The organism is Pseudomonas sp. FP1742 (assembly GCF_030687145.1).
Lineage (GTDB): Bacteria > Pseudomonadota > Gammaproteobacteria > Pseudomonadales > Pseudomonadaceae > Aquipseudomonas > Aquipseudomonas frederiksbergensis_D.
This window is the reverse complement of record NZ_CP117460.1, coordinates 3734103-3791773: the sequence shown is the minus strand read 5'-3', so window position 1 is coordinate 3791773 and position 57671 is coordinate 3734103. Positions and strand designations below refer to the sequence as shown.

Here is a 57671-nt window from a genome sequence, read left to right as displayed (position 1 = left end):
ATCATGTCGCCGGGTTGCAAGGTCATGAAGCTGGACAGGTATTCGATCAGGTAAGGGATGTCGAAAATCATGTCCTTGGTGCTGCCTTCCTGGCGCAGTTCACCATTGATCCAGGTGCGCAGCTTCAGGTTGCTCGGGTCAGGAACGTCGGCGACGTCGACGACCCACGGGCCGACGGGCGTCGTGGCATCACGGTTCTTCACCCGCAGGTTGGGCCGGTAATAATTTTCCAGGTAGTCACGGATCGCGTAGTCGTTGCACACCGTGTAGCCGGCCAGGTATTCCAGGGCATTTTCACGTTTGACGTTGCGTGCCGGCTTGCCGATGACGGCCACCAGTTCACACTCATAGTGCATATAGGCGACGTTATCCGGACGCCAGGTGGTTTGTTTGTGGCCGGTGTAGGTGCCGGGGGATTTGATGAATGCCAGCGGTTCGGTCGGTGGCTTGAAAGCCAGTTCGGCGGCATGGTCGGCATAGTTCAGGCCCAGGGCGAACATGCTGCCGGTGGCCGGTGGCAACCATTGCACCTGGTCTTCGGCCAGCAAGCGGCCGTCGGCCAGGCGCACGGCATTTTGCTCTTCGACATGGACGAGGTGGACTTCGCCTTCAAAGCGGATACGGGCGTGTTTCATGGAAGCTCCTGTTACTCGGCCACGATGTGGTTGACGAGGCGGCCAAGGCCGCTTATTTCGACTTCGACGGTGTCGCCGGGCAGGACATCGACACGGCCTTCAGGTGTGCCAGTAATCAACACATCGCCTTCGTGGAGGGTCATGAATTCGCTGATCTCGGCAATCAGCCGAGGGATATTGCGCACGAAGTTGGCGGTGGAGTTTTGCTGGCGCAATTCGCCGTTGACGAACAGTTTCAGGCTGAGCTGATGCGGGTTAGCGACCTGATCACGGGCCACCAGTTCCGGGCCCAGCGAGCAGAAGCCGTCGCGGCACTTGGCTTTAACCGCTGGACGGTAATAACTGTCCTCCGGCAGGCTGAACTCATTGACGATGGTGTAGCCGGCCACATGCTCCAGCGCATTTTCAACGCTGACCCGGCTGGCGTTTTTACCAATTACCACGCCGAGTGCAGGACCCGGTTGCAGGCGTTCACCTTGCGGATGAACCACGGCGCGGTCATGGCCATTGCGGGTATTGGGCGTCTTGATGAACAGCACCGGTTTGACCGGTGGTTTCTGGTAAGGCGCTTGTTCGAATTCAGCGATACGTTGGTTCAGCAACCCCTGATAGTTCAGCGCAACGCCGAACAAGGTGCCGTTCGCAACATCATGCAGGGCACGGCTCATGCTTTTCTCCTGGCAGTGGCGGGGCAGTGACTGCTCCGTGAAATATTCGTTAACCTGTTAACGTTATAATTAATATGTTAACTATCGTCAAGCGTGGCAAAATCTTCGGGCAGTGGTCAGTCGCCGCAAACCGGCGCAGGATGAAAGCCCTTGCACGGCCAATACCCCAATAAGAAAGAGAATCCAGCGATGATCGATCGTCAGCCGATCCCCAACATCAACATCGGCCAGGTCTACGACCAGCGCTACAGCGATGCCGAAGTGCATTACGACAAACTTGGCAACCTGGCGGAATTCTTCGGCCGCAACATGCCGGTGCATCGACACGACCGGTTCTTCCAGGTGCATTACGTGAAGAGCGGCGCGGTGCGGGTCTATCTGGATGACCAGCAGTACCTCGAGTCGGGACCGATGTTTTTCCTCACGCCACCGACGGTGGCCCATTCCTTCGTCACCGAAGCGGACGCCGACGGGCACGTGCTGACGGTGCGCCAGCAACTGGTCTGGCAGTTGATCGATGCCGACCCGAGTCTGGTGCCCGGCTCGCAGTTGCCGGCAGCTTGCGTCGCGCTGGCGCGGCTGGAGCCACAATTCCAGCCCGAGGTCAGAAGACTGGAGTTTCTGTTCGAGGAACTGTGCAGCGAGATCAATGCCACTGGGGCGGGACGGAGTTCGGCGCTGGACAGCCTGACGCGCCTGATCATGATCAGCCTGCTCAGACTCTGCGCCAACTCCCTGGAAGCCCGCCCGGCACGCCAGGAAGACTTGCGGATTTTCCATCGCTTCAACGAGTTGATCGAAGACCATTACCTGCAGCACTGGCCACTGTCGCGCTATGCCGACGGCATTGGTGTTACCGAGGCACGGCTCAATGACGTCTGCCGACGCATTGCCGACTTGCCGTCGAAACGGCTGATCCTCGAACGACTGATGCAGGAAGCCAAGCGCCTGTTGCTGTTCACCGGCGGTTCGGCCAATGAGATTTGCTACCAGCTGGGCTTCAAGGACCCGGCCTATTTCAGTCGATTCTTCCAGCGTTATGCGCAGATGACACCAGGCGAGTATCGCCAGCGACAATCGGGTTTGCGGTGAGGTAGCCATGTTTGCTTCTCGATAGGCGTCGAGTGTCTGTTGAGCAATCATGGTCGCAGCCAGTGCCCTGAAAAATGGCTTTTACAGGGAACCGCTTGCACTTTTCATGAGCTGCTCACCACAAGGCCAGGCTGTAGCCGATGATGATCCGGTTTTCGTCTATATCGCTGATCAGGCCGTTGCTTGAACGCAGAGTGGCGTTGCGTAGCCGCACATTGACGTTCTTCAGCGGACCACTCTGCACCGTGTAAACCAGGTCGGTGTCACGCTCCCATTCCCGACCGTTACGCACGGTGGAGGTCTGCACATGGGAGCCGTCGACATAGCGAGTCATGAAGGTCAGCCCAGGCAGGCCCAGGGCCGCGAAGTTGTAGTCGTAACGCGCCTGCCAGGCGTCGGTCTCGGCCTTGGTGAAGACGTTGATGGTCACCAGGTTGACTGAATAAGGGTCCAGGCCCGGAAAGGCGAAGTCGCCGTCACCGGAGAGGTTCTGGTACCCCAGACCAAATTTATGGGCACCCATCGACAGGCTCACCATGCCGTTGAAAAAACGGTTGTCGATCTTGCCGCCATCGACCCTGGATGGACTGCGCAATTCATGGCTGCCTTGTTCACGAGTATCGAAATAGCGCAGATCGCTGCGCAGGTTCACACCTTCTGCCAAGGGCAGTTCATGCACCAGACCGATGAAGTGCTGGCTGTAGATGTTCTGCATCTGGGCGTAATAATAGCTCGCTGCCAGGTGTGGATTGATCGCGTAGGTGCCACCGGCCAGATCGAGATGGCTGCTTTCAACACCGGCGTAACTCATCTCGTCATTGCTGGAGGAGTCTCGCAGGTTCTGCTTTTCCAGACGGCCCAGATTCAGGCTCAGGCCGTCGACTTCCTGGGAGGTGACCAGCTCACCGCTGTAGGTTGAGGGCAGCAGTCGGGTGTCGTTATAGGCGGCCACGGGCAGTTGCGGCTGCAGGGTGCCGAGCTTGAGCACAGTCTTCGATGTTCGCAGTTTCGCGGTCAAGCCCAGTTCGCTGTAGCTGTCCTCTGGTTGCTGACTGACGCCAAAGGGCAGCAACCCGGTGCCGCGACGATCGCGACTGGAGTCAAGTTTCACTCCGAGTTCGCCCAAGGCATCGACACCGAAACCGACCATGCCTTCGGTGTAGCCCGACTCCATGCGTAATACAAAACCCTGGGCCCACTCTTCGGCTTTGTTCTGTGGTGCGTTGCTCTGACGAAAGTCCCGGTTCATGTAGAAATTGCGCAGGTCCAGGCTGGCTTTACTGTCCTGGACAAAGTCGGCGTGAGCGCTAAACGGGCTAAACGAGGCGCACAGGGCAGCGCTTGCCGCCGTGTGAAGGAGGCACGAATGCATGAGGGGGTTTCCTTTTGTTGTTTTTGTAGGTATCACCCCCTATTCGGTAAGGGGTGATATATTGTTAACATCTTATCGTTTATTTGTGTAGCGTGTTTTCCAGTTTTTTCAGTAACGCACTGGGGTAAAAACGATTATTTTTTTATCTGAGATCGGTAATTTGTTTATAAATTAATGACCTGGTGTAGAGGGGATGTTGCATGCACTCTGTGCCGACTCTAAGCTTTGACGCTTCGACCTCTTTATTCCGCGTGAACCATGCCGACCCCCAGACCGTCCCTTACGCTCACCTTGTTGCAGGCCCGCGAAGCGGCCATGGCATTTTTCCGGCCGTTGCTCAATGAACATGATCTGACTGAGCAGCAGTGGCGGGTGATTCGTATCCTGCGTCAGCACGGCGAACTGGAAAGCCATCAGCTGGCTCATCTGGCATGCATCCTCAAGCCGAGCATGACCGGTGTTCTGTCTCGACTGGAGCGCGACGGTATCGTCCGTCGCAGGAAGTCGTCGGAAGATCAGCGCCGGGTGTTCGTTGCTCTCACCGAGCAGGGGCAGCAGTGTTTTGTCGACATGAGTGCGGGGATGGAAAGCAATTACCTGAAGATTCAGGAGCAGTTCGGTGAGGAGCAGCTTCAACAGTTGCTGGAACTGCTCAGTAAGCTGAAGAACATCAAGCCCTGACCGACCCAATATTTGACCGGCTTGCCGACCTCACGGGACGCTGATGATTTCGCGGCTGGCGACGTGACTTACGCGGGAGTTGATGCCGGCAGCCTGATGGTTGCTTCTGCGGCTGGATGTAGAAAGCACTCGGTAGCACGGTTTGGAGTTATGTTCTTCCCGTTCTTGACATCCCCTCCGAACAAGTCCAAAAATAAGTCCATTCCCACGGAGGGGATGTTTAAAAACCTTTAGATTTCAATGGGGCGGACGCTAGATGCGAGTCTCGTTTCCCGCTCCAAGCATTAAAAAATGGATCTCTGAAAAGAGGTCCATTTTTTTCGTCCAAAGAAAAGTTTTTCTTGGACTTTTGCCGCGCGCCCCCTCTGAAAACACTCAGATCCAGCCCCAATGGGCACATTTTCCAGTACATCAATCCGGTGCTCGGCAGATCGGTTTTCTCGTGGCGTGTGCGATGGCTCTCACCAAGACCGCGGTCCGACACGCCAAACCCGGAGTCCAAGGACTACACCCTCCCTGACTACAACGGCCTCGCCCTTTTCGTGAATAAGAAAGGCGCCAAGTGCTGGCACTCCCGCTTTTCCTGGGCGGATAGCAACCCAGTATTTCTCTCGGTACCTATCCTGAAATTAGCTTAGGAGATGGGCGTCGACTGAAAAATGAAGAGGGTTCAATGAATAATCTCTCCACCAAGGGTTTGGCTCCACGTGAGAGGGCATGCTCCAGCGACTCGATTACAAGCCTTCGCTGAAACAACGCGGCGGCCATGGCGGCTTTTTCCACTACGTGACCGCCGCCACCGAAGCCTTGGCATGGGTGCGTTTCGGTCGCCTGTTGGCCGCTCCATGTATCTGGCCGGTTAAGTCAGCACAAGGAGCATAGTCACCGTCACCCGCCGAAAAGAAAATATCTCTCGACTGATAGTGCGCGTTTGCAACGACGTGCTCTTCACCGACCTGATTAAGGGATATTTAATGGCTAGAATTCTTCCTTCCATTTTTTTGGGGTTGTTAGCAAGCGCATCGATTTCAAGTCAGGCTGCGGAGATTTCCGGAGCGGTCGGCGTTACTAGCCAAGGCGACATGACATACCGTGCAGGTTTGGGTTGGGAGTGGGACAAGCGCTGGTTGGAGTCCTCAATCGGACACTTTGGTGGATATTGGGACGTTGGGTATACGTATTGGGAGGGCGGTGATCAAGCCAGCGGTAGACACTCTATTTCCGCCGCTCCGGTATTCGAATACGTTATTGGAGATGGCTTCTACAGACCCTTTATCGAAGCGGGTATCGGTGCATCGCTGTTTTCCGGTACTGGCGTAGGTGACCGGAAGATGGGCTCCGTGTTCAACTTTGAGGATCGTCTTGGTGCAGGTTTGAAAATAGGAGAGTCTCAAAGACTCGGTGTTCGCGTCATTCATTATTCCAATGCGGGCCTCGCGCAGCCTAATGACGGCGTTGAATCGTATTCCTTATTTTACGCCCATCAATTTTGATTGTTGTACTTGCCTCTTCGCTGCGCTGGCACCGCTGAGTATTGGAATGGAGGAGGTCCTGCTTTAGACCGGTGCGTATCACTGTTGAGAAATACGAAGCAAAAGTCCGATTGTGCTGAATTATCTTAATTTAAGTTCCACCTGGAGCTTCACCAATACCCCCAAACGGGGCCGCCCGAAACTGACGTAGAGATTTCCAAATGAATATCACAAGCAAAGATATCACCGCAGCTATTGGCCGCCTTCTGCTGGCGGCCCTGTTCCTGTTGAGCGGCTTTTCGAAGTTGACAGGCCCGGCAGCCACTATTGCCTACATCGAGTCTAGTGGGATGCCGTTTCCAAAACTGGCCTACTTGGGGGCACTGGGCGTAGAGCTGGGCTTGGCGTCATTGCTGGTCCTGGGTGTCCGTACCCGTTTAGTCGCAGCAGTCATGGCAGTGTTCACCGTGGTTACCGCTGTTGCTTTCCACAACTCACTGGCTGACCAGGCGCAGTTCGTCAACTTCTTCAAAAACATCTCGATCGCTGGCGGTCTACTGCAAGTTGCGGCCTTTGGTGGAGGGATGTTGAGCCTCGACGTTTTTCTTGCGCGCCGCAAGGCATTTGCTCTCGCTCGCTGATTGCATTGCGGCCTGCACTGATCGATCGTTTCCGCTGGAAAGGACTTCGGCGGTTTTTTTGAGCGAATCAGGTCTGCAAATTGGCAAGTCCGTCTCATGGGTCAAGTGTGGGCTTCGGCCTGGGAAGACAGTGCCGACTCCTGTCTTTCTAAATAGCTCCCAAATACAAACAGATATTTTGTGGAGTCCTGCTTTCAACGAACATCTACAATCAGGTGACAAGTAACTTGACCGTTGCGCGTTGTGTTGCGGGTCTGGTTACTTGTTTGATTATTCTCGCCGTGCGTGCTGGCTTGCGAATTGACGTTCGGTGAGACAACAGCGCCATTCTTTCAATAGTCCCTTCCAAATGGGCGTCAAAAGTTCCCTGGCGGTTCAACAGGGAAGTGATGGCTGAGAGCTGGATTGGAATATCGCCATGGTTAAATGAATTTAGTTTCATGTTTCTGCGCACATAGATCCTATCGACCATCTATCCCCGCTTCATACGCTTACTGAACGGCGGCGTTGCTATTCGACGGTGTCGCGTTTCTCAACTCATCAAGGGCTTCTCATGAAACATTCATTCAAGCAGTTTCCTCTGGCTGTCATTCTTGGAATGGCCGCTTCCCTCTCTGCGCAGGCGGCAACCAACCCAGCCGTGGCTGTCGCAGCCCAGTACGACACCAGTCATGTCTACGTTGCCCCAAGCGACGTTGATAGTTTTGTTAAAAGCTTCGTGGCCACCTTTGGTGGCAAGAGCACTCCGCAGGTCGTGGTCAATGTGTTGCCCGTTCCCAGTAGCACTACTTCGCAACTGGTACAGACGCCAGTCGGTAGCGTGTCGCTTTTCGGCTTTACCACGCCTGTCCCTTACCCTTTTGGCGCCGAGCGTAATGGCTATCTCGTGAAGGATATGGATGTCGCGATCGCCGAAGCCAAGAAGAATGGCGCTGATGTGATCGTGCATGACTTCCCCGATCCGATCGGTCGCGATGCGGTGGTGCAATGGCCAGGCGGCGTGAATATGCAGCTCTACTGGCACGACAAGGCGCCGAATTACGCACCGTTTCAGACAATCCCTGAAAACCGTGTGTATGTCTCTGAGCAACGTGCCGATGCCTTCATCAAAGGTTTCACGGGTTTCTCCCACGGCAAAGTCGTGGCCGATGAGAAACATCTCGACGGCGCTGTGGTTGGAGAGCCTGGAAAGACCATCCGCCGCGTAAAACTGGAATCCGATTTCGGCAAGATGGTGGTGTTCGTGACTGATGGGCACCTGCCTTACCCCTACGGCCGTGAAACGACCGGTTACGAAGTTGGCGACCTGGCAGCCACCCTCTCCAAAGCCAAGAATTCCGGCGCACAACTGTTGGTAGACCTTAAAGCAGAACCTGGTCGCCAATCCGCTTTGGTGGCATTCCCTGGTGGGTATGTTGCCGAAATACACCAACTAGTCGTGACGCAGTAATCAGAGGGGCGCATATGAAGAGCCGACGTCCTTTGCATAACGGGTGTGCTTGGGCTCTGGCCGTGCTGTGGCCGCTGGGAGTTTCCAGCGGTTTCGCCGCCGATCAGACTGAACGCCCTGTGCTTAAAACCAACCGTTGGCAGGAGGACTGGTCAGTCCTTCAAAACCCTTCGTTGAGAACCGAGCCTCTGGATAGTCTCAAATACATATCGCTGTCGGATGATGATCCGCAACGTTATGTATCGTTCGGCACGACGCTTCGTGAGCGGTTTGAGTCCAACGATGCCAATGGATTTGGCATAGGCAACCGGTCACGCGACTCGTGGCTGATTCAGCGACTGCAAGTGCATGCCGATTTGCATTTGAACGAACACTGGCGCGTATTCACCGAACTGGAAGATGCTCGCGCCTTCGATAAGACAACCGTAGGCGGCGCAGACCAGAACCACCTGGATATGCGACTGGCTTTTGTCGAGTACGTCGACCAGACCGCCGATCACACTTTCAAGACGCGCGTGGGGCGTCAGGATTTCGCCTTCGACTTGCAGCGCTTTATTTCTTCGCGGGATGGACCAAACGTCCGGCAGTCCTTCGATGCCGTTTGGGCGGACTGGGAGACGAGCAATTGGCGACTCATTGGCATCGCCAGTCATCCTGTCCAGTACCTGGATGGCCGTCACTTCGACGACAAGTCCAATTCCGACGTCGCGTTCCATATGCTCAGGGTCGAGCGTCAGCTTAACAATAAAGACGAGCTGTCGGCCTACTACGGCTTGTACGAAGAACGTGGCGCGAGTTATCTCGACGCAGAGGGTGATGAAACCCGGCACATCTTCGATGCGCGCACCGCGGGAGCCGAAGGGGCATACGATTGGGATGTGGAAGCGATGGTTCAGACCGGTACGGTAGGTTCCAAAGATATCCGCGCCTGGGCAGGCGGCAGCCGTTTGGGGTACACCCTGAAAGCTGTGCCTTGGACGCCACGCTTTGGCCTGCAGTTCGATGCGGCTTCCGGTGATCACCATGCCGGAGATGGCACATTAGGGACATTCAATCCTCTGTTCCCGAATGGATACTACTTCTCACTGGCGGGTTACACCGGCTACAGCAACCTTATCCATGTCAAGCCTTCTGTGACGATACAGCCGATCTCCGGCCTGTCCATTCAGACAGCCGTGGGAATGCTCTGGCGACAAACCACCGAGGACGCGGTTTATACCCAACCGAATCTGCCGGTAGCAGGAACGGCGGGGCAAGGTGGACGCTGGACGGGTTACTACGATCAATTGCGCATGGACTATGCATTCACCCGCAATCTGTCCGGTGCTGTTGAGGCCGTTCACTATGCAGTGGGTGATACGTTACGGGATGCCGGAGGTGACGATAGTAACTACCTCGGCGTGGAGCTCAAATTCATGTGGTAACAACACTGCTTCTGGCACCGGCCTTCGCCTGATGCTGTAAGTCGGGGATCGTGCGCAAAGGGGGGGGCGTCCGGCCTGGCATGGATGCCCCCTCTGCGCAGGTCTAGAACACCAGTGCCTTGTTTTCCTTGCAACCGGCGACGCCTTCCCTTGAGGCGTTACGCCGGGCTGTAGAGTCGGCGCAAGCCTGTCAGGAGTAGGGCTGAAAGGTCGCTCCGCCTCGACTCTGCCGGCACCTCCCATGATGATAAATCCCCCTGGAAGCGCAGGACCGGATTGATTCCATGAGTTCGTGCATCGCAACCGTACCCCGGCCACGCAGACGTCGGTCACGACGCCGGCGATACATTGGGGGTCACGCTCGTCGATTCGTATTTGTGAACGGGATCCGTGCTGAGGGCTAACGCACACGCCTTGCAAAATCGTCTATATCGACGATTAATCTCGCCGCTCCTTCACTTAGACTGGCTCACGCACTCATCAGCATGTCTGCGCTTGCTCGTAATCAGCGCTGTATCACGGGTAATTTTGGCCACTCGCTGTTTAGCCTTTAACGTGAAGCGCGAGCTCGACAGCGCTCAACAACGCATCGCTGCTGAAGGGTTTACGCAGGCACTCGGTGGCGTCATAGCGGCTTGATTCGGCCAATGTCGCATCATCCCAATGGGCTGACATGCAAATTACCGGAAATTTTCTGTCCATGAGCGCAAGTGCTTGCATGACCTCGATTCCCGACAGGCCGTTCATTCTCAAATCCAACAGCAGGCAGGCGACGTCGTCGAAGCTATCGAGGGACAGGAATTCTTCACCCGAGACGAATACCCGAGATTGATATCCGGCCGAGCGGAGCAGATTGGCCAGGCTTTTTCGCACGGACACATCGTCGTCCACAATGCAGACGATCGTCATGGGGTTGGCGGATGACTCCGGGGGAGGGCAGCCAATTTTTTTGGTCATGAGGAATCCTGCATGCCAAACGCTGGGTCCGAGCTAATCAGGCCATACAGCTTGACGAGACTGACCAGTGAGCGCGTCTGCATCTTTTCCATGATGTGTTTGCGGTGGACCTTGGCAGTGACTTCGCTGGTGCCCAGCCGGTTGGCTATGTGTTTGTTAGACAGCCCGGCGACGATCAGCGGCAGCACTTCTCGTTCACGGGGGGTCAACAGGGCGGCTTTTTGACGGGCGCTCTGAATGCGTTGCCATTGCTCGAATGCTTTTGCTGCCCGCTGACGAGTGGTGTGCAGGATGTCCAGCAACTGGTTGTCGTTGAAGGGTTTGGTCAGAAATTCGACTGCGCCTGCTTTCATGGCCTGCACCGACATCGGGATAGTCCCGAAACCGGTCATGAAAATGACCGGCCATGGATGTCCGCGTTGTCCGAGCGCTGATTGCAGTTCCAGCCCTGTCGCCTCGGGCAGGCTGATGTCTAGCAACAGACAAGCGGGGCCGATGTCGAGGTCAGTATTAAGCAGTTCTTCGGCCGAGCCGAATATCCGGTGCACGATGCCTTCGGCCCGCAGCAGTCGGCTGAGCGCCGTGCGCACGGAAGCTTCATCGTCCACTATGAGCACCGGCACGGTGTCAGGGTCGATCGCCTCCTGCTTTTCGCACGTCAGGGCCCACGAGGTAGCGGGATGGAATGGGGGCAGGGGTGCTTCACGTTCTTTCAATAATCGGTAACCTCGGCGTGGGACCGTCTGGATGAGTTCTTTTTCTCCGAGCAACTTGCGCAGCGAGGAAATCTGCACTTGCAGATTGTTTTCCTCGACGACGGTGTCGGGCCAGACCTGTGTGATCAATTCATCTTTACTGACGATACGACCATCGGCCTGCATCAGCACCGAGAGGATTTCGAACGCCCGTCCTCCAACGCGCAGTGGCCGTCCATCAAGAAAGGCTTCGCGCTGTTCCAGGGAAATGGTGGCTTGACCGAGTCGGATCATGCGTTGCTCTGCACTGTGTGAGGGAGAGTGACGCGCAAGCGTCGATTCATCTGGCATACACGCTAGGGTACGGCCCTGCATAATGCAATTATCCTGAGGGATAACACGCGGTGGTTTCAGTGCGTGAAAATCACCGGCAATAGGGCCGCTCGACGGCCATCATGGTGCCTAGGACGGACAGGATGGCTGGCCCACATTCACCGCACCAGAGCCTTGCGTATACTCCAGGGCTCAGCCCGAAACGAATCTTCAGCGGTGATTGTTCATGTCCAGCCGTCCTCTCTCATCATCCGGTTCCCGCAGTCTTGAGGTCGTCCACGATGAAGCCTGGCTGGAACGCTGCACCTTCTCCATGCTGCGCCGGGAAAATGACCTGACCTGGTTCACGCTTCAGGACCGGCCGTCGGGCACACACTGGCTTGCCGCCCGGGCACCGATTCAGCTGCCCGCCACGTGCCAGCGGCTGGAGCGCGATTTTCATCTGCGCCTGGATCCGGCATGGGCGATTGCACCTGTCGCGTTTATCCGCTCGGCCGAGGGGCCCTTGTTGATCTATCCCGCATCGGGGACGCCGCTGATGGATCTGATCGGTGACGCCGGGCTGCCGCTGGGGCGCTTGTTGGCCATCGCCGTGGCGGCGGCCAACGCGCTGGCCAGCGCGCAGAACGCGGGTGTGCGCCATGCCAGCCTGCAGCCCCACCATTTGATGGTGGAAACCACCGATTCGGTCAGACTCCTGGGTTTTCACAGTCATGCCGCAGAGGCGCCCACCGCTGAGTTGCCCGGTCTGGAACAATGGCCGTACCTGGCGCCCGAACAGGTACGGCGCGATGCCGCCAGTTTTGACGCGCGCAGCGATATCTACGCCCTGACCGTAATCCTCTATCAAGCGCTGACCGGCCGACTGCCGCTCACCGCCCGCGACCCCTCGCAATGGCTGCACGTGCACGCCGCCGTGCAACCGCAATCACCGGCAATCCATGTTGCCGATCTGCCGGAAGGCATCTGCCAAGTGCTGCTCAAAGGCTTGGCGAAGGAACCGGGTGCCCGCTATCAGCGCGCAGAGTCGATGGCCGCGGATCTGGCCTGGTGCCAACAGCAGTGGCTGGAACACGAGCGCATCGATGGGTTTCGGCTGGGCGCCTTCGATGCGTTGCCGTCTGCGGCCCGCGGTGATGTTCTGTTCGGCCGCGAGGCCGAACGCATGCAGTTGATCGAGCAGATAAGTCAGGTGCGCAGCGATGGCATCGCCCGGGTCCTGCTGGTCGGTGGCGCGCCGGGTGCTGGCAAGTCGACGCTGATCCACCAGGGTGTCCGGCCCCTGGCGCCCGGCTACTGGGCCAGCGGCAAGAGCAATCTACTGCAGCAGGAAATTCCCTACGCGCCATTGGCAGAGATCCTCAAGTCGCTGATGACCCAACTGCTGGGCAAGCCGGCTCTGGAACTGGAGACGCTGGGCGAGCAACTGATCGAACGCCTCAAGGGACGGGGTAAACTCCTGGCGGATCTGGCGCCCGAGGCCGAGTTGGTCATCGGTGTCGCGCCTGAACTGCCGAACATGCCGGCCCGGCATGCGCTTGATCGCGCCAATCAAACGCTGCTCGATGTTTTGGAAGTCTTCGCTCAGCCGGGACGACCCCTGGTGCTATTCGTAGATGATGTGCAGTGGGCCGACGACTCGACGCTGTCGTTCTTGCAAGCCTTCATCGCCCGGCCGCCCCGGCATCTGGCGCTCATTCTGGCGTACCGTGAGGCCGAATCGCAGTCCCTCCAGCGTGAGGGTGGATTGCTGCAGGTGTTGGAGCATGGGCAATCGTTACCCTGTACAAGCGTCATGCTGGGTCCACTATCGGTGCCAGCAGTCGCGGAACTGATCGCCGATGAACTGGACACCGACCTCGAGGCTATCGAGTCGCTCGCACCAGTCGTGCACTACAAGACGGCCGGCAACCCTCTTTTCATCAGCCAGGTGTTGCGCGCGTTGATCGATGAACGTCTGGTGTGCTTCGACGTGCACGGTCACCGCTGGGTCTGGAACCAGGAGGAGGTGGATGGTTACCGTTACGCCGATAACGTCGCGGACTTGATGGTGCAGCGATTCGAACGGCTGGCACCGATGGAACGCGAAGTGTTGCGCACGGCCGGATATGTCGGCGGGCGCTGTGATGAATCGCTGCTGCACCGGTTGTTACCGTGTGATCAGCAACAGATCAACCGTGAAGTGCAAAGTCTGGTCGATGCCGGTTTTCTGTTGCGTGAGCGCGAGCAACTGGTGTTTCCCCACGACCGTGTGCTTGAGGCAGCCTGTCAGCTTGCTGCGCCAGCGGGACGCGCCGCCGAGCATGCCCGTATCGCCGTCGCCATGCTTGATCAGTGGGGTGAGCAGATCCATGAGCGTGTATTTGAAGTCGCCAGCCAGGTTCAGCGTATTGACGTGGATAAACTGGAGGCGCATCGCCGTGCCGCGTTCGTCGAGCTGTTGGTCGAAGCTGCCGAACGTGCCAGGGACACCGCGGCTGTCGAGCAGGCCGTGGGCTATCTGCGCACGGCCGAGCGTCTGCTCGGGCAGACCGGTTGGTCGAGCCTTTACACTCAGGCGTTCGCCACCCAATGGCTGGCTGCCGAATGTGACATGCTGCTGGCCGATCTGGCCAGCGCCCAACGCCGCCTCGACGACTGCCTGAATCACGCCACCACAGCGCTCGACCGCGCGAAAACCTATCGGTTACGGGCCACCTTGCGCACGTTGCACTCCGATTACGAGGGGGCGATAACCGAGGCGTTGACCGGGTTGGCCCTGCTGGATATTCCCCTGCAGCGCAAGCCCTCGCACGATCAGCTAAGCCTCGTGTTTGCCCAGGTACGCGCACTCGTGGGCGCGCGCCGCATCGCCGATCTGGTGCATTTGCCCAAGGCCGATGACCCGCTTGTCGAAGTGGCCATGGAGTTGCTCAGCACGTTGATTTCCTCGTTCTTCGTCAACGACGACATTCGTTTTCTGCATTTGGCGAAAATGGTCGAACTTACGTTGATGCATGGCACCACGCCGAGCAGCGGTTATGGGTTTGCCTGGTTTGGCGTGATGATTGCCGAGCGCTATGGCGAGTATGTGGACGGGCAGTCCTTCGCTGAAGTGGCCCTTGAACTCACTGACAAACACGGCTACGAAGCCGGACGCACAGGTACGCTGGTGGCGCTTGATCAAGTCAGCCCGTGGACCCGACCGATGGCGTACGCCCGACAGAAGGCGTTCGCAGCATTCGAGTGCGGTCAGGCCGGCGGTGATCTGGGTATGTCCTGTTATGCCTGCAACCACATCGGCTCCGATCTGTTGTTCATGGGCGAACCCTTACAACGAGTGTTGAACGAGCTGGAGCATGGCCTGGCCTGGGTGCGTCAGTTTCACTATATCGACATCGAACGCATCCTGCTGGCGCAACAGGCGTACGCCAGCGATCTGCGCGATGGGCGTCAGCACCGGCCGCTGACCGAACTGGACGGCACTGAACATGACCGTTTCGGCCCCATCGACCGCACCAGCGTGTCACAGCCGACTCTGTTCTGGACGTGGCTGTATTCAGGCATGTCCGCGTTTTACTACGGCGATATCCCTTACGCATTGCGGCGTTTCGAAGAGGCGGCCGCGCTGACCTGGTCCATTCCGGCACACATCAATCTCGCCGATTACTACCTTTTCTACAGCCTGGCGCTGGGCAGTGCGCAGGCACCGGGGGAGGTGGCCGAAAAACTGGAACAACTCGAACGGCAACGTCTGCGGTTTCTGTCATGGGTCGAGCTCAACCCGGCAACCTTTCGCAACAAATTGCTGCTGATCGAAGGGGTCATCGCCCGTTTACGCGGTCAGGAGCTGGTTGCCATCCGCTGTTTTGATCAGTCCCAGATCGCTGCTGCAGCGGCCGGTTTCATCCACGAGCAGGCGCTGGCCCATGAGCAGCTAGCCGATATCTGCTTACCTAACGGGCTGGTGTCGGGTGCCAATCACCACCTGCGCGTCGCGCGCGACTGTTACAACCTCTGGGGGGCCAACAGCAAGGCCCGCCAGCTGGAAGCCTTGCACCCGTTTCTGAGCGCAGAGTCGTCGTTCGAACCTGTCCGGCCTGTGACCCAGGTCCGCCTCGATCTTGAAGTGGGAATCGAGGCGGCGCGCGCACTTTCGCAAGAGGTATTGCTGGAACGACTGGTCGAAACCCTGATGAACCACCTGATGATTCAGGCGGGTGCCGATCATGGCGTTCTGATGATTGTCAGCGGCGCCGAGCTGCAACTCGCGGCAACCGCTTCTGTCGAGGCCGGCAACGTGCGGGTCGCGCTGGACACCGGGCAGCCGCTCGAACAGATGGCGCCTGCCTCGGTGCTCAACGCCAGCAAGCGCACCCGCAACACTCTGGTGCTCGACGATGCCCGTGCAGATTGTCCCGAGGCCTACAGCGCCGACCTCCTACAGCGCCAGACGCGTTCCATGTTGTGCCTGCCGTTGCTCAGACAAGGCACATTGATCGGTCTGGTCTATCTCGAAAACAGCCTGGTCCCCAAGCTGTTCAGCGCCGAGCGCCTGACCATGCTGGAAATACTCGCCTCTCAGGCCGCCGTGTCACTGCATACCGCCAGGCTGTATGCACAGCTGGTCGAAGACACCCGACTGCGTGCGCAAATGGAAGCGGACTTGCGCAGTTCCCGGGCAGAACTGGCGCGTAGCTCGCACCTTAAAGTCATGGGCGAGCTGTCTGCTTCGATTGCCCATGAAATCAGCCAGCCGCTGCTGGGCATCTTGTCTAATGCCTCGGCGAGCCTGCGCTGGCTTAAGCGCGATCAGCCCGATCTGGAAGAGGCGATTCAGGGGCTGGAAGACATTCGCTCAGACAGCACCCGTGCCGCCAACATTGTCCAGGCGCTTCGCGCTCTTGCCAAACAGGCACCGTTGCAGCGGTTGCCAGTGCAGATCGAAGACTTGATCCGTGACGTCTTGTGCCTGACCGCGACCGACCTGGCGAGCGGCAACGTGCGTCTGGAATCCCGGCTCGATACGAAATGTATAGTGTGGGTGGATGCGGTGCAGATCCAGCAGGTGGTGTACAACCTGATCACTAATGCATTGGAGGCCATCGCCGGAGCAGGGCTGCAGGATGGGCGTATCATCATCAGTTCCGGCGTCAAGGACGACCAGGTTCAACTCTGCTTGCAGGACAACGGCCCGGGAATCGGCTCCCAGGAGCGCGAGCGGATTTTTGATGCGTTCTACACCACCAAAGGCAACGGCATGGGAATGGGGCTGGCCATCTGTAGATCGGTGATCGCTGCACACGGCGGGACGCTAGTCCTCCAGGACAGTGAACAGGGCGCCAGATTCTGTATCAGTCTGCCGCTTGCGCCGGGCTGCGTCGGATAAAAAAAGGCCGCGTAAGCGGCCAAAGGGAGGAGTGGGGCTGTCGATTTCGATCAGTTCATGGGTGAAGTTCCTGTGCCTGGGCCTTTCGCAGGCTATGGGGCGCGTGGTTGAGGATTATCCTGTTGGATATGTCCTGATCAATCTCAGGCATCAGGGAACCGTTGCTCGTGATGGCATGATGAAAGGCGCAGCGCCAGGCCTTGGGTGTTACACCTTCCAGGCGGTTGAAGGTGCGGGTGAAATGCGAGTGGTCGCTGAAACCGCATTCATGGGCGACTTCGGTGATCGCCATCGCAGTGATCAGCAGGCTTTTGGCTTTTTCGATTTTCATCCTCGTCAACCAGTCTTGCGGTGAATGGCCGGTAATCTTTTTGAATGCCCGGGAAAAATGGCTGCGCGATAGGTTGCAATGCTCGGCAACTTGGCTGATGCGTACGCAACTGCCCATGTCACGTATCATCAGTTCTTTGGCACGGCGCTCCTGCCAGCCGGTCAGGGCTCCCAGCGGTCTTGCAAGGGCGCCTGGAATGTCTGAATTCATCGATTGTGGGTTCATGGCGACTCTCCTGATCGTTGAGGAAAGTTTGTCCGCCGGTGACATTTAAAGTCCTTAAGCAAACCTTAAGAGTTATGAAACGTGGTGCCCAATCATGGCGGTTACCTAGGCAACTCATGTTGGGGCAAGCGGAGTATTGGCCTTCAAGAAACTGCGCCAATCGGAGCGGCTGTACTGATGCAGGTTATCTCTATGCCTCGGGCCTTGTTGGGGCCACGACATCGAGTTGATGCGTCAGTCAATTCGGTGGGGGAGAGGTACTACGGAGTGAATAGCTAGCGGCTCGACCGCTAGCTTCCACAAGAGCTGCCAGCGGTGGTCGATATTCGTTGGTAGTGAGTTGACTGGTGAGGTAGGGGAGGTTGGGACGTCTTTTCGGTGGGGGCTCGGCTCATCTCCTGTTGATCCTGCGCAATTGATACCGCCGGCTTGACGATCGTTCGTACGATTGACTATGGGTAGAATCCAATGGCGTAGCTTGGAATTACTGATTCTTGGCTCTTGATACTCCCCAAAAACAAGTCCTGAATTGAGTCTTTTCCTGCTTCGGCAAGAAAAGAAACCCCTTGGATTTCAATGGGTCGGACGCTAGATGCGAGTCTCGTTTCCCGCTCCAAATACAGAAAAACCCCACTCATTGAGTGGCGTTTTTTTTTGCGCATTATTTTTTATTGTCAGCCTGAAAAAGAGGTTTTTGCCTGACTTCGGACTCTTTTTTCGTTCTCGACGAGTAAATCGACCTGACTGTCGGACTCGCTCCACCATCGCCGCACAGGGGTAAAAAATTTAATCTGTAAAAATGTTTTATTGACTAAAAAATAATACCGGGTAATTATTTCCCTGCATCTGCTTTCACGCAGAGTCATTTTGCAGGGGAAACCCGATGAGTCAGAACACCGCGCCGTTGCTGGCCAGTCTTTACATCCAGACGAATGAGTCGTCACTCGACAGGCGCTCGGCGCCTTTGTTTATGCAGGGTTTTCCGGCCGAGCCGAAGCGCCGCGTCACCTGGAGCAACTGGATGCGTCCACCGTTCAATCAGTGGGGGTTCCGCAATCTGGCGCGCCTGCGTCCCTCTATTGATGTGGAGGCGGGTGGTGGACCGGTCAGTGTCCTGAAGGAAGCACCGCGAGCGCTGGATGAACTGCACTTCGACAGTGAATGTGGCTTGAGCGTCAGTGTCATCGATCATCTGGTGGCCAGTCAGACCGACGCCTTTTTGGTGATGCAGGGCGACACCGTGCTGTTCGAGCGTTACTTCAACGGCCAGCGTCCCCGGGACCGGCACGTCATGTTCTCGGTGACCAAGTCGCTGATCGGCACCCTGGGGGAGCAACTGGTCTGCGATGGCATCCTCAATCCGGAGTTGCCGGCGGCATCTTATGTGCCCGAACTGTTGGGCAGCGCGTTTGGCGATGCCACGGTGCGCCAGCTGTTCGACATGGCCGTGGCCATCGACTACAGCGAAGTCTATGACGATCCCAACTCCGAGAGCTCGCAGTACGGCTATGCCTGCGGTTTCCAGCCGGCACCTGCGCAGTACGCTCAGTTCGAGTCGCTGTATCAGTACCTGCCGTCGCTGAAAAAACGCGGCAGTCACGGCGGCTTTTTCCATTACGTGACCGCCACCACCGAAGCCCTGGCCTGGGTCATGGAGCGCGCTTCGGGCAAGGCTTGCAATCAATTGCTGCAAGACCTCTGGAGCCAGTTGGGGTGTGAGCGTGACGGCTATTTCATGGCCGACCCTTGGGGGCGCAGCGTCGCCGGTGCCGGTTTCAACGCCACCTTGCGAGACATGGCGCGGTTCGGTCGACTGCTGGCCAACGACGGTCGCCATGATGGGCTGCAATTGCTGTCGACCGAGACGGTTGCACGCATCGCCGCCGGTTCCGATCCGGCGATCTACGCCAAAAACTCCGAATTCTCCAACTGGACCCCCGGTGCTTCCTACCGCAGCCAGTGGTACGTCTTCAACGACCACAGCCAGGCGATCATGGCCGGTGGTATCCACGGCCAATACCTGTTCGTCGATAAGCCGTCCGGTGTGGTGATCGTCAAGCAGTCATCGCTGACCGAAGCTGTCAGCCCATTCGATGCTGACAGCGTGCGCATGCTGCGTGCCATTGCCGCGCACCTTCGCCACTGAAACACCCCATAACGACAAGAAATCTGCGTCCTATTCGCCTGGCTCGACCAGGTGTTGGCGGCGCTCTGCGCCGCCATTCACTGCCCTGTAACAACAATAATCACACAGGAGCTTCATATGGTTCTCATGACGCGTTTCTCTCGAACGCTCTTAGCGGTCAGCTTACCCCTGACCGCCCAAGTCGCGCTGGCGGGCTACACCTTCGAGGATGGCAACCTCAAGGGTGAGTTCAACTTCACCGCCGGCGGTGCGACCCTTTCCACCCGTAACGTCAACTTCGGCAGCGGCCGCGTCGATGCGCGCAGTGGCAAGAATGGCGGTACGAAAATCGACTGGCAGGAGCTCTACGTCAAGCCCGGCGTCAAGCTGGAATACGCCCTGCAGCCAGACTTCAGCCTGTTGGCCGGTGGCTCGCTGGTGGCGGCGACCACCTTTGGCGACGGCGATGCCGGCGGCTTCACCCGCAGCTCTGATGGTGATGTAGCCACCGAAGAACTCTACGGTGGTTTCCGGGCCGGGGAGTGGACGCTCACAGCCGGTCGCCAGAACTACATGATCGGGACCGGCTTCATCGTCATGGACGGTAACCTCGACCAACTCAAGGACGGCGCCTACTGGCTTGGCCCCAGAACCGCCTTCAAGGATTCGGCCATCCTGGCCTGGGATCATGGCGCATTGAAGACCCAGGCCTTCACCTTGCGGGTCGATGACGATCTGGGTGACTTCCGCATGACCGGCGCTAACCTGGACTACAACCTCGACGACCAGGTGACACTGGGGGCCATGGCGATGAAGGTCAACGCGCTGGGGCCCAAGGGCAGTACACTGCCACGACGCCGGGACGGGATGCAGGTGTACAACGTGCGTGCGTTGAAGGCCAAAGTACCGGGCGTGCCGGACTTGACCCTGAATGCCGAATACGCCGTGGAGCGGGGCAGTGGTGAAGGCGTGGATTACGATGCCAACGCCTGGTACGGTCAGGCGGATTACGCCTTCAATACGTTGCCGCTGACCCCGGTGATCGGCTATCGCTACGCCAGTTTTTCCGGCGACGACAACCTCGCCGACAACCGGCAGAAAGCCTGGGAGTCACTGAGCAAGGGCTTCGTCGACTGGAGCACCTGGCTGGTGGGGGATGTCGTCGGCAACTACCTGCTGTTCAACAGCAACGAAAACGTTCAGCAGTTCTCGCTCAAGACCCACCTCAATGAAACGCTGACCCTCGGCGCGATCCACTATCAGTTCTGGCTGGACGAGAAAAACTACATGGGTGCGCCGGTCAGCGATCGGCGCTTTGCGGACGAGAGTGTGGTTTTCCTCGACTGGACCCCGACGCCGTCGTTCTATACGTCGCTCTCCTATAACTGGGTCAAGCCGCTGGCCGCTGCCAAGCAGGTGTTCGGCGATGACCAGAAATTCAGTGCGCTGGAACTGTACTTCACCTACCGCTATTAAGTGCCGCGAGCCTTCGCGGCCGCGCAGGAGTGCTTAACCATGAACATGTTTTTGCGTAACACCTTATTGGGCGCTGTAGTGTCGTTGCTGGCCAGCGGTTTGTGCCTGGCTGAAGAGCGCACGGTGCGGATCTACAACTGGATCGAATACCTGCCACCTGAAGTGCTCAAGAGCTTCCAGGAGGAAAAGGGCATCCGTCCGATCTACGACGTTTTTGACAGTGTCGAAACCCTGGAGTCCAAGCTGCTGACCGGTAATTCCGGGTATGACGTGGTGTATCCCGGCAGCGCCAACCTGAGTCACCTGATCGCCGCCGGTGCCGTCCAGCCGCTGGATCGCAACCAACTGCCGAACTGGCAGCACCTGGACCCGGAGTTCATGAAAACCCTGGAAGCCGCGGGTGATACGGGCAACCGCTACGCGGCACCGTACCTATGGGGCACCACGCTGATCGGCTACAACGTCGACAAGGTTCAGCAAGTCCTCGGCGCCAATGTGCAGATGAACACCTGGGACATGATCTTCAAGGAAGAGAACCTCGCCAAGCTGGCCAGCTGCGGTGTCGGTTTCCTCGACGCAGCCAACGAAATCGTGCCCATCGCCTTGCACTACAAGGGCCTCGACCCCAACAGCCAGAAGCGCGAAGACTACCCGCAGGCCCAGGCGGCGATGATGAAGATTCGCCCGCACATCACCTACTTCAACTCCTCACGCTACGGCATGGACCTGGCCAACGGTGACATTTGCGTAGCCGTCGGCTGGTCGGGTGGCGTGGCGCTGGCCAAGCAACTGGCCGATGCGGCCGGCAAGGGCGTCAGGGTGGAGATGGCGTTACCCAGGGAAGGTGCGCCGATGTGGTCGGATGTGATGATGGTGCCGGCCAACGCTCCCCATACCAAAGAGGCCTATGAGTTCATCAACTACATCCTGCGCCCTGACGTCATTGCCCGGATCAGCAATAAGATCGGTTACCCCAATCCGAACAAGGACGCCACCGCGCTGGTGAACGCCGACATCCGTAATAACCCCAACATGTATGTGCCGGACGAAGCGCGCAAAACACTGTTCGCTCTGCAGCCCATGCCGGCAGCCGTGGAGCGGATCCGCACCCGCACCTGGACCACCATCAAGACCAACCGCTGATCATCGTGGCCCGGCGTCGTGACGCCGGGCTCGCCAGCAATGACGCGCCCCGGCTATAGCATGCAGCCAGTCTGGGAGGAGGCTGGCGTTCTCAGGCCCGCATTCCGTAAAAGAGCAGCTCGGTGATACGCCTTACCTGGGCGGAGTGTGACTCGATGTCCGGCTGTTCCTGGTTGACCAGCCTGAACAACTGCAGGTGTGAGTAGTCGTTCAACAGGAAGGCGGCCAGGTCGACGTTGAGGTCGGCGCGCAATTTGCCGGCCTGTTGCAGTTCTCTGAGCAAACCGCTGATTTCAGCCCTGAGCGCATCGTTCATGGCCCGATAACCTTCGGGCAGTCCGTTATCACCACCAAACAGAATCAACGGCAGCAGTTCACGCCAGAGGCTGGGATGCATGACCTCCAGGGCGTAACCGGTCAGCAGGCGTTCCAGGTAGCACAGGGCGTCGACCGGATCCTCAATTTCAGGGATCTGGTTGCGGGTGTCCTTGAGGGCGCGCTGGTCGGCGTCGTGGAGGATTTCCAGGATGATTTCCTGCTTGTTGCCGAAGTACTTGAACACGGTGGGCGCCGACACCCCAGCCTGGTTGGCGATCTGTTCGATGGTGGTGTTCTGGAAACCTTGACGCTCGAACAGTTCGATCGCTGCCTTGCTGATGGCTTGGCGTCGTTCGACTTTCTGACGTTCACGCAGTCCGCTCACGGTGGGTCCCTTGTCGCTATGAAAAAGGAGGGCACATGTCTAATGCCGATCAGTTAAGCGTAACCCCTGTGGGAGCGGGCTTGCTCGCGAAGAGGGCGTGTCAGTCAACATGGATGTCGCCTGACACACCGCTTTTCGCTTGCAAGCCCGCTCCCACAGGTTCCGCACCGTAACTGACAGGCATCAGGGCACAGGTCGCCCAAATATCTCTGCAAAATACTTAATTGGGTAAAATTTTTAAAGCGATAATTTCTGTAGTGCGAATCAAGCCGATGTCTGTCGGTATTTTTTCAGTCGATAGGCAAACTGCGCACGACTCAACCCCAGCAATCGGGCGGCAGCGGCCAGATTGCCTTGGCTTTTTTGCAGCGCTTCATCGATCAGGCGCGACTCCAGTCCTTCAATGGAGAAGCCGTGTTCCAGGCGAGCCAGGGTTTCCAGCAAGGCAGGGCGAGGCTGTGTGTCGGCGGGACTCTGGTCGGTTGCGGCGAGGCTGCCATTGTCGTCCAGAGAGTACGCATCCTGCGGCATGGGTTCGTTGCGAAACAGGTGGACCAGATCGATGGCTTGGCCGTCTTCGCTGGCGATCAGGCCGCGCTCCACCAGGTTCTGCAATTCCCGTACGTTGCCGGGGAAGTCATAGCGCAACAACACCTTGAGTGCGCGCATGGTCAGGCCGGCGGGTTTGCGGGCGTAGGCCTGACAGAAGCGCCGCAGGAACGCGTTGACCAGCAACGGAATATCATCGCGACGTTCGCGCAGCGGTGGCAGCACGATGGGGTAGACATTCAGCCGGTAGAACAAGTCTTCGCGAAAGTCTCCGGCCGCCACGGCGTTGCGCAAGTCGACATTGGTGGCCGCCACCACCCGGACGTCGACCTTGATGGGCTGACCACCGCCGATGCGCTCGATCTCCCGCTCCTGCAATGCCCGCAGCAACTTGCCCTGACCCGGCAGGCTGAGGCTGGCGATTTCGTCGAGAAACAGCGTGCCGCCCTGGGCGCGCTCGAAGCGTCCGGGGCGCGAATGGGTCGCGCCGGTGTAGGCGCCACGCTCGACACCGAACAGTTCAGCCTCGATCAGATTGTCCGGTATGGCGGCGCAGTTGAGCGCCACGAAAGGTGCTTGATGGCGTGGGCTGAACTGATGCAACTGACGGGCGAACAACTCTTTGCCGACCCCGGACTCGCCGCTGAACAACACCGTGGCGGGCGTCGGCGCCACGCGCTGCAAGGCGAGGGTGGCGGCATTGAAGGCCGCGCTGGCGCCAATGGGTTTTGGCCCGCCGGGGTTTTCGTGGTCGTCGTCCTGGGGGGCGGGCGCCGGGGCCTGACGCTGTTTCGGTGCCGCGCTGGAGGGCGAGGCAGTGAGATAACTCAAGTCCTGTTCGACATCGCCCCATTGCTCGGCGGTCTTGCCGATCACCCGGCAGCTTTCATGGCCCATGCCCCGGCATTCGGTTTCGCGGAAGATCACCAGACGGCCGAACAGCCCGCTGACATAACCGATGGCATAACCCAGTTCGGTCCAGCACACCGGATCCTGGCCGATGCCGAAGGCGGCGATATGTTCGTCGGCCTCACAGGAGTGGTGCCAGAGGAATTCACCTTCATAGAAGCCTGAGTCGGCGTCGAACTTGAAGTGCAGGGGTTCGACCTTGGTCATGCCTTCGAGCGTATGCAGACGCGTGCCGGCCGAGAAAACCGCCGCGGCGTCGGCGTCTGGCCAGCGCTCGCGGATCAGTCGCGCATCGCGCGCGCCGGAGAGATAGCCGGTGCGGGTAAACAGGCCACGGCTCTGTTCCAGTCCCTGGCGCTCGATAATTTCCCGTCGCAGCGCGCCGAAGGATGAGCTGTGCAAGAGCAGCATGCGCTGGTCGTTGAGCCAGATACGTCCGTCAACAGGGGAAAAGAACAGGCATTCGGTCAACTCGGCCAGGGTCGGTGAGTTGCCTTCGGCCAGTTGGGTACTGTCGCCTCGGGGCGAGAAATGCTCCTCCTGCACGGCAAGATGAGGAAGCAGCGAATGGGGATTGTTCATTGTTATGCCCCTGAGCGAGTCGACTGATCGAAATGATCAACTGGCAAAACAGTTATTAAACATAACTTTATCATTTGGACAAGTGGCAAGCTGCCAGCTGTACGCCAAGCACTTTGTCCTATTCGTAAATGCCCCTCTAAAGCCCGCAGGCCAGAGCCTTCGCCACTTGAAATACGGCGCAACTCGGGAAGTCGGCACAGCCCTTGCTCTAGCGCTTTCACCACGCAGACGCCTTGCATCGCTTTAGCGAGGACGCGTCAGGCAATGACAAACACAAGAGCCGGGAGACCGAAATGTCGGTAATTGAACCATCTGATTTTCTGCGGGACGAGCCATGGCGCGAGCGCATCTTCAATGGCGACTGGCTACGTCCATTGGGCGGCAGCCACAGCGTCATCGAACCGGCCACCGGCGAGGTGTTGACCGTCACCGGTTTGGCCGATGCAGCGGACATCGCGTTTGCCAGTCTGAACGCCGCTCGTGCTCAACCGGCCTGGGCGGCATTGGGACCACGGGAACGCGCAGAGATCTTTCGTAAAGCTGCCGCACTGGCCCAGCAACACTTTGCCGAACTGGCGTTGTACATCGCCCGGGAAAGTGGCGGCAGCCTGTTCAAGGGTGAACATGAGGTCCGTGAGGCGATCGTGTTGCTGCATCAGGCGGCCGGGCTGCTGTCGCAACCCCATGGTCTGGTTCTGCCGAGCGAAGCGGGGCGCTTGTCCTATGCACGCCGGTTGCCCCATGGCGTGGTCGGGGTGATCTCGCCGTTCAACTTTCCCCTGGTGTTGTCCCTGCGTTCGGTGGCGCCGGCGCTGGCGGCGGGCAACGCCGTGGTGCTCAAGCCCGATCCGCAGACCCCGGTCAGTGGCGGTTTCATCATTGCCCGGTTGTTCGAGGCGGCTGGTCTGCCCAAGGGCTTGCTGCAGGTGTTGCCGGGTGCGGCGCCAGCCGGAGAAGCGCTGTGCCGCGATCCGCATGTGCGGATGATCGCGTTCACCGGCTCCACTGCAGCGGGGCGCAAAGTCGCGGAGCTGGCTGGGCGTCATCTGAAAAAAGTCGCCCTGGAGCTGGGCGGCAAGAACTCGTTGATCGTGCTCGAAGACGCCGATCTCGAACTGGCGGCCAGCAACGCCGCCTGGGGTGCCTGGCTGCATCAGGGGCAGATTTGCATGGCCACCGGACGCATCCTGGTCCATGAGTCGATTGCACAAGAACTGGTCCGCCGGCTGGCGGAAAAGGCACGGGCAATCACGGTCGGCAATGCCGCTCGCGGTGAGGCGGTGCTGGGGCCGTTGATCAACAAACGCCAGCTGTTGCGAGTGCATGAAATCGTTACGGAGAGTGTGAAGGCCGGGGCAACTCTGCAAGCCGGCGGCGAGTATGAGCAGCTCTTCTACCAACCCACGGTGCTTTCCGGTGTGCGCCCGGGCATGCGCGCATTCGACGAGGAAATCTTCGGCCCGGTGGCCACGGTGGTGAGCTTTGCCAGCGACGATGAGGCCATCGACCTGGCCAACCGCACCGAGTATGGCTTGTCCGCGGGGATCATTTCGCCTTCGGTCGGGCACGCGATGGCGATGGGCGAGCAACTCAATTGCGGGCTGCTGCACATCAACGACCAGACAGTGGCCGACGAATGCATCAACCCCTTCGGCGGACGCGGCAGCTCAGGAAATGCCGGCAGCGTTGGCGGCCCGGCCGACTGGGATGAATACACCCAATGGCAATGGGTGACGGTCAAGGATAAGGCGCCGCGTTACCCGTTCTGACGGGCCGGTTTTTCCGGGCCGACAAGGTAGGTCGGCTCACCGAGTACACAAAAATAATAAGAGGACTCAACATGAAACTCGACAACAAGATTGTGCTGGTGACCGGCGTCTCTTCGGGTATCGGCGCGGCCACGGCAAGCCTGCTGCGCAGCCACGGCGCCCACGTGATTGGCGTGGACCTGAAGGCGCCGCACATGACCCTGGATGGTTTTGTTCAGGGCGATCTGAGCAGTGCCGAGAACATCGACCGGTTGCTGGCGCAGCTACCGGCACGGATCGACAGCCTGTGCAATATCGCCGGGGTGCCGGGCACTGCAAACCCGCAACTGCTGGCGCGGGTCAACTACCTGGGATTGCGCCACTTGAGCAGCGCGTTGCTGCCACGCATCAACGCAGGCGGCAGCATCGTCAATATCGCCTCGATCCTCGGCGCCGAGTGGCCGTTACGTCTGGAACAGCACAAGGCACTGGCGCGCATCGAAGGTTTCGCCGCCGGGCAGGCCTGGCTGGCCGAGCACCCGGTACCGGACCAGACCTGCTACCAGTATTTCAAGGAAGCCTTGATCGTTTGGAATTACCTGCAGGCCCAACCCTGGTTTCTCGAACATTCAGTGCGCATGAACAGCGTCGCGCCAGGTCCGGTTTTCACACCGATCCTCGGCGACTTCGTGAGCATGCTCGGTGAGGCCCGAACCCAGGCCGATGCCCATCGCATGAAACGCCCCGCTTATGCCGATGAGGTAGCGGCGGTGATCGCTTTCCTGTGTGCCGACGAGTCGCGCTGGATCAACGGCGTCAACCTGGCCGTCGATGGCGGATTGGCCTCCACCTACATCTGAAATGCACACCTGTAGACAGCGGCGCAAGCCGCTACCTGTGGCGAAGCCATGCCAAAAATAAAAATAATGAGGAGCGTCCATGGACAACGTTAAACGTTGCTTTCGTTTCAAGCAGTGCGCCTTGTTTCTGGCGTTATGCAGCGCCGGTGTGATGGTCGAAAGGGTCGAGGCCATGCAAATGGACCTTGGTGATTCCGACTGGAAACTGCGTTGGGACAACACCATCAAGTACAGCCAGGCCTGGCGTCTTCAGGGGCAGGACAGCCGATTGGTCAACGCACCGACCGCCAACGGCCTGTATCCCTCGATCCAGAGTCAGGGCGATAAAAACTTCAGCAGTGGCCTGGTCTCCAATCGTCTGGACCTGTTTTCCGAAATGGACCTCAGCCGGCAAAACTATGGGCTGCGCGTGAGCGGCGCAGCCTGGTACGACGATATCTACAACAAGGACACCGACAGCAGCGAGCAAACGCATTTCCTCAGCGAAACCCGCAAGCTCCACGGTCGCGACGCGGAAATTCTCGACGCCTTCGTGTTCCTGCGCGGTGATCTCGGTGAAGACTCCCAGGGCGTGATGCGCCTGGGCCGGCACAGTCTGATTTATGGCGAAAGCCTGTTCTACGGTGGCAACGGCATTGCCAATGCCCAAGGGCCGACCGATGTGGTCAAGTTGCTCAGCGTGCCGGGGACCCAGTTCAAGGAGATCCTGCGTCCGGTCAATCAAATCTCCGGGCAGTTGCAGATCAACCCGCAGTTGTCGGTGGGCGCTTACTACCAGTTCGAGTGGGAACGCTCCAATGTGCCCGGCGCCGGCAGCTACCTGAGTGATGTCGATGCCATCGGTTACGGTAGCGGTTCACTGCGCGAAGTGTTCGGCAACGACACGGTGAATGGCGGCGATTTGAAACCGCGAAATTCGGGGCAGGGCGGTATGCAGATCCGCTTCAAGCCGACCGGCACCGAGCTGGAGCTGGGTTTCTACGCTGCGCAGTATCACGACAAAACCCCGACTGGCCTGTACGCCTACCTCGACGGTACGGCTGCGGCCGCCACCGGGTTGCCGATCCTGAGTTCCTATCGTCAGGTCTACGCCGAAGACATCAAGACTGCCGGCGTCAGCTTCTCCACCGCTTATGGGCCGTTCAACTTTGCCGGTGAAACCTCCGTGCGCTGGAACGCGCCGCTGGTGAGCAATCTGCAAGTGGTGAACCCTGGCGTGGCGGCCGATGGCGACGATAACTCACTGTTTGCCAGGGGCAAAACCGCTCACGCCAACCTGTCGGCGATTTACCTGTTATCGCCCACCGCATTTTGGGACGGCGGCTCGGCACTGGCCGAGCTGGCCTGGAACCGCACCCTGAGCGTGACCGAGAACGCCGCCGCGCTGGATGCCAACACCACCCGCGATGCCACGGCGCTGCGGGTATTGGTGGAGCCGGCGTACTTCCAGATTGTCGACGGGATCGACCTGACCGTGCCGATCGGCATGGGTGTGGTACTCGATGGGCGCTCTTCGGCGGTCAACAAATCGGGTTTCGGCAATACCCATTCCGGCGACTGGAGTGTCGGGCTCAAGGCCACCTACCTGCAGCGCTGGGATGTCGGCCTGAACTACGTGAACTTCTTCGGTGCCCCAAAAGCCGGGCTGCGCGAGGACGGCAATTTCAGTTACGGGCAGTCGTTGGCCGACCGCGACTTCGTCTCGCTCTACGTGAAAACCTCATTCTAATAAGGTGGATTCGCCATGCAGAACAAAGCATTTCTCAACACTTGCGTCCTCACCCTGGCCCTTGCCGGCATGAGCCTGGCGCAGGCGGCCGTGTCGCCTGAGCAGGCTGTACGCTTGAAGACTGAACTGACACCCCTTGGTGGCGAGCGCGCCGGCAACGCCGATGGCAGCATCCCGGCCTGGCAAGGCGGCTACACCAAGGTCGCGCCTGGCTACAAGCCAGGTGACAAACGTCCCGATCCATTCGCCGGTGAAAAACCGCTGTATTCGATCAAGGCCTCGAACATGGAGCAGTACGCCAATGTACTGGCCGAAGGCACCAAACTGCTGCTGAAGAAATACCCGGACTATCGCCTGGACGTCTACCCGACCCATCGCTCGGCGGCGGCTCCGCAATGGGTGTATGACAATACCGGCAAGAATGCCACTCGCGCCACGCTGGACGTGGCGAGCGAGAAAGTCACCGGCGCCTATGGCGGCATCCCGTTCCCGATCCCGGAAAACGGTACGCAAGTGCTGTGGAATTATCGATTGTCCTGGCAGGGCGGCGACACCATCAGTTCGCCTTTCGATACCTGGCTGATGACCGCCGGCGGCAAGAAAGTCCAGGCGACCCGCGCCCAGTACACCTACCAGTTTCCCTACTACGTTGAAGACGGCAGCCTGGAAAACTTTTCCGGCAAGTACCTGGTGGGCAAGCTGCTGACCGAGTTGCCGTCGTCCAAGGCCGGCGAAGGCCTGATGACCCATTGGGACCTGGACCCGGCCAACCGTGCGGCCTGGCAGTATCTGGTCGGCCAGCGCCGGGTGCGTCGGGCGCCGAACATTGCCTACGACACCCCGGACTTCGTGACCTCGGGGGTCGGTCTGTTCGACGAAGCGTTCATGCTGTTCGGGCCTACCGATCGCTATGACCTCAAGCTGATGGGCAAGAAAGAACTGATCGTTGCCTACAACAATAACCGCGCCGCCCTGGCCAAGAGCGACGACCTGGTCAAACAGGACTTCCTCAATCCTGACCTGGTGCGTTGGGAGAAGCATCGGGTCTGGGTGGTCGAGGCCACGCTCAAATCCGGCAAGCGCCATGTGGTGCCGCGTCGTACCTACTACATCGACGAAGACTCCTGGCAGATCCTGATGGCCGACGGGTATGACGCCCAGGGCAAACTCGGACGGCAGATGTATTCACTGACGCTGCTGGCGCCGGACCTGCCAGCCCTCACCGCGCAGGTCATGTGGGGCAGCTACAACCTCGACACCGGCGCCTACTTCCTCAACTCCTCGAGCAACGATCTGGCGGTCCAGTACCAGAAAGTCGCGAAACCTTCGGCGTCCTATTTCACGCCGGACGCCATGGCCAACGAAAACATGCGTTGAACCTGAGGAGGCTGCGGCGGGTGAAGGTGCGCGCTGCGGTCGCCTGTGACTTTGCGAGTGGGATAAAAACATGATGGGGCAAAAACGCTATGCGGGCTTCGGCCTGCGCCGGGGCGCCTGCGTCCTGGCATTGGGGTTGATGGCGTGTGTGTTCAACGCCCAGGCGAGCACGTTTGCGGTACTGCAGCAGCCGGCACTGCCGACCGCCAAGGCCCAGCGCGCGGCATTGCTCGGGCTGACCCGGGCCGGCGAGCGGCTGGTGGCGGTCGGCGAGCGCGGGATCGTACTGCTTTCGGATGACGCTGGAAGAAATTGGCGCCAGGCCAGTGTGCCGGTCAGCGTCAGCCTGACGGCGGTGCAGTTCGTCGATGCCGAGCAGGGTTGGGCGGTCGGTCATCTGGGCGTGGTGTTGCACACCGAGGACGGCGGTGAAACCTGGCACAAGCAACTCGACGGTGAGCGCGCCGCCGCGCTGGCGGTGCAAGCCGCTGAGCGCGATGCCAATCAACCGGGCGGCGCCGGCAACCTGGCGCAGGCACGGCAGATGCTCGACGACGGACCGGACAAACCGTTTCTCGACCTGTACTTCAGTGACCGCCTGCACGGCTACGTCGTTGGCGCCTACAACCAGATCTACCGCACCGACGACGGCGGGCGAAGCTGGCAGCCGTGGATGCAGCATGTGGACAATCCGCAAGGCCTGAACCTGTACGGCATCCGTGTCTCGGGCAACGATTTGCTGCTGGTGGGGGAGCGCGGTTTGCTGTTGCGTTCGACCGATGCCGGGCATTCATTCCAGGCCTTGAAGTCACCTTATGAAGGCAGCTTTTTCGGCCTGTTCGGCACCCGCGGCGGCGCCTTGATTGCCTATGGTTTGCGCGGTAACGCCTGGTGGTCCGATGACCGTGGCGGCAGTTGGCGACGCCTCGACACCGGCATCGAATCAACACTGGCGAGCGCCATCGAACTGCGCGATGGCAGCCTGCTGTTGGCCAGCCAGGGCGGCGAGCTTTTATTCAGCCATGACCAGGGTCGTAGCTTCGACAAACGCCAGAGCCGCAGCGGCGGGACTGTCGCTGCCGTGCAACAGGCGGCCGATGGCAGTCTGGCCAGCGTTGGTTTGAGCGGTGTGGCCGCTGACCAGGATCCACGAGCCTCTGGCAAACCTTGAATCTTCACGGTGCAGCGCTATCGGGCCACGGCCCGTGCAACAGGAGTCAGACTTGAAAGACGACAAAACCCAAACCGTGATCGGCCGCCTGGCAGACTTCGACCAGGCGTCGGGCAACGTCGCCGAGCGGGCGATCTTCAACCATCGACCACTGGTGATCCTGCTGTGTCTGCTGGTGACGCTGGTGCTCGGCTGGCAAGCCACGCGCATCGGCATCAATGCCAGTTATGAGAAAACCATTCCCACGGGGCATCCCTATGTCGCCAACTTTCTGGAGAATCGCAGTGAGTTGAGCGGCCTGGGCAACTCGCTGCGGATCGCCGTGGAGGTCAAGCAAGGCAGTATTTTCACCAAGGACTACCTCGACACCCTGGCCAGGCTCAACGATGAGCTCTATCTGCTGCCGGGTGTCGATCGGCCCTACATGAAATCGATATGGACCCCGACCACGCGCTGGACCGCCGTGACCGAAGAGGGGCTCGATGGCGGCACCGTGATCCCGGACGACTACGATGGCTCGGCAGCCAGTATCGAACAGGTGCGGACCAACGTCGCCCGTTCCGGTGAGGTCGGTCAATTGGTGGCCGGCAACTTCAAGTCCAGCGTGATCTTCGTGCCGTTGCTGGACATCAGTCCGCAGACCGGCAAGGCTCTGGACTACGGCGAGTTTTCCCGGAAACTGGAAGCCCTGCGGGACAAGTACCAGAGCGACGACCTGCGAATTCACATCACCGGTTTCACCAAGATTGTCGGCGACCTGATCGAGGGGCTGACCCAGGTGCTTCTGTTCTTCGTGGTGGCGGTACTGGTGACAGTGTTGGTGCTGTTTGGCTACACCCGTTGCGCGCGCAGCACGCTGGTGGTGGTGACGTGTTCGCTGGTGGCGGTGCTCTGGCAGCTGGGTCTGCTCGCCATCCTCGGTTATGAGCTGGACCCCTACTCGGCGCTGGTGCCGTTTCTGGTGTTCGCCATTGGCATGAGCCATGGTGCGCAGAAGATGAACGGCATCATGCAGGACGTCGGTCGCGGCACCCACCGGGTGGTGGCCGCGCGTTATACCTTCCGCCGACTGTTCGCGGCCGGCATGACCGCGTTGCTCTGTGATGCGGTGGGCTTCGCGGTGTTGCTGCTGATCAATATCCGGGTGATTCAGGATCTGGCGATCACCGCCAGTCTCGGTGTAGCGGTGCTGATTTTCACCAACCTGATCTTGTTGCCGATCCTGCTCAGCTATATCGGTGTCAGCCCGGCAGCGGCGCAACGCAGCCTGAGTTCGGAAAACGCCGAACTGCAGGCACAGATCAAGCATCCGCTGTGGCGCGTGCTCGATTTGTTCACCCAACAGCGCTGGGCCATGGGCGCCATGCTGGGCGGTCTGCTGCTGGCAGCGTTCGGTTTTGCCGTGAGCCTGCACCTGAAGATCGGCGATCTCGATCCCGGTGCTCCGGAGTTGCGGGCTGACTCGCGCTACAACCGCGACGCGCTGTTCATGACCCAGAACTATGCGGCCAGCTCGGATATTTTCGTGGTCATGATCAAGACTCCGGAGGATCAGTGCACTCGCTACGCGAGCCTGTCGGCAGTGGATGCGCTGGCCTGGCGACTGGAGCAATTGCCCGGCGTGGAGTCGACCACCTCGATGGCGGCGCTGAGCAAAATCGCCACGGCTGGTTACAACGAAGGCAACTTCAAATGGTATGAGCTGATCCCCAATGACGGTGCGCTGGGCGCCGTGCAAACCCGTGCTCCGCGGGAGCTGTTCAATCAGGGCTGCTCGATGTTGTCGCTGTACGTTTACCTGGCCGATCACAAGGCCGATACCCTGAATCGGGTGGTGGAGGCCAGCGAGAAATTCATCAGCGAGCATCAGGTGCCAGAGGTCAAATTCATGCTGGCGGCCGGCAGCGCCGGGATCGAAGCCGCGACCAATATCGTGGTGAAAAAATCCATGCGCGAAATGCTGTTCTGGGTCTACGGCGCGGTCAGCCTGTTGTGCCTGCTGACCTTCCGCAGCTGGCGTGCAACCCTTTGCGCGATGCTGCCGCTGATGCTCACCTCGATTCTGTGCGAGGCGCTGATGGTGGGGCTGGGCATGGGGGTGAAAGTCGCGACCCTGCCGGTAATCGCACTGGGCGTGGGCATTGGCATCGACTACGCGCTCTACGTCTTGAGTGTGATTCTGGCCCGCATGCGTGCCGGCGACACCCTGGCACAGGCGTATTACCAGGCGCTGTTGTTCACCGGCAAAGTGGTGTTGCTGACCGGCATGACCCTGGCGGTTGCGGTGTCGACCTGGGCGTTCTCACCGATCAAGTTCCAGGCCGACATGGGTATTCTGCTGGCGTTCATGTTCCTGGTGAACATGCTCGGTGCCTTGATCCTGTTGCCGGCCTTGGCCTGGCTGCTGCTGCCGCAGAAGGTCTTCGCAAAAAAGCCTGAAGCGAGCCGGCATGGGCAGTTGATCAAGGAGGGCTGAGAGCCCGGCAAGCGGTACACGAGGACGGGGGCAGTGAGGACCGACTAGCCGTTTTCGGCACAATTGCGCCAATGCCTGTTACGGCGGAATGGAACTTGCCTCCCCAACAGTCTGCAAGCCTTGTGTGCCCAACAGGAAAGGTCCATGAATAACAATAACCCTAGCGTGGAAGGCGCCACCGGTACGCCGGACATGACTGCGGCGATTCATCGTTATCGCACCAACGACATCGATCAGCACGCACAGAACATGGACGGCTGGCAGGTACGCTATGACCAGCTGACGCCCGGGCGTTTTGATGGTGAGTTGATCGAGTTTCGCGCCGGATGGATGCAACTGGCGCGCGACCGCTCTAATCAGGCGATGCTCAAGAGTGGCAGCGCCTGGAAGGGAGCCATCACCTTCAGCGTGCCGCTGAGCGCTCAGGGGGCGGTGTTTTGTGCGGGGCATCCGATTCATGAGTCGAGCCTGTTGGTGGCCCATGGTGACCACTTGCCCGATCTGCGCACGCCCGAACATCTGGATCTGTTGGGGGTGGCGGTTGAAGTCCAGGCCCTTGAACATGTGCTGGAGCGCCAGGGCGCCCGGTTTCAAATTACCGATCTTCCCAAGTGTTACCGTCTGGGGGCTTCCTCGGTGCAGGCTGAGTTGGCGGCGCTGTTCGACGAGCTGGCCGCTGCCGATCAGGGCCACGACAGCCTGCTGGGCTATGAGGCGATCCGTCATGGCATTCGCGATGCCGTGATGGTGCAACTGCTGGAGCTGGTCGCGCCGGATCAGGCAGCGCCCCTTAACCCGACGGCGCGCAAACGCATGGTCGATCGTGCCAGGGAATACGCGTTGGGGCATCTGGACGAACCGTTGTCGATCCTCGATCTGTGCAATCACATCGGCGCCAGCCGACGCAAACTCCAATACTGTTTCCAGGAAACCCTGGGCATCAATCCGGTGGCGTATTTAAGGGCGTTGCGCCTCAATGCAGTGCGCCGTGAACTGCGTGACAGCCCCCATGAACATGGGGTGCAAGAGGTGGCGGCGCGTTGGGGCTTCTGGCACCTGAGTCGCTTTGCCAGCGATTACCGCACACTGTTCGGAGAGACGCCCTCACAGACCTTGCGTCGCCATTAACTGTGCTGAAAACGGATAACCCGCCTACCGGAGTCGTTACTAGGATGGCCCACACCATTTGGTTGGGAGGGGCATTCGATGAATCACAAGAACAACAACTCAAGCATCAGCCGCGTCACTGTATTCACCCTGGGGCTGTTCGGCCTGTGCGCCAGCGCACAGGCCACTGAAAACGGGGCGCCGACCACCGCAGTGGGCGTCTATGACTTCGGCGCCGGGATGATGCCGCCGACCACGCCATTCGGCACCCTGGGCCTGCGCACGGCCTTCTATTCGGCCAACGTGCAGAAGGACCGCCACGGTCGTTCTCTGGACAACAATCTCTCCCTGGACGTGCTGTCCATCGGCCTGGCCTATATGCGCATGACGGACTACAGCGTCCTCGGCGCCCAATACGGTTTCGGCACGGTGGTGCCTTTCTTCAAGATGGACGCTTCCCTGGAGGTGCCGACGCCGGGCGGTCCGTTGAAACTCGAGGCCGATCCGTTCCGCCTGGCAGACGTGCAGTTTCTGCCGCTGATCCTGCAGTGGAACCTGTCGCCCAACCTGTTCGTCAACACCCAGTTTCAGATCCAGGCCCCTACCGGCGACTACGACAAGAACCGGCTGATTTCCCCCGGGCTCAATCACTGGACTTTTTCCCCCATCGTCAATGCCACTTACATCAGTGACACCGGCTTCGAGGTGTCATCGAGCTTCGAGGTGGACATCAACACGCGCAACCCGGCCACTGACTACAAGAACGGCGTGGAGTACCGGCATGAGTTCGCCGTGGGCCAGCACTTCGGCCCCTGGACCGCCGGTATCGGCGGGTACTACTACCGTCAGTTCACCGATGACGACGCCCCGGGCCTGACGAGTGGCAATCGCGCCAGGGTGCTGGCCGTGGGACCGGCGGTGAGCTACGTCAAACCGGGCCTTCCGCCGGTCTGGCTGCACCTCTACAAAGAGCAGGGCGCGAGCAACCGCGCCGAAGGCTACACCGTCGCCTTGCGCGTTTCCCAAAGTTTCTGAGGACCGGACCATGACTTCTGTGCATTGCGCTTCAACCCTGGCGACGTCTGTCGTGCGTCAGGCCACGGGACGTCGCGAAGGGCTGGTGCTGGTGCTGGGCAGCAGCCTGACCATCATGGGCTCGGTGATGATCGCGCCGATCCTGCCCAAACTCGGTGCCGAGTTCGGGCCGCTCACTTCCCGGGCCGACCTGCTGGTGCCACTGGCAGTCACCGGACCGGCGCTGGCGATTGCGGTGTGCGCGCCCTTGGCCGGTTGGCTCGCCGATCGAGTCGGGCGCAAGGCGTTGCTGGTGATCGCCACCTTGCTTTATGCCTTGCTCGGCGCGTTGCCGGCAGTGCTGGGAGATCTGCAGTCCATCGTCGCCGTGCGCCTGCTGTTCGGGGTGGCCGAGGCGGCGGTGATGACCTGTTGCGCGACCCTGATCGGCGACTATTGGCAGGGCGAGGAACGGTTGCGCTACATCAATCGTCAGGTGGTCACCATCGGTTTGGTCGGTGCGTTGTTCTTCGTCGTTGGTGGCGCTTTGGGCGAGCACTCCTGGCGCTTGCCGTTCCTCCTCTATTTGCTGCCGCTGCTGCTGGTGCCGGCCATGGTGAAGGTGCTCTGGGAGCCGGTTCGTACGCAGCCGTCCGTTGAGGTTCAGGGACCGGAGCGGGTGGCGATTCTGCCGCTGGTGTTGGGATATCTGCTGATCCTCGTCGGCATGGTGCTGAGCTTTGTGGTGCCGGTACAGACGCCCATTTTGCTGGTGGGTCTCGGGGTCACATCCAGCACCCTAATTGGCCTGTCCGCCGGCTTGAGCCTGCTGGCCACCCTGGGCGGTTCCCTGGCCTGGCCGCTGCTGCGTCGACGCTTGGGGATCGCCGGTACCAATGCGGTGTTACTGCTGTTGCTGGCGCTCGGGTTGTGGTTGCTGATGCGCGGGCAAAGCTACAACCAAGTGCTGTTGGCGGTGGTGATCCATGGCCTGGGCGCGGGATTGCTGGTGCCCAATGTCATGGCGCCGATGATGGAGGCCTTGAGTGCTCGAACCCGTGGTCGGGGATTGGGAGGCTTCACCGCGTGCCTGTATTTCGGTCAGTTCGTCAGCCCCTTGGTGGTGGCGATGCTCGGCGCGTTTGCCGGCGACCTGCGTCACGCCATCGAATGGCTGGCCTTTGCCAGTCTTGCTGCCGCGTTGCTTTGGGCGATCGCCGGGTTATCGCGCCGCCGCTCGAACTCTTCCGTGCCATCCACCCATTCGTCATTGAAATAGATCCGGAGTATCAAACATGCAAGACATCCAGCAGCTGTTGGACAAGGAAGACGCCACCGGCCTGGCCGCTTGGGTCAGGCGTGGAGAAGTGCAGCCCGTGGAGCTGGTCGACGCCGTCATCGAGCGACTGGAGCGGGTTGAACCGCAACTCAACGCAGTGGCCGAGCGGCTCTACGACAAGGCCCGCGAGGCGGCGCTCGAACTTCAGGTTCGGGACGGGCTGTTTGCCGGTGTGCCGACCTTGATCAAGGACCTGTTCACACCGGTGCAGGGCGCCGCAATGACCAATGGCTCGCTGGCGCTGGGCGGGGCCCGCGCCGATTTCGAATCCGAGGTGGTGATCCGCCTGCGCCGCGCCGGTTGCCTGATCGTTGGCACCAGCACGGCACCGGAGTTCGGCACATCCTATTCCACCGAGTCGACACGTTTCGGCGCCACCCGCAATCCGTGGAACACCGAGCACAGCGCCGGCGGCTCCAGCGGCGGGGCAGCGGCCCTGGTGGCGGCGCGGGTAGTGCCGTTTGCCCATGGCAATGACGGCGGTGGTTCGTTGCGGGTGCCGGCGTCCTGCTGTGGAGTCTTCGGCCTCAAACCAAGCCGTGGCTTGCTGCCCTCCGGGCCAATGATAGGCGAGGGCTGGGCGGGCATGGGCACCAACCACTGCATCACCTTATCGGTACGTGACAGCGCGGCTTTGCTCGACGCCACGGCGGGAATCGATTTGGGTGCGCCCTATGCTGCGCCGCTGTCGGCGCAACCGTATGTGACTGCTGTACAACAGACTCCGCGGCCAATGCGTATCGCCCTGGTGGAGCAGATCGGGTCTTGGCCGACTTCCACACAAAGCCTGGAGGCGGTGCGTCAGGCTGCGAGCCTGTGTGAGTCGCTGGGGCATCGGGTAGAACCCGCCCGTTTACCGGTGGTGCTGCCTGAGTTTCTTGACCAGGTGTTCACTATCATCGGTGCCAGCACGCGAAACTACGTCGACCTGTTGGGCCAATTGCGTGGCGCGCCTGTACAGCCCGAGGAGCTGGAAGCCCGTACGCGGATCATTCTGCGCGACAAGGGCAGGGTCAGTGGCGCGCAATACGCGGCAGCGGTGGAGTGGATTCATGCCCTGGGCCGGCAACTGGCGCTGTTCATGCGGGATTACGACCTGATCCTCAGCCCGACCCTGACCCGTGAACCGGTACTGATCGGCGAGCTGGACCTGCGGGACGACCGCTTGAGTCTCGATGAGTTGATCGAGCGCTTCCACGGTTACTCGCCGTTTACCGCGTTGTTCAATGCCAGTGGGCAACCGGCAATGTCGGTGCCGCTTCACTGGAGCCCGCAAGGCTTGCCCATGGGCGCGCACTTCGCCGGCCGCTTCGGCGAAGAGGCGACCTTGCTGAGCCTGGCCGCACAACTGGAGCAGGCTCAGCCCTGGCGGCAGCGCGTACCGCCGGTGAATGCGTGCAGGCGCACCACGCTGTAACACGATCGGTAGCAGCTGCCGAGCCTGCGAGGCTGCGTTCGGCTGCGCAGCAGTCGTGAATCCGGCTGATGCGGTCTGCCAGACGTACCGCAAGTTCTGGTTTGACGACTGCTTCGCAGCCGAACGCAGCCTCGCAAGCTCGACAGCTGCTACGGCCGAACGCAGTCACGCAGGCTCGGCAGCTGCTACAAGGAGGGCGCCCCGGTCAGGTTTTATCCGCAATCGGGTTCGCCGTACGCAACGGCGGCTCGGCCGAACGGGCAATCACGCTGATGATCGCCAGTGCTGCAATCAGCAGCCCAGGCGAGGTCGCAAGCAAAACGCCGGTGGTGCCGGCCCCGGCCGCCAGAATCTGCCCGGCGGCCAAGGGCCCGGCCACCGATCCGAGGCGACCGATCGCCACCGCCGCGCCAACACCGGTGGCGCGCACCGAGGTCGGGTACGACGGCGGTGCCAGGGCGTAAAGCACCAGCTGTGCGGCCATCACAAATAACCCAGCGGAAAAACCGGCGATGGCCATGGGGACGATGCCCACCGACAGGCCGACCCCGGCCAGCGCCGCCAGCAACCCGGTGTAGACAAACAGCACCACTTTGATGCCGTTGCAGCGATCCAGCAGCAGCCCGCCGAGCAGGGAACCGAGGGCGCCGCCGATGTTGAACAGCATCTGCACCAGGCCTGCCTGGGGTTTGCTGAAACCCTGTTCAAGCAACAGCGATGGCAGCCAGTTGAGCAGCATGTACATCACCGTCAGGGTGAAGAAGTAGCTCAACCACAGCGCCAGGGTGACGCGGGTCCGGTCTTCGCCGAACAGCGCCTGGCCGGTTGACGCGCGCGCCACGTTGACGCTGCCTTGTTGCTGGCGAAAGGCGCTGGACTCAGGCAGCAGCAGGACCATCAGCGGCACCACCAGCAAGGGCACGAGACCACCGATGATGAAGGTCATCTGCCAATGCTCGGCAAACAGCATGGCGACCACCGCCGCCAGCGCGCCGCCCAACGGCACGCCGGCATACATGATGCTGATCGCGGTGCCGCGACGTCGCTCACCCACGGCTTCGGCACACAGCGCAATCAGGTTGGGCAGGGCGGCACCCAGACCCAGGCCCGTCATGAAGCGCGCCAGCAGCAGGCCGGAAAAACTGCTGACATAGGCCGTGTTGAGGGAGAACAGGCCGAACAGCAGCACGGCGCCGATAAGGATTTTCTTGCGGCCGATGCGATCGGCGATCCAGCCGCCGAAGAAGGCGCCCGGCAGTAAACCAATAATGCCGGCGCTGAATACCCAGCCCATCATTTTCGGGTCCAGGGCAAAGGTCTGGCGCAGGCCCGCGGCAGCAGTGCCGGCGGCTTGCAGGTCGAAACCTTCGATCAGTGCAACGATAAAACACAGGGCGATGGTCAGCGTCGTGCGACGTGATGGGGTGTCCATGGCGAACCTCATTATTGTTTTTGTTGGGGCTGACGGGTGAACGCGAGCCTGGCGATAACAGGCTGAAATTAAGATTAACAAAGATAACTAAAAAATGAATGGTCGAGGTTTTCAGCCTAAAAATGTCATTAATTACATTGAAATCAAGGTGATGACCTGTGACGGAGGATGAATTTTAAAAATAGATAATAATATTAATGTTCGATTATCGGTCATTGTGGATTGACGCCACCCTCAGGCGTTTCCATTCTCTGATCGGAGATCCTTGGGGCAACCCGACGATCCCGTTCAAAAAACAACAACAATAAGTGGACATCGAACATGCCAAATCTCCCTCGGAACGCCTTTGCGGCGATCTCAGCCTTACCTGTTCGCGCACGTCGTCTGGCCCTGTTGGGTTTGAGTGTGATTGCCACTCCGGCGCTGGCCGAAGGCTTTATCGATGACAGTCACGGCACCTTGACCCTGCGCAATTACTACCTGGATCGGGACTACAAGGACGATGGGGCGAAGACCGCGGCCCGGGAATGGGCCCAGGGTTTCATCATGAATATGGAGTCGGGCTTTACCCCGGGGACCGTCGGCTTCGGCCTTGATGCTCGCGGCCTGATGGGGGTCAAGCTGGACTCGTCGCCGGACCGCAGCGGCACCGAGTTGTTGCCGGTGTCCGCTAGTGACAAGCGTGCGGCGGACGAGTATTCGCGCCTGGCCATGACCGCCAAGATGCGTTTTGCCCAGACCACGGTGAAGACCGGCGATGTATCGATCTTCCTGCCGTTCGCTTTCGCCAGTCCGTCACGGCTGCTGCCGCAGACGTTTCGCGGCACCACCCTCAGTTCAAAGGACATCGACGGGCTGACCTTCAACACTGGCTACATCGATCGCATCAACAAGCGCGACTCCACCAACTACCAGCCGATGAGCATCGCCTCGCCGAACCGGCGTTTCAACGGCGCGGCCACCTCATCGCACATGGCCTATGTCGGTGGCGATTACCAGGTGAACAAGGATCTGAGCCTGCGTGCCTATCACGCCGAAGTGGCGGATCTGTACCAGCAGAACACCCTGGCCTTGCTGCACACGCTGCGGGTGGGCGAGGGCACGTTGACCACTGACTTGCGCAGTTTTTTCAGCGACGAGGACGGCAGCGCCAAGGCCGGCAAGGTGGACAACCGCAACCTCTCGGCGCTGTTCGGCTACCGCTTTGGCGGCCATCGCCTGAGCCTGGGCTATATGCACTCCAGTGGTGACACCGCGACGCCCTATGTGTCAGGCACCGAGTTGATGGGCATGAGCGAGCTGACCATGAGCTCGGACTTTCTCAATGCCAAGGAGCGGACCTGGCAGGCGATCTACGACTATGACTTTGCCGCTGCCGGGGTGCCCGGCCTGAAGAGCCGGCTGCGTTATGTGCGCGGTGACCATATCGAACTGGCGGCGCTGAATGCCGACGACCGCAAGGAGCGGGAGTTCCAGATGGAGCTGGGGTATGTGATCCAGAGTGGCCCGCTGAAGAACGTCGGGCTGATGGCGCGCAAGTCGATCTATCGCAATGACTTCCCCGCCGGCGCGGCGTTTCGCGATGAAAACCAGACCCGCTTTCTGGTGCTCTACACCGTGCCGATCTGGTAAGTCGTTTCAGGCCTGATAGACCTTCTTCAGCAACCTGAGCAGTTCTTCGCGTTCCTGACTGTCGAGGGCGGACGTGGCATCCATGTCGCTCTCGGCAGCGATCAGTTTCAGCTCCTTGAGCAGGGTTTCGCCGGTCTTGCTGAGAAAAATCCCGTAGGAGCGTTTGTCCGGTTTGCAGCGCACTCGCACCGCCAGCGCCCGGCTTTCCAGTTTGTTCAGCAGCGGCACCACTTGCGGTGGCTCGATGGCCAGTGCCTTGGCCAGGTCGGCCTGCATCAGCCCGGGGTTCTGGTCGATGATCGCCAGGGCCGAGAACTGCGCCGGGCGCAAGTCGTGGGCCGAGAGCCGGCCAATCAGGTTCTGGAACAGTTTCAGCTGCGCCCGGCGCATGGCGTAACCGATCAGGTCGTCGAGGGCTGCGTCCAGCGACGCCTGGGTTTCGGGGCTGTCGGCAGGCGCCTCGGGAGCGGCGGCAATCTTGGAAGACTTGGCCATTGCAGGGTGAATCCTCGGGCTGGCGGTTAAGAAGGCTATCTAGTTTGCCGAGATTGGCCGGGGATAGCCACGACTTCAGTCGCGACGCACTCTTTGTAGCAGCTGCCGAGCCCGCGAGGCTGCGTTCGGCTGCGAAGCAGTCGTGAGTCCGGCTGACGCACGCTGTCTGACTCACCGCAATTTCTGATTTTACGGCTGCTACGCAGCCAAACGCAGGCTTCGCCAGCTGCTACAGATCGCAATACGGCTTAACTGACTCGCATTGGTTTTCGGGACAGAAAATGCTTTGTTAATATTATTAATAGTTAATTGACATAACTATATTTGCAGTTTAGTTTTTACCCATCGTCAAGCCAAGAACAAGAGAGCATCGCCATGAGCAATTACGAAGGTCGCTGGACAACGGTCAAAGTGGAAATCGAGGAAGGCATCGCTTGGGTCATCCTCAACCGTCCGGAAAAACGCAACGCCATGAGCCCGACCCTGAACCGCGAGATGATCGACGTTCTGGAAACCCTGGAGCAGGATCCGGACGCCGGTGTCCTGGTGCTGACGGGGGCGGGCGAAGCCTGGACTGCGGGCATGGACCTCAAGGAATACTTCCGTGAAGTGGACGCCGGCCCGGAAATCCTTCAGGAAAAAATCCGCCGCGAAGCCTCTCAATGGCAATGGAAACTGCTGCGCATGTACGCCAAGCCGACCATCGCCATGGTCAACGGCTGGTGCTTCGGTGGCGGTTTCAGCCCGCTGGTGGCCTGTGATCTGGCGATCTGCGCCGATGAAGCGACTTTCGGCCTGTCGGAAATCAACTGGGGCATTCCGCCGGGCAACCTGGTGAGCAAGGCCATGGCTGACACCGTGGGCCATCGCCAGTCGCTGTACTACATCATGACCGGCAAGACCTTCGGCGGGCAGAAAGCCGCCGAGATGGGCCTGGTCAACGAGAGCGTGCCGCTGGCGCAACTGCGTGAGGTGACGATCGAGCTGGCGCGTAACCTGCTGGAGAAAAACCCGGTGGTGCTGCGCGCAGCCAAGCACGGCTTCAAGCGTTGCCGCGAACTCACCTGGGAGCAGAACGAAGATTACCTGTACGCCAAGCTCGATCAGTCGCGCCTGCTGGACACCGAAGGCGGTCGCGAGCAGGGCATGAAGCAGTTCCTCGACGACAAGAGCATCAAGCCCGGTTTGCAGGCTTACAAACGCTGAACCCTGGCGTTGAGAACAAGGCGAGCTGGCCGGGCGATCGAGCGTCCGCCAGCTGTTCGCCCCGGCGCCTTGGCGCTACTGTGACCCCCTCGACTGTATTCCCGATAAAGACAATAAAGAGGAATCACCATGCTGGACGTGCCCCTGCTGATCGGCGGCCAGTCGTGCCCCGCCCGAGACGGTCGAACCTTCGAACGGCGTCATCCGGTGACCGGCGAAATCGTGTCGCGGGTTGCCGCCGCCACCCTGGAAGATGCCGACGCCGCCGTGGCTGCGGCCAAAGCGGCATTCCCCACCTGGGCGGCCCTGGCCCCCAATGAACGACGCACCCGGTTGCTGCGCGCCGCCGAGCAGTTGCAGGCCCGCAGCGCGGAATTCATCGCCGCTGCCGGCGAGACCGGCGCCATGGCCAACTGGTACGGTTTCAATGTGCATCTGGCGTCGAACATGCTGCGTGAAGCGGCGTCGATGACCACCCAGATCACCGGCGAAGTCATTCCCTCGGATGTGCCCGGCAGCTTCGCCATGGCCCTGCGTCAACCCTGCGGCGTGGTGCTGGGCATCGCGCCGTGGAACGCCCCAGTCATCCTCGCCACCCGTGCTATCGCCATGCCGTTGGCCTGCGGTAACACCGTGGTGCTCAAGGCGTCGGAACTGAGCCCGGCGGTGCATAGGCTGATCGGCCAGGTATTGCAGGACGCCGGCCTCGGTGACGGCGTGGTCAACGTCATCAGCAACGCGCCCCAGGATGCCGCGGCGATTGTCGAACGGCTGATCGCCAACCCGGCGGTGCGTCGGGTCAACTTCACCGGCTCGACCCATGTCGGGCGCATCGTTGGTGAACTGTCGGCGCGTCATCTCAAGCCGGCGTTGCTGGAACTGGGCGGCAAGGCGCCGTTCCTGGTGCTGGAAGATGCTGACCTGGATGCGGCAGTCGAGGCGGCGGCTTTCGGTGCCTTTTTCAACCAGGGGCAGATCTGCATGTCCACCGAGCGCCTGATCGTCGATGCCAAGGTGGCCGATGCCTTTGTCGCCAAACTGGCGGCGAAGATCGCCACCTTGCCCGCCGGCAACCCCAGTGCGGAAGGTTCGGTGCTGGGTTCCCTGGTGGACAGCAATGCCGGCGAACGGATCAAACTGATGATCGACGATGCTCTCGACAAGGGCGCAACCCTGGTCGCGGGTGGCCGATTGGAGGGCAGTATTCTGCAGCCGACTTTGCTCGATAGCGTCACCGATGCCATGCGCCTGTACCGCGAAGAATCCTTTGGCCCGGTGGCGGTGGTGTTGCGCGGTGAGGGCGATGAAGAGCTGCTGCGTCTGGCCAATGATTCCGAATTCGGCTTGTCGGCGGCGATCTTCAGTCGCGACACCGGCCGTGCGCTGGCCTTGGCCCAGCGAGTCGAGTCGGGCATCTGCCACATCAACGGCCCGACTGTGCACGACGAGGCGCAGATGCCTTTCGGCGGGGTCAAGTCCAGTGGCTATGGCAGTTTTGGCGGCAAGGCGTCCATCGAGCACTTCACCCAATTGCGCTGGGTGACCTTGCAGAACGGACCGCGGCACTACCCGATCTGAGCCGCCGTCGCAGCGTCGGGCGACGCACGCTTGAGAGCTGTCGTCGCCCGCGTGCAGGCCAGACATAACAATAACAAGGCTGCCATGCCCCGGTTGACCGCTTCCCGGCAGACCGGTGGCATGCCTCGATGGAGAACAAGCACGTGAGTTCCGAATTCAGATCGCCACCCCAGGCCGACGCCAGTGCGCCACGCTATCGCCAGGTATCCATCGGCTGTCCTGCGGTCGAGGTCAGCGAAGAGGAGGGCATATTGCATATGCGTTCCCTGGAACCCTTGGCCGAGTTGCCCGTACGCTTGCTCGATCGCCTGGTGCATTGGGCTCGGGTTCGCCCGCAACAGACCTTTATCGCCGCTCGCCAGGAGGGCGGCGACTGGCGTCGGGTGAGTTACGCCGAGATGCTGACCAGCGTCCGCGCCATTGCCCAGAGCCTGCTGAGTTACGGGCTCTCGGCCGATCGACCGCTGGTGATCCTCTCGGGCAACGACATCGAGCATTTGCAGATTGCACTGGGTGCGATGTACGCCGGCATTCCCTATAGCCCGATTTCCCCGGCCTATTCGTTGTTGTCCCAGGATTTCGCCAAGCTGCGGCATGTCTGCGACCTGTTGCAACCGGGCCTGGTGTTCGTCAGCGACGCCGCGACCTATCAGCGGGCGATCGACGCGGTGCTGCCGGCCGATACGCCGCTGATTACCGTGCGTGGCCAAGTGCCGGGCCGCCGTCAGGCGAGCTTTGCCAGCCTGCTGGATCAGCCCGGAGGTGCCGAGGCCGATTACGCTTTCATGGCCACCGGGCCGGATAGCATCGCCAAGTTCCTGTTTACCTCCGGCTCCACCAAACTGCCCAAGGCGGTGGTCACCACCCAGCGCATGCTCTGCGCCAACCAGCAGATGCTGTTGCAAACCTTCCCGGTGTTCGGCGAAGAACCTCCGGTGCTGGTGGACTGGCTGCCGTGGAATCACACCTTCGGCGGCAGCCACAACGTCGGCATCGTGCTGTACAACGGCGGCACTTTTTACCTGGACGACGGCAAGCCGACCGTTCAGGGTTTTGCTGAAACACTGCGCAACCTCAAGGAAATATCGCCCACCGCCTACCTGACCGTGCCCAAGGGCTGGGAAGAGCTGGTCAACGCTCTGGAGCAGGATGGCGAGTTGCGCGAGCGTTTCTTCTCGCGCATGAAGCTGTTCTTTTTCGCTGCCGCCGGATTGTCGCAACGGATTTGGGATCGCCTGGACCGGGTCGCTGAACAGCATTGTGGCGAACGCATTCGCATGATGGCCGGGCTTGGCATGACCGAGGCGTCGCCGTCCTGCACGTTCACCACCGGGCCGCTGTCCATGGCCGGCTACATTGGCCTGCCGGCACCCGGTTGCGAAGTGCGGCTGGTGCCGGTGGATGGCAAGCTGGAAGGACGTTTTCGCGGGCCGCACATCATGCCGGGTTACTGGCGCGCGCCGCAGCAGACCGCCGAGGTGTTCGACGAGCAGGGTTTCTATTGTTCTGGCGATGCGCTGAAACTGGCTGACCCCCGTGATCCGCAACTCGGGCTAATGTTCGACGGGCGCATCGCCGAGGACTTCAAGCTCAGCTCCGGCGTGTTTGTCAGCGTCGGTCCGTTGCGCAATCGTGCGGTGCTCGAAGGTTCTCCTTATGTTCAGGACCTGGTGGTGGCCGCGCCGGACCGCGAGTGCCTGGGTGCGCTGGTCTTTCCCCGGTTGTATGAATGCCGACGTCTGGCGGGTTTGAATGCGCACGCCAGTGACGCCGAGGTTCTGGCCAGCGCGCCGGTGCGTCAGTGGTTCAGCGATTGGCTGCAACGGCTCAACCGCGACGCCACCGGTAATGCCAGCCGCCTGGAATGGATCGCGCTGCTCGATGAACCTGCTTCCATCGACCGTGGTGAAATCACCGACAAGGGCTCGATCAATCAGCGTGCTGTGTTGCAGTGGCGTGCCGACAAGGTCGAGGCGCTGTATCGCGGTGAAGATCCTTCCATCCTGCGCGCCGGACCTCTGCCGTGAACGGCGCGGGGCAGTATTCGAGCTTTAGCGATGTGGCGATTTTCGAAGCCCTGCGCACGCCTTGGGTCGACCTTGGCGGGGCCTTGGCTCAGGTCTCGCCGATCGATCTGGGGATCAAGGTCGGGCGCGAGGTATTGGCTCGCGCTGCTCTCGATCCGTCCTCGGTGGACAGCGTGCTCGCCGGCTCCGTGGCTCAGGCCAGTTTCGATGCTTACCTGCTGCCACGACATATCGGCCTTTACAGTGGTGTGCCGCAAGAGACTCCGGCGCTGGGGGTGCAGCGCATCTGCGCCACCGGTTTCGAACTCTTGCGGCAGGCCGCCAGGCAGCTGGATGACGGCGTTCAGTTGGCCCTGTGTGTGGCGGCCGAATCGATGTCGCGCAACCCGATTGCCGCTTACACCCACCGCAGCGGTTTCCGGCTCGGCGCCGAGGTGGCGTTCAAGGACTTTCTCTGGGAAGCCCTCTACGACCCGGCCCCGGGCGTAGACATGATCACCACCGCCGACAACCTGGCCCGGCGGCATGGCCTGAGCCGCGAAGAGGTGGATCGCTACGCGCTCAGCAGTCATCAACTGGCGTTGCAGGCGCAAACTGACGGCTGGTTCGGACCGGAACTGGTAGCGATCGACAATGAGTGTTTTGAACTGGCCGGCTATCAGCCACGCAATATTCAGTTGCCACGGGGCGTGGACCGCGTGACGCACGATAGTCACCCGCGACCTACCGACCTGAGCGCTTTGGGCCGGTTGCGCGCGGTGCATGCCGGCGGTGTGCAAACGGCCGGCAACAGTTGCGCGGTGGTCGATGGCGCGGCGGCCGCGCTGGTGGGGCGAGCTTCTGCGGCGCGGCGTCCGGTGTTGGCCCATTTGCTGGCCAGTGCCGTGGTGGGCGTGGCACCGGAGTTCATGGGCATCGGCCCGGCGCCGGCGATCCAGTTGTTGTTGCAACGCAGCGGTCTGGCCATTGACGACATCGGCTTGCTGGAAATCAACGAGGCCCAGGCGGCACAGGTGCTGGCCGTGGCGCAGGTGCTGGAACTGGACGGCGACCGCCTCAACCGGCGGGGCGGCTCCATCGCCCTGGGACATCCCTTGGCCGCCAGTGGATTGCGTCTGGTGCTGACCCTGGCCAGGCAACTGCGCGAGGGCAATCTGCGTTATGGCATTGCCGCCGCGTGTGTCGGCGGCGGGCAGGGCATGGCGCTGCTGATCGAGAATCCTGCCTATCAGGGCTGAGGCAGTACACCGCAGCCTCTGCCCAAACCTGGCGTCTCTCTCTTGCGTTACTATGCAGGCCCACCTTTCTGGAAGTTGCCTGGATGAGTAAGCCCGGTCAAACGGTGCTGGTCGCATTGCGCAAGATGATCGCCTCGGGCGAGCTGGCGGCGGGCGAGCGGTTGATGGAAATCCCCACGGCGCAGCTGTTCGGTGTTTCGCGGATGCCGGTGCGCATGGCGTTCCGCACCCTGGAGCAGGAAGGCTTGCTGGTGCGCTTTGGCGGGCGCGGGTTTCAGGTGCGTTCGGTCAGCCCCGATGACATTGCCGGTGCGGTCGAAGTACGGGGCGTACTCGAAGGCCTGGCGGCGCGTCAGACCGCCGAGCGCGGGCTTTCGGACGAAGCCCGGGCGACCCTCGAACAGTGCCTGATGCAGGGCGATCAGCTGTTCGATAAAGGGTACGTGACCATAGAAGACCTGGAGGTCTATCACGACCTCAACATGCGCTTTCACCAGGTGATCGTCGAAGGCAGCCACAACCCGGCGATCGCCGACGCCCTGGCGCGCAACGATCATTTGCCCTTCGCTTCGGTGACCGCCCTGGCTGTGGACCGCAACGACATGGTCCGGGAATACCGACGCTTCAACTATGCCCACATGCAACACCATTCGGTGTTCGATGCCTTGGTCAACCGCCAGGGCGCGCGTGCCGAGGCGATCATGCGCGAACACGCCAACGCCACGTTGCGCTACGCCGAGGTCTTCGGCTCAGCGAAGGCTGACGAGCGGATGAAGGTCATTCTCCGCTCGGAGTAAGCGAGGTTTATCAGATATCCAGAACCAGCAGCGGCGTTTTCGAGCGCGAGCAGCAAGGGGTGAACTGGTCGTTGCAGGCCTGTTCATCCTCGGTGAGGAACAGGTCGCGATGCTCCGGCACCCCCTCCAGCACCCGAGTCAGGCAAGTGCCACAAATGCCTTGTTCACAGGAAATGGCGATCTCGATGCCCTGGTTTTGCAACACCTGCACTACGCTCTTGTCGGCCGGCACCTCGAAGACCTGACCGCTGCTGGCGACCTTGATCAAGAAGCTGCCATCGGCGCCAGTGTCGACGGGGGCGGCGGCGAAGTACTCGCGGTGCAGGCATTGCTCCTGCCAGCCTTTGGTCTTGGCCGTGTCCAGCACATGCTGCATAAAACCGCCGGGACCACACACATATAAATGAACGTCATTGTGCGGCGTGGCCAGAACCTTCGCAGCGTCCAGCACGGTGTCGGGTTCCTGATCGAAATGCAGGAACACCCGGTCGGCAAAAGGCGAGTGGTGCAGGCGTTCGACAAAGGCCGCACGGTCCCGTGATCGGGCACAGTAATGCAGCTCGAAATCCGCGCCACTGTGCGCCAGACGTTCGGCCATGCACAGGATCGGCGTGATCCCGATACCGCCAGCAAACAGCAGGCTGCGCCTGGCTTCATGGGCCAACGGAAACAGGTTACGCGGCTCACTGATCGGCAGGCGCATGCCGGGATGGATCTGCTCGTGCATGGCCAGTGAACCGCCCCGGGAGGCCGGGTCCTTGAGCACGCCGATCAGGTAGCGATGGCGTTCTTCAGGGTGATTGCACAGGGAGTATTGCCGGATCAAACCGCCTGGCAGGTGCACATCGATATGCGCACCGGCGCTGAAGGCCGGCAGCGGTCGGTCATCGACACTGGCCAGCTCATAGCTGCAGATGTCCTGGGCTTCGTTGTTGCGCGATACCACCAGCACTTCGATCATGCCATTGACTCCTGCGAGGCTTGCTCCCTGGCGATCAGGCGCTCCAGAACGCGACGCGACTGCACGCCGCCAGCGTCGATATTGAGCTTGAGCAAATTGCGCGTGGGATGGCTGAGCAGGTTTTGTTGCTGGCGTTCGAGCATCTCCAGGTCCTCGCTGAAAATCTTGCCCTGTCCCTCGCGAATGCTCGCGGTCAAGGCTTCATCCTGCGGATTGAAGTTGCGCGCCATGCCCCAGAAGTACCAGATCGAGGTCTCGGTTTCCGGCGTGATGAAGTCGACGACGATGCTCGACGCCTTGAACTGCCGGGGAGCCTGATAACCGCCATGTCCGGCATGGGCCACGCCGACTTCGATCAGCACATGGCTGGGCGGGGTGAAGCGGCAGATCTGCCAGCGGTCCACCGGTACATCGTCGGCCAGATTATTGCCGCGCAGGGCCATGCGCCAGAAGGGCGGGGCCATGATGTTTTCCATGTGGCGGGCGGTGACCACCTCGTCGCCTTCGACCGTGGTCACGGGCGGCGCGTCGTCGATTTCCTTCTGGCCGATGCTGGACGCATGAACGTAGGTTTCGTGAGTCAGGTCCATCAGGTTGTCGATCATCAGGCGGTAGTCGCACTGGATGTGGAACAGGCCGCCGCCATAGGCCCACTCGTCACTGACCGCCCATTCCAGGTGATGGATCAGCGCCGGATCAGCCAACGCCTGATCGCCGGGCCAGACCCAGATAAATCCATAGCGCTCGACCACGGCGAATGTCTTGTTGCACGGAAAGCCGCGAACCCGTTGCCCAGGCATTTCCACGGTCTTGCCGTCGCACCCCATCACCAGGCCGTGATAGCCGCACACCAGGTTGCCGTTTTCCACATAGCCCAAGGACAGCGGCGCGCCGCGATGGGGGCAAAAGTCCTCGACAGCCGCGACCTTGCCCTCGTGCCCACGGTAAAAAACCATCTTTTCACCACAGATCTGACGGCCCAGCGGCTTGTCGGCGATTTCATCGGGCGTACAGGCGACGTACCAGGTGTTCTTGGGATACATGGAGATTCTCCAAGGTTGTTTTTGTTGTTTAGTGGATCCATTAATTATGATTTATGGGGGTTTTGTCAAACTGATTCTGTTTATTAACGATTTAGTGGATCCACTGATGGCTTTGTAACCCTCCGAATCAATAGCGGATCATCACGGATTTCAGCTCCGTGTAGTCGTCCCAGCTTCGATGCTCGGGATCATGCGCATGGCGCTGGACAAATCGTTGGTCCATAGGCGCGCGCTCAGGCCGCACGGTATGTTGTTCATCAGTTCGAGCAGTTCGAGCAGTTCGTCTTCGGTGTCGTAGGGGAAGAAGGTGGCGACCGGACCGAAGGTTTCTTCGTTGGCCTGTCAGACATGCCTTGGCGCGTCTTGTGGTTTTTCAAGCGGTGTTTACCGATGCAACAGGCTCCCGCGTTGCTGCGCGTGCCGCCAGGAGGGCAAGAACAGCCGCCACGCCCAGCAACGCTGCGCTCAACTCGAAGGTCGTTCGATAACCGCTTGAGTCAAAGACCAGCCCGCCAACGGTCGCCCCCGATGCGATGGCCAGTTGAATGATCGCCACCATTAAGCCGCCTCCCGCTTCAGCAGCCTCTGGCAATGTTCTGGCCAGCCATGTCCACCATCCCACCGGTGCAGCAGTCGCCACCAATCCCCAGAGGCCCAACAAGACCGTCGTGGTTGCGGCCGAACTGCCGAACGAAACCAGCGCCAGTGCAATCACCGCCATCAGGATCGGGATGATGAGGGTGCGATGCAGGCCATTTTTCAAGAGTGGTTCAATCAAGAAGGTTCCCGCGAGGCCCGCCAGACCGAGGACGAGCAACATCAGCGACAACATGGAAACACTGACGTGTGTGACCGTTTCAAGGAAGGGGCGCAAATAGGTAAACAGCATGAACTGCCCCATGAAAAAGACACTGACCGCCACCATGCCTAACGCGACCGGCAGGCTTTGCATCAACCTGAAGACATTTCCAGTACCTGAACCGCTCTGCGACTTCATCGCTGGAAGGCTGAACAGAAGCCAGACAGAGGCGACTATCGCGACCGGGATAACGCACAAGAATGCGCCGCGCCAGCCGATCAAGGCGCCGAGAAAACTGCCCAATGGCGCTGCAATCACTGTCGCCAAAGCGTTGCCGCCGTTGACGATTGCCATGGCGCGAGTGATCTGGTCATCAGGCACCAGGCGCATGGCGGTTGCCGCCGACAATGACCAGAACCCACCTATTGCAATACCGATCAGCGCGCGGCCGATCATGAACACCCAGTAGTTCGGCGCGAACGCGACCACTGTTCCGGAAAGGATCATCAATAGAGTCAGTGACAACAGCAGAGGCTTGCGGTCGATCCGCGCCGCCACCGATGCGATCAGAAGACTGGCAAACAGCGCAAACAACCCGGAGGCGGAAATGCCCTGGCCTGCCTGCCCCTCGGTGATATGCAGATCGGCGGCAATTGGCGTCAGCAGGCTGACGGGCATGAATTCCGAGGCCACCAGGACGAATGCGGCGAGCGACATGGCGAATACGGCGCCCCATGATTTACGAGGCTCTGGGAGAAGGTGATCAGTCATTGTTTGAATCCTGTATTGCGCGAAGCGTCGCAGCCCCGGAAACGAGGCTACGAGAGAACCGGTGCCCGGCCGGGGCACCGAACAGGCTACTTCAGGTTGCTTTTGAAGTTTTCACGTTGCTGGTCTGCGTCGGCATGGCGAATGATTTGCAATGGCTCAAGGGGCTTGTCGCCCGCATGAGCACCATAGGCTTGTACAAGCATGGGAGAGTCCTCAATGGCTTTGTCGGATGAACATTCTCCGGCTCGACCCAGACCTTCTGTAGTGCATTGCGCTGGATTACTTGCCTGATTCTATGAGTCTCTGTTTTTTTGCAGGACGGTCGCGAGCGGGCGAGTTAGAGTTCAGCGAAGAGGTACAAGGCGAACATGACGATCAAACACGACACCGCTGCTCAACACCTGTCGCCACAAGAAACGCTTGCGCGGATCATTGGCGAGCAGATCCCCAAGCCAGGTGACTACGGAACGCCCATTGCGGGCCTGGGCTTTTTCAGGCGCGAACATCCGTCGCCGCCCGTCGTCTGCATGGTCGAGCCAAGCATCATCCTCGTCGCCCAGGGGGAGAAACAGCTGTGGGTAGGTGGCGAGGGCTACCCGTATGACACGTCGCGATTTCTGATCACCTCATTGGACTTGCCCGCCAATTCCGAGGTGCTGGCGGCAAGCCCGGAGCAGCCATGCCTGGGGCTGACTTTGAAGCTCGATCTGCGCATGCTGGCTGAGTTGATAGCCCAGGGTGAATTGCCGCCAATTCGTGACCGGTCAGTGGTCAAAGGTGTAGGCATCGGTTCAGTAACGCCTGCCATGTTGGCGTCGTTCGAGCGCTTGCTGGCGCTACTCGATGAACCCGAAGCCATCCCTGTGCTGGCGCCGCTGATTCAGCGCGAGATTCACTATCGTCTCTTGAGGAGTGATCAGGCTGCCAGGTTGCGGCAGATTACCTCGGTCGATGGCCAGGGTTATCGCATCGCAAAAGCCATCGACTGGCTGAAGTTGAATTACGCCTCGGCGCTTCGCGTCGAAGAACTTGCGGCGCGAGTGCAGATGAGCACACCCACCTTTCATCACCACTTCCGCCAACTCACCTCGATGAGTCCGTTGCAGTACCAGAAGTGGCTGCGATTGAACGAGGCGAGGCGACTGATGCTCAACGAGCATCAGGAAGTATCAAGCGCGGCCTACAAGGTCGGCTATGAAAGCCCGTCGCAGTTCAGCCGTGAATACAGCCGCCTGTTTGGCGTCGCGCCTAAACGAGATATCGCAGTGTTGCGAGGGGCAGGCTAGCGACATGCTGAGGTAAAAGGCATGACGTTCCAGGCGGATGATTTCAGGACTAGACACTCGGGGCCGTTTCCTGTCGGTCACGACCGGTAGCTATGGCTCAGCACCAACCTGCACAAATCTTCTAAACGTCCTTTTCCAAAGCGCGGTAATTTAGTCGTCCAACCGTTCAAAACTGAAACATTACCTCTGGAGCCTTGCGTGGATAAACGCAACTGGATTGAGCTGTCCCAGGATGCCGATACCGGGATTGAATCAATTCGTGCCCATTTTCAGGGGCATGCTTACGATCCGCACTGGCATGACAGTTTTCTGGTGGGGGTCACCGAGCAAGGGGTGCAGCAGTTCAATTGCCGGCGCGCCCGCCACTTCAGTACGCCGGGCAAGGTGTTCATGCTGGAGCCGGGGGAAATACACGATGGTCATGCGCCGACCGAGGAAGGGTTTACCTATTCCATGCTCTACCTCGATCCGCACTGGCTGGAACGGGAGTTGCTCGCATTGTTTGAGCACGCACCCACCAACAGTCAGCCGGGTTTCGCCAACACCCTGAGCCAGGATCCGGACCTGGCCACTGCCATTCATCTAGCCTTCCACGCTCTCCATGAGGGTGATTTGCGCATCGTGTGCCAGAGTGCCATCGACACCTTGTTGGGGGCGCTTACTTGCCACCTTGATTGGCGCAAGCGTCAAACCTTTGATCCGCGCCTGCCGTTGGTGGCCCAGGTTGCGCGTGACTATCTGCATGCTCATGCCTACGAGGACATCGGGCTGGATGATCTGGCTCAAGCCTGCGGGGTTGATCGCTATCGTCTGACGCGGGCCTTCAAGGCAGCCTTTGGACTGGCGCCTCATGCTTATTTGATCCAGTTGCGGCTGACCAAGGCACGGCAGCTGCTGGCGCGGGGCGAGTCGCCGGCACAGGTGGCCAGTGCTCTCGGGTTCGCCGATCAAAGTCATATGGGACGCTGGTTTCGCCGTGCCTACCAGCTCACACCGGCAGATTACCGCAAGCGCTGCTCAAACCTTCCAGACTGAATCCCGCTGACTCGCGACCATGGTTTCCTATTTGATCAAGGAGTCCATGCCATGTCCTTTTCGCTGTTCTTTTCTGCCCCTTCGATGCGCCTTCAGGGAGTCTGAGCCATGGAATCGTTACTGCCTTTCCTGCTGTTTGCGTTCGTTGCCTCGATTACCCCGGGACCGACCAATATTCTGGTGTTGAGCCATAGTTCGCGGTGGGGGCTAGGTGCCACGCTACCCCTCATTTTTGGCGCATGCGTGGCGGCGGCGCTGATAGTGTTTGCCGTCGGGCTCGGCGTGGGCGAGACGCTGCTGCGGTTTGCGCGTGTGCAGCAGGCAATGGCCTGGGCCGGTGTGCTCTGGTTGAGTTGGCTGGCCTGGCAGATCTTTCAAAGCGCGCCGCCGTCCTTGGACCCGGTCACCTCGCGCGCCGAGGGGCTCAGCGTGTTCGGCGCCGCCACCCTGCAATTGGTCAACCCCAAGGTCTGGATGATGGCGGTGGCGGTGGCGAGCGTATTTGTCGGTGGCGACGACAAGACCCTGCGGCTGCTGGTGTTGTCGCTGGTGTTTCTGTTGGTCTCCTTGCCGTGCATGACCCTGTGGGCGTTGCTCGGCGTGGGTAGTGCTCGGGCTTTTGGTTCGCCACAGGCGTTCAAACGCATGAACAATGCATTGGCTTTTTTGCTGTTGGTGTCAGCCTGGTTGACCGTGCTGGTGTAGGTCGAACATTGCCTGGCAAGGTGTGTGGGCGGCTTACGGTGAGTCTGTTTCGCAGTGGGTGGCAAAACCTCAGAGGCGCCGAACGGGCGACGCTGGCTCCCCCAACAACATCTTTTGCCGCCAGGCGGGTGCGCTGGTGGGGAACAGCACTTCGTTCGGCCGCCAGCGAGCAACGCCGAAGGCGGCCGCAATACGCTGGCGTTGCTGGCCCTGGACAAGGACGCGCCGGTAACTGCTCTCGCTCTGCTGTAGCCCCAGCACATAGCCCACGCCCACCTGGAAATCGCCTCCATGGGCCCGCCACCAGGCGGCGATCAACTGCGGGTCGGGCCAGGGCAGGTTTTCATCGGGGTCCATGGCGACATCAGCGTCCTCAGGATCGTCGTTCGGGCCGGCATCGAAATCCGGCAGTTCCTGCAATTCCAGGTCGAGCAGCCCCAGGTCAGCGCCAGTGATCAGACTGAAGGCTTCGCCGGCGACGCGGGCATGAGGCAGGTCGCTCATCTGCTGGATCAGCCACGGCACGCTGAACGGATCGCCCAGCAGCCCGATGGCCTGGATGCCGATGCGCTGCTGCTCAGGGTTCTCTATCAATTGGCGTATCCAGGCGATGCTGTTTTCACGCTTTTGCCAAGCCAGTAATACGCAGAGCGCGCGGTACTGGAACTCGCCCGGTTGCTCGGCGAACTGGCGCAGCGGTTCCAGGGCGTACTCATCGCCCATCTGTGCAGTGGCCCAGTTGGCCCAGAAGCGCGTGGCTGGATCCGGGTGTAGACGGTGGGCACGAATCGTCGGCATCAGATCACGACGACGCAACTCGCCGGCAGTACGAGCAGCACGAGCCAGGACGCTTGGGTCGGTGTGGGTAAGTCCGGTAAGCAGGGCGGGGCCAGGGTCGTGGCGGTGCATGCCACAGGCGGCCAGGCCGAGGCGGTGGAACAGGGGCTCAGGGGCGGCGAGCATGCGGTCGATCCAGGGCGATATCCACTCCCAGTCGAGCCAACCCAAGGCCATCAGATAACCGCGCTCTGTGTCCACGGCACTGCGCAAGTGCTCGCTGAGCCGCGACAACACCTGCGTGTTACCCGCCTCGAAGGCCAGTACCGCACTGGCGAACATCTCGCCGATGGCGTGTGGGCCGAGTTGGGTCAGGAGGGTTTCCAGGCCGATGGTGCCGGCGATTCGAAGGCCGTCGAGGTGGGCGTCGATGCGGCTGTCGAGGTTGCTGAGGTCATCCAGATCGTAATGCGGCGCGCGCTGGGCATCGTCGCGCAGGACGGCGAGGAAGCCGGCTTCTTCGGCGTGTTGGTCGATGATGATGGGTAGGGATATCAAACTGAGCCTGCCTGGGTCGATATCACGGGGTCACCTCGGTCCAACGCTGCCCATCCTCGGTCCAGACTACGTTCTTCGGTCCGCAGGACCAGAGAACACCATCATTTGCATGGAGATGGCGGCTACTGGGCTTACTGGGCAAATTCATGTCGACTGCAACCAGATTGTCATTGCCGTCGAGGCGCAATAGACCGGAATCACAGGCCAAATAGAGCTCGCCGTTGAACCACTCCATACCCCAGAGGTCTTCGCTGGTCGCGTT

Annotated in this window: 45 protein-coding genes and 1 pseudogene (2 of these 46 cut by a window edge); 30 read left to right on the top strand and 16 right to left on the bottom strand. The window is 60.2% G+C overall.

The features are described 5' to 3' along the window. On the bottom strand, window positions 1-635 hold the 5' portion of the coding sequence (locus tag PSH64_RS16740) for a fumarylacetoacetate hydrolase family protein (protein WP_105341076.1). The gene continues 136 nt to the left of window position 1, outside the view; only the first 635 of its 771 coding nucleotides appear in the window; it begins with the start codon at window positions 633-635; its stop codon lies beyond the left edge, outside the window. A gap of 11 nt (window positions 636-646) precedes the next feature. Continuing rightward, a complete protein-coding gene (locus PSH64_RS16735; protein WP_105341075.1) occupies window positions 647-1303 on the bottom strand; it encodes a fumarylacetoacetate hydrolase family protein in 657 nt (218 codons plus the stop codon). A gap of 189 nt (window positions 1304-1492) precedes the next feature. Between PSH64_RS16735 and hpaA the strand changes: the two genes are divergently transcribed. Further along, window positions 1493-2395: a 4-hydroxyphenylacetate catabolism regulatory protein HpaA gene (gene hpaA, locus PSH64_RS16730; RefSeq protein WP_105341074.1), complete on the top strand. Its 903-nt coding sequence runs from the start codon at window positions 1493-1495 to the stop codon at window positions 2393-2395. Window positions 2396-2510: 115 nt separating this feature from the next. Here the strand turns inward: hpaA and PSH64_RS16725 are convergent, their stop codons facing one another. Continuing rightward, the gene (locus PSH64_RS16725; protein WP_145314516.1) at window positions 2511-3767 is read right to left on the bottom strand and encodes an OprD family porin; all 1257 of its coding nucleotides are present in this window, start codon (window positions 3765-3767) and stop codon (window positions 2511-2513) included. 258 nt (window positions 3768-4025) lie between these two features. On the opposite strand from PSH64_RS16725, the gene hpaR reads away from it, so the two are divergent. The 6 genes from hpaR to PSH64_RS16695 all read left to right on the top strand — a co-directional run bounded on the left by hpaR (window position 4026) and on the right by PSH64_RS16695 (window position 9435). Further along, window positions 4026-4448, top strand: coding sequence for a homoprotocatechuate degradation operon regulator HpaR (gene hpaR, locus PSH64_RS16720; protein WP_105341072.1), 423 nt, complete (start codon window positions 4026-4028; stop codon window positions 4446-4448). Between the two features lie 717 nt (window positions 4449-5165). Next, window positions 5166-5330 carry a hypothetical protein gene (locus PSH64_RS16715; RefSeq protein WP_305477881.1) on the top strand — a complete coding sequence of 55 codons (165 nt, stop codon included), beginning with the start codon at window positions 5166-5168 and terminating at the stop codon, window positions 5328-5330. 92 nt (window positions 5331-5422) lie between these two features. Continuing rightward, entirely contained in the window at window positions 5423-5941 is a 519-nt protein-coding gene (locus PSH64_RS16710; protein ID WP_105341554.1) for an acyloxyacyl hydrolase, read from the top strand. A gap of 200 nt (window positions 5942-6141) precedes the next feature. Continuing rightward, window positions 6142-6561, top strand: coding sequence for a DoxX family protein (locus PSH64_RS16705; protein ID WP_305477880.1), 420 nt, complete (start codon window positions 6142-6144; stop codon window positions 6559-6561). Between the two features lie 598 nt (window positions 6562-7159). Beyond that, complete coding sequence (locus PSH64_RS16700) at window positions 7160-8011, top strand: glyoxalase (RefSeq protein ID WP_370694480.1); 852 nt, start codon at window positions 7160-7162, stop codon at window positions 8009-8011. 14 nt (window positions 8012-8025) lie between these two features. After that, entirely contained in the window at window positions 8026-9435 is a 1410-nt protein-coding gene (locus tag PSH64_RS16695; protein ID WP_305477879.1) for an alginate export family protein, read from the top strand. Between the two features lie 543 nt (window positions 9436-9978). On the opposite strand, the gene PSH64_RS16690 is transcribed toward PSH64_RS16695, so the two are convergent. Together PSH64_RS16690 and PSH64_RS16685 are read right to left on the bottom strand one after the other, a co-directional pair. After that, window positions 9979-10344 carry a response regulator transcription factor gene (locus PSH64_RS16690; RefSeq protein WP_105341552.1) on the bottom strand — a complete coding sequence of 122 codons (366 nt, stop codon included), beginning with the start codon at window positions 10342-10344 and terminating at the stop codon, window positions 9979-9981. A 44-nt stretch (window positions 10345-10388) separates the two neighbouring features. Further along, entirely contained in the window at window positions 10389-11381 is a 993-nt protein-coding gene (locus tag PSH64_RS16685) for a response regulator (RefSeq protein WP_105341068.1), read from the bottom strand. A 352-nt stretch (window positions 11382-11733) separates the two neighbouring features. On the opposite strand from PSH64_RS16685, the gene PSH64_RS16680 reads away from it, so the two are divergent. After that, window positions 11734-16788, top strand: coding sequence for an ATP-binding sensor histidine kinase (locus PSH64_RS16680; protein WP_305481175.1), 5055 nt, complete (start codon window positions 11734-11736; stop codon window positions 16786-16788). A gap of 55 nt (window positions 16789-16843) precedes the next feature. On the opposite strand, the gene PSH64_RS16675 is transcribed toward PSH64_RS16680, so the two are convergent. Then, on the bottom strand, window positions 16844-17389 hold the full coding sequence (locus PSH64_RS16675) for a helix-turn-helix transcriptional regulator (RefSeq protein WP_244914202.1): 546 nt from the start codon (window positions 17387-17389) through the stop codon (window positions 16844-16846). Between the two features lie 838 nt (window positions 17390-18227). On the opposite strand from PSH64_RS16675, the gene PSH64_RS16670 reads away from it, so the two are divergent. From PSH64_RS16670 to PSH64_RS16660, 3 genes are all read left to right on the top strand, one after another. Then, window positions 18228-19490, top strand: coding sequence for a serine hydrolase (locus PSH64_RS16670; RefSeq protein WP_305477878.1), 1263 nt, complete (start codon window positions 18228-18230; stop codon window positions 19488-19490). 117 nt (window positions 19491-19607) lie between these two features. Then, on the top strand, window positions 19608-20945 hold the full coding sequence (locus PSH64_RS16665; protein WP_305477877.1) for a hypothetical protein: 1338 nt from the start codon (window positions 19608-19610) through the stop codon (window positions 20943-20945). Window positions 20946-20984: 39 nt separating this feature from the next. Beyond that, window positions 20985-22088, top strand: a complete 1104-nt coding sequence (locus PSH64_RS16660; protein ID WP_305477876.1) for a polyamine ABC transporter substrate-binding protein — start codon at window positions 20985-20987, stop codon at window positions 22086-22088. A gap of 91 nt (window positions 22089-22179) precedes the next feature. Here PSH64_RS16660 and PSH64_RS16655 read toward each other — a convergent pair whose 3' ends face one another. After that, entirely contained in the window at window positions 22180-22791 is a 612-nt protein-coding gene (locus PSH64_RS16655) for a TetR/AcrR family transcriptional regulator (protein WP_018927876.1), read from the bottom strand. Window positions 22792-23055: 264 nt separating this feature from the next. Next, window positions 23056-24831, bottom strand: a complete 1776-nt coding sequence (locus PSH64_RS16650) for a sigma-54-dependent Fis family transcriptional regulator (RefSeq protein ID WP_305477875.1) — start codon at window positions 24829-24831, stop codon at window positions 23056-23058. Window positions 24832-25124: 293 nt separating this feature from the next. Here PSH64_RS16650 and PSH64_RS16645 point away from each other — a divergent pair, with 293 nt between their 5' ends. The 10 genes from PSH64_RS16645 (at window position 25125) to PSH64_RS16600 (ending at window position 39069) form a co-directional block, all read left to right on the top strand. Then, a complete protein-coding gene (locus PSH64_RS16645) occupies window positions 25125-26600 on the top strand; it encodes a benzaldehyde dehydrogenase (RefSeq protein ID WP_305477874.1) in 1476 nt (491 codons plus the stop codon). A gap of 71 nt (window positions 26601-26671) precedes the next feature. Continuing rightward, window positions 26672-27439, top strand: a complete 768-nt coding sequence (locus tag PSH64_RS16640; RefSeq protein ID WP_019578612.1) for a coniferyl-alcohol dehydrogenase — start codon at window positions 26672-26674, stop codon at window positions 27437-27439. 79 nt (window positions 27440-27518) lie between these two features. Further along, a complete protein-coding gene (locus tag PSH64_RS16635; protein ID WP_305477873.1) occupies window positions 27519-29168 on the top strand; it encodes a DUF1302 domain-containing protein in 1650 nt (549 codons plus the stop codon). Window positions 29169-29183: 15 nt separating this feature from the next. After that, window positions 29184-30545: a DUF1329 domain-containing protein gene (locus PSH64_RS16630; RefSeq protein WP_305477872.1), complete on the top strand. Its 1362-nt coding sequence runs from the start codon at window positions 29184-29186 to the stop codon at window positions 30543-30545. 70 nt (window positions 30546-30615) lie between these two features. Next, on the top strand, window positions 30616-31716 hold the full coding sequence (locus PSH64_RS16625) for a YCF48-related protein (protein ID WP_305477871.1): 1101 nt from the start codon (window positions 30616-30618) through the stop codon (window positions 31714-31716). 52 nt (window positions 31717-31768) lie between these two features. Beyond that, window positions 31769-34192 carry an RND family transporter gene (locus PSH64_RS16620; protein WP_305477870.1) on the top strand — a complete coding sequence of 808 codons (2424 nt, stop codon included), beginning with the start codon at window positions 31769-31771 and terminating at the stop codon, window positions 34190-34192. Between the two features lie 144 nt (window positions 34193-34336). After that, a complete protein-coding gene (locus tag PSH64_RS16615; RefSeq protein ID WP_305477869.1) occupies window positions 34337-35320 on the top strand; it encodes a helix-turn-helix domain-containing protein in 984 nt (327 codons plus the stop codon). Window positions 35321-35398: 78 nt separating this feature from the next. Next, a complete protein-coding gene (locus PSH64_RS16610; protein ID WP_305477868.1) occupies window positions 35399-36334 on the top strand; it encodes a transporter in 936 nt (311 codons plus the stop codon). A 10-nt stretch (window positions 36335-36344) separates the two neighbouring features. Then, window positions 36345-37592: an MFS transporter gene (locus PSH64_RS16605; protein WP_305477867.1), complete on the top strand. Its 1248-nt coding sequence runs from the start codon at window positions 36345-36347 to the stop codon at window positions 37590-37592. Between the two features lie 16 nt (window positions 37593-37608). Continuing rightward, the gene (locus PSH64_RS16600) at window positions 37609-39069 is read left to right on the top strand and encodes an amidase (protein ID WP_305477866.1); all 1461 of its coding nucleotides are present in this window, start codon (window positions 37609-37611) and stop codon (window positions 39067-39069) included. A gap of 205 nt (window positions 39070-39274) precedes the next feature. Here PSH64_RS16600 and mhpT read toward each other — a convergent pair whose 3' ends face one another. Continuing rightward, entirely contained in the window at window positions 39275-40501 is a 1227-nt protein-coding gene (gene mhpT, locus PSH64_RS16595) for a 3-(3-hydroxy-phenyl)propionate transporter MhpT (RefSeq protein ID WP_305477865.1), read from the bottom strand. A 321-nt stretch (window positions 40502-40822) separates the two neighbouring features. Here mhpT and PSH64_RS16590 point away from each other — a divergent pair, with 321 nt between their 5' ends. Then, window positions 40823-42133 (top strand): OprD family porin, encoded by a 1311-nt coding sequence (locus tag PSH64_RS16590; protein ID WP_305477864.1) that lies wholly within the window; start codon window positions 40823-40825, stop codon window positions 42131-42133. A gap of 6 nt (window positions 42134-42139) precedes the next feature. Here PSH64_RS16590 and PSH64_RS16585 read toward each other — a convergent pair whose 3' ends face one another. Further along, window positions 42140-42628: a MarR family winged helix-turn-helix transcriptional regulator gene (locus PSH64_RS16585; RefSeq protein ID WP_018927890.1), complete on the bottom strand. Its 489-nt coding sequence runs from the start codon at window positions 42626-42628 to the stop codon at window positions 42140-42142. A gap of 375 nt (window positions 42629-43003) precedes the next feature. Here PSH64_RS16585 and PSH64_RS16580 point away from each other — a divergent pair, with 375 nt between their 5' ends. The 5 genes from PSH64_RS16580 to PSH64_RS16560 all read left to right on the top strand — a co-directional run bounded on the left by PSH64_RS16580 (window position 43004) and on the right by PSH64_RS16560 (window position 49474). Further along, window positions 43004-43834 carry a p-hydroxycinnamoyl CoA hydratase/lyase gene (locus tag PSH64_RS16580; protein WP_007895816.1) on the top strand — a complete coding sequence of 277 codons (831 nt, stop codon included), beginning with the start codon at window positions 43004-43006 and terminating at the stop codon, window positions 43832-43834. Between the two features lie 129 nt (window positions 43835-43963). Continuing rightward, entirely contained in the window at window positions 43964-45412 is a 1449-nt protein-coding gene (locus tag PSH64_RS16575; RefSeq protein WP_305477863.1) for an aldehyde dehydrogenase, read from the top strand. A 143-nt stretch (window positions 45413-45555) separates the two neighbouring features. Continuing rightward, window positions 45556-47439 carry a feruloyl-CoA synthase gene (locus tag PSH64_RS16570; protein WP_305477862.1) on the top strand — a complete coding sequence of 628 codons (1884 nt, stop codon included), beginning with the start codon at window positions 45556-45558 and terminating at the stop codon, window positions 47437-47439. Further along, entirely contained in the window at window positions 47436-48677 is a 1242-nt protein-coding gene (locus PSH64_RS16565; protein ID WP_305477861.1) for a thiolase family protein, read from the top strand. Before PSH64_RS16570 ends, PSH64_RS16565 begins: the two co-directional genes overlap by 4 nt. Before the next feature lie 83 nt (window positions 48678-48760). Next, window positions 48761-49474: a GntR family transcriptional regulator gene (locus PSH64_RS16560; protein ID WP_105341047.1), complete on the top strand. Its 714-nt coding sequence runs from the start codon at window positions 48761-48763 to the stop codon at window positions 49472-49474. Window positions 49475-49484: 10 nt separating this feature from the next. Here the strand turns inward: PSH64_RS16560 and PSH64_RS16555 are convergent, their stop codons facing one another. The 4 genes and pseudogenes from PSH64_RS16555 to PSH64_RS16540 all read right to left on the bottom strand — a co-directional run bounded on the left by PSH64_RS16555 (window position 49485) and on the right by PSH64_RS16540 (window position 53048). Next, the gene (locus PSH64_RS16555) at window positions 49485-50435 is read right to left on the bottom strand and encodes a PDR/VanB family oxidoreductase (protein WP_305477860.1); all 951 of its coding nucleotides are present in this window, start codon (window positions 50433-50435) and stop codon (window positions 49485-49487) included. Then, the gene (locus tag PSH64_RS16550; RefSeq protein ID WP_305477859.1) at window positions 50432-51478 is read right to left on the bottom strand and encodes an aromatic ring-hydroxylating dioxygenase subunit alpha; all 1047 of its coding nucleotides are present in this window, start codon (window positions 51476-51478) and stop codon (window positions 50432-50434) included. Before PSH64_RS16550 ends, PSH64_RS16555 begins: the two co-directional genes overlap by 4 nt. 165 nt (window positions 51479-51643) lie before the next feature. Then, a pseudogene (locus PSH64_RS16545) lies at window positions 51644-51814 on the bottom strand (aldehyde dehydrogenase family protein); the annotation flags it as partial. 37 nt (window positions 51815-51851) lie between these two features. Further along, window positions 51852-53048: an MFS transporter gene (locus tag PSH64_RS16540; protein ID WP_305477858.1), complete on the bottom strand. Its 1197-nt coding sequence runs from the start codon at window positions 53046-53048 to the stop codon at window positions 51852-51854. A 368-nt stretch (window positions 53049-53416) separates the two neighbouring features. On the opposite strand from PSH64_RS16540, the gene PSH64_RS16535 reads away from it, so the two are divergent. From PSH64_RS16535 to PSH64_RS16525, 3 genes are all read left to right on the top strand, one after another. Beyond that, window positions 53417-54334, top strand: a complete 918-nt coding sequence (locus PSH64_RS16535) for an AraC family transcriptional regulator (protein WP_105341043.1) — start codon at window positions 53417-53419, stop codon at window positions 54332-54334. A 198-nt stretch (window positions 54335-54532) separates the two neighbouring features. Continuing rightward, the gene (locus tag PSH64_RS16530; protein WP_305477857.1) at window positions 54533-55369 is read left to right on the top strand and encodes an AraC family transcriptional regulator; all 837 of its coding nucleotides are present in this window, start codon (window positions 54533-54535) and stop codon (window positions 55367-55369) included. 108 nt (window positions 55370-55477) lie between these two features. Continuing rightward, window positions 55478-56074, top strand: a complete 597-nt coding sequence (locus PSH64_RS16525) for a LysE family translocator (protein WP_105341041.1) — start codon at window positions 55478-55480, stop codon at window positions 56072-56074. A 69-nt stretch (window positions 56075-56143) separates the two neighbouring features. On the opposite strand, the gene PSH64_RS16520 is transcribed toward PSH64_RS16525, so the two are convergent. Continuing rightward, window positions 56144-57409, bottom strand: a complete 1266-nt coding sequence (locus PSH64_RS16520; protein WP_305477856.1) for a TIGR02270 family protein — start codon at window positions 57407-57409, stop codon at window positions 56144-56146. Between the two features lie 22 nt (window positions 57410-57431). Further along, a protein-coding gene (locus PSH64_RS16515) for a hypothetical protein (RefSeq protein ID WP_105341039.1) crosses the window boundary here: on the bottom strand, window positions 57432-57671 show its 3' portion. The gene runs 669 nt beyond the window's last position; only the last 240 of its 909 coding nucleotides appear in the window; the start codon falls outside the window, past its right edge; it ends in the stop codon at window positions 57432-57434.

Bases quoted from the DNA above. Each gene is read 5' to 3' on its own strand.
- PSH64_RS16705 (WP_305477880.1), top strand. From the start codon at position 6,142: ATGAATATCACAAGCAAAGATATCACCGCAGCTATTGGCCGCCTTCTG.
- PSH64_RS16550 (WP_305477859.1), bottom strand. From the start codon at position 51,478: ATGTATCCCAAGAACACCTGGTACGTCGCCTGTACGCCCGATGAAATC.
- PSH64_RS16615 (WP_305477869.1), top strand. From the start codon at position 34,337: ATGAATAACAATAACCCTAGCGTGGAAGGCGCCACCGGTACGCCGGAC.
- PSH64_RS16600 (WP_305477866.1), top strand. From the start codon at position 37,609: ATGCAAGACATCCAGCAGCTGTTGGACAAGGAAGACGCCACCGGCCTG.
- PSH64_RS16560 (WP_105341047.1), top strand. From the start codon at position 48,761: ATGAGTAAGCCCGGTCAAACGGTGCTGGTCGCATTGCGCAAGATGATC.
- PSH64_RS16725 (WP_145314516.1), bottom strand. From the start codon at position 3,767: ATGCATTCGTGCCTCCTTCACACGGCGGCAAGCGCTGCCCTGTGCGCC.
- PSH64_RS16685 (WP_105341068.1), bottom strand. From the start codon at position 11,381: ATGATCCGACTCGGTCAAGCCACCATTTCCCTGGAACAGCGCGAAGCC.
- PSH64_RS16585 (WP_018927890.1), bottom strand. From the start codon at position 42,628: ATGGCCAAGTCTTCCAAGATTGCCGCCGCTCCCGAGGCGCCTGCCGAC.
- PSH64_RS16670 (WP_305477878.1), top strand. From the start codon at position 18,228: ATGAGTCAGAACACCGCGCCGTTGCTGGCCAGTCTTTACATCCAGACG.
- mhpT (WP_305477865.1), bottom strand. From the start codon at position 40,501: ATGGACACCCCATCACGTCGCACGACGCTGACCATCGCCCTGTGTTTT.
- PSH64_RS16640 (WP_019578612.1), top strand. From the start codon at position 26,672: ATGAAACTCGACAACAAGATTGTGCTGGTGACCGGCGTCTCTTCGGGT.
- PSH64_RS16710 (WP_105341554.1), top strand. From the start codon at position 5,423: ATGGCTAGAATTCTTCCTTCCATTTTTTTGGGGTTGTTAGCAAGCGCA.
- hpaR (WP_105341072.1), top strand. From the start codon at position 4,026: ATGCCGACCCCCAGACCGTCCCTTACGCTCACCTTGTTGCAGGCCCGC.
- PSH64_RS16535 (WP_105341043.1), top strand. From the start codon at position 53,417: ATGACGATCAAACACGACACCGCTGCTCAACACCTGTCGCCACAAGAA.
- PSH64_RS16575 (WP_305477863.1), top strand. From the start codon at position 43,964: ATGCTGGACGTGCCCCTGCTGATCGGCGGCCAGTCGTGCCCCGCCCGA.
- PSH64_RS16625 (WP_305477871.1), top strand. From the start codon at position 30,616: ATGATGGGGCAAAAACGCTATGCGGGCTTCGGCCTGCGCCGGGGCGCC.
- PSH64_RS16635 (WP_305477873.1), top strand. From the start codon at position 27,519: ATGGACAACGTTAAACGTTGCTTTCGTTTCAAGCAGTGCGCCTTGTTT.
- PSH64_RS16630 (WP_305477872.1), top strand. From the start codon at position 29,184: ATGCAGAACAAAGCATTTCTCAACACTTGCGTCCTCACCCTGGCCCTT.
- PSH64_RS16580 (WP_007895816.1), top strand. From the start codon at position 43,004: ATGAGCAATTACGAAGGTCGCTGGACAACGGTCAAAGTGGAAATCGAG.
- PSH64_RS16590 (WP_305477864.1), top strand. From the start codon at position 40,823: ATGCCAAATCTCCCTCGGAACGCCTTTGCGGCGATCTCAGCCTTACCT.
- PSH64_RS16665 (WP_305477877.1), top strand. From the start codon at position 19,608: ATGGTTCTCATGACGCGTTTCTCTCGAACGCTCTTAGCGGTCAGCTTA.
- PSH64_RS16695 (WP_305477879.1), top strand. From the start codon at position 8,026: ATGAAGAGCCGACGTCCTTTGCATAACGGGTGTGCTTGGGCTCTGGCC.
- PSH64_RS16700 (WP_370694480.1), top strand. From the start codon at position 7,160: ATGGCCGCTTCCCTCTCTGCGCAGGCGGCAACCAACCCAGCCGTGGCT.
- PSH64_RS16660 (WP_305477876.1), top strand. From the start codon at position 20,985: ATGAACATGTTTTTGCGTAACACCTTATTGGGCGCTGTAGTGTCGTTG.
- PSH64_RS16555 (WP_305477860.1), bottom strand. From the start codon at position 50,435: ATGATCGAAGTGCTGGTGGTATCGCGCAACAACGAAGCCCAGGACATC.
- PSH64_RS16610 (WP_305477868.1), top strand. From the start codon at position 35,399: ATGAATCACAAGAACAACAACTCAAGCATCAGCCGCGTCACTGTATTC.
- hpaA (WP_105341074.1), top strand. From the start codon at position 1,493: ATGATCGATCGTCAGCCGATCCCCAACATCAACATCGGCCAGGTCTAC.
- PSH64_RS16735 (WP_105341075.1), bottom strand. From the start codon at position 1,303: ATGAGCCGTGCCCTGCATGATGTTGCGAACGGCACCTTGTTCGGCGTT.
- PSH64_RS16680 (WP_305481175.1), top strand. From the start codon at position 11,734: ATGCTGCGCCGGGAAAATGACCTGACCTGGTTCACGCTTCAGGACCGG.
- PSH64_RS16540 (WP_305477858.1), bottom strand. From the start codon at position 53,048: ATGACTGATCACCTTCTCCCAGAGCCTCGTAAATCATGGGGCGCCGTA.
- PSH64_RS16675 (WP_244914202.1), bottom strand. From the start codon at position 17,389: ATGTCACCGGCGGACAAACTTTCCTCAACGATCAGGAGAGTCGCCATG.
- PSH64_RS16650 (WP_305477875.1), bottom strand. From the start codon at position 24,831: ATGAACAATCCCCATTCGCTGCTTCCTCATCTTGCCGTGCAGGAGGAG.
- PSH64_RS16715 (WP_305477881.1), top strand. From the start codon at position 5,166: ATGCTCCAGCGACTCGATTACAAGCCTTCGCTGAAACAACGCGGCGGC.
- PSH64_RS16605 (WP_305477867.1), top strand. From the start codon at position 36,345: ATGACTTCTGTGCATTGCGCTTCAACCCTGGCGACGTCTGTCGTGCGT.
- PSH64_RS16690 (WP_105341552.1), bottom strand. From the start codon at position 10,344: ATGACGATCGTCTGCATTGTGGACGACGATGTGTCCGTGCGAAAAAGC.
- PSH64_RS16525 (WP_105341041.1), top strand. From the start codon at position 55,478: ATGGAATCGTTACTGCCTTTCCTGCTGTTTGCGTTCGTTGCCTCGATT.
- PSH64_RS16645 (WP_305477874.1), top strand. From the start codon at position 25,125: ATGTCGGTAATTGAACCATCTGATTTTCTGCGGGACGAGCCATGGCGC.